Source organism: Sorangium sp. So ce327 (genome assembly GCF_051530205.1).
Lineage (GTDB): Bacteria > Myxococcota_A > Polyangia > Polyangiales > Polyangiaceae > Sorangium > Sorangium cellulosum_B.
This window is the reverse complement of record NZ_CP150330.1, coordinates 3,930,344-3,988,014: the sequence shown is the minus strand read 5'-3', so window position 1 is coordinate 3,988,014 and position 57,671 is coordinate 3,930,344. Positions and strand designations below refer to the sequence as shown.

The window sequence follows — 57,671 nt, the reverse complement described above, 5'->3', positions numbered from 1 at the left end:
CAGGTAATCCGCAGCGCCGCGCTTCACGGCGTCCACGGCCGCCTTCACCGTGGCGTAGCTCGTCATGAGCACGACCGGCGCGCCGCCGCACTGCCCGACGAGCGCGGTGCCCGGCGCGCCCGGCAGACGCACGTCGGCCAGCACCAGATCGAACGCGCGCAGATCGTGATCCGCCGAGGCATCCTCGACCGACCCCGCCTCGATGACGTCGTGCCCGTGACGGACGAGCAGCCGCCGGAGCTCCGTCCGGATGACGACCTCGTCCTCGACCAGCAGGATCCGGCTCACGGCGCCACCTCGAGCCCGCGCATGAGACAAGGCTACTCAGGACCGGTGCGGCTGAATACGTGAGGACGCATAGCGCAACGCGTTAACACTGGCGGCTCAGTTGTCCAGGTTACTGATCGCAGCGCCATGCGAGGGCCGAGGCGCGTTCTCCGCCGGAGGAGCGGGTGGTCTTCGCCGGGCGCGCGGCAGCTCGGAGCTCCGCGCGCCCGATCGGGCCCCCCACGAGCGGCCTCCGCTCTACTTGGGCTGGGGGACGAACAGCAAGAGGTCGATGGCGTTCGCCAATGCTTCCAGGCCGGTCGGGTTGAAGTGCAGCCCGTCATCCTGGTAGTCAAGGTCAGCCTTCAGCTTGGTAGGATCGCTGGGGTCGACGACCGCCGGCTCGAAATCGATGACCTCGTCGAACTTGCCGCTCATGCGGATCCAGGTGTTGACCGTCTGGCGGGTCGTCTCGCGGGCTGCGGAGAAGTACCCGGTGCCGAGCGGCGTGATGGGCGCTCCATAAACGAGCATCCCTTTCTCCTTCGCCTTGGTGATGAACTCGCCATAGGCCGCGATCAGGTTCTCGGCGACGGGCGGCTGGCTGTCGGTGCCGATGTCGTTCACGCCGATGAACGTGATCAGCCATTTCGCGCCGCGCTGGTCCAGGACGTCACGCTGGAAGCGGGCCTTGGCGGTCGGCCCGAGCCCGCCGGTGAGCACGTTGCCCCCGCCGATGCCGAGGTTCAGCACGGCGACCTGCTGGGTCCCCTGATTGGACCGCAGCCGGCGAGACAGGAAGTCCGGCCAGCGGGTGTTCCCGTCCGTGTCCGAGCCGCGGCCATCGGTGATCGAGTCCCCCAGGATGACGACCGCCGCCGCCTCGGGAGCCGCATCGACGTCGAGGCCCGTGATGTAGTACCAGTGAGGGGTGGACACAGGGGAGGTCAGGTTCGCCGCCGAGACCCCGTTGCCGGTCTGGATATACGAGTTGGTCCGCGAGCCGGGGTGCCCGGTGATCCCGGCCGGCACGGCGCCGAACTTGATGGTCACCGCCATCTTGGTGTTGGGCTTGATGGTGTACTCGATCGGATCGGAGAAGACCGTCTTGCCCACCGCGATGGTCACCGCATCGGCCCCGGCAAACTTCAGGGCATGGTCGGTGGCCACGTTGATGCCGTCAGCGGTCGTCGACTCCGCGATGTGGACCGACTCCATGGTCACCGGCCCGTCGCCATACTCGTTCGAGAGCAGCAGCCGCACGCCCTTGCCGCCGATCGACGTATAGATCACCTGGCGCAGCGTGTTGTTGGCCAGGCCCGGCGCGGGCGGGTTGTTGTTGGGCTCGGTCAGCTGCGGGCCGGTCGTCCACGTCCCGACCCAGTGCGCCTCCGCCGCGCCGCCGGCGCCACCACCGCCGCCGTCGCCGCCACCGCCCGTGGCCCCGCCGCCGCCGGTGGCGCCAGCGCCGCCCCCGCCGGTGTCGCCCCCGCCGGTGTCGCCGCCGCCAGCGCCGCCGCCGCCGGAGGCATCACCCCCGCCGGAGCTCGCCGCGCTGCTCGAGCTGGACGACGAGCTCGACGTGCTGCTGGATGTCGTGGTGTCCGTGTCATCGCCGCAGCCGGCGACAGCCAAAAACAGAAGAGCACAAAGTATTCTTCGCATGGTCCTCGACGCTCGAAAGATTGCTGTGTTCGCGATCGTTCGAATAGCCCCTCGGCGCACCGCCCCCGCCGACCAGCAGCTCCTTCAGCGCATTCGAACTTTCGATTTTTTTGATTTCAGCGGATAGCGCGCCGGTTCGCTCGTGCGCGCAACGTCGCCCGGATCGAGCCCCGATCGATCGAAGAGCTCATCAGGATGGCTGCGCTGCCCACCGTCGATGTCCGGAGGCGCGCGGGAGAACGCGGACTGATGCCATGTCCCTCACACGCGCCATCGAGTGTGTCACACGAGGGGTCGAACTACTACTCGGTTCATCGCCGGGAGGACGCCCGGGGCGCGCCGTCCGGCCACGTGGCGTTACGTTCGGTAACGCTTCGATGCGCTCGCGTTACGTTCGGTAACACCCGGCGCAACGCGTCGTAGGGGCGCTTCGACCCGTGACCCGAGGCCGCCGTGGGTCGCGCGGGCGGCGCTCCGGCCAGGCCGGCGCCCACCGCCGAGCAGGTCGCAAGAGCACCGCGTCACGGGACCGGCTGCGATGGCATTCGCGCCGGCTGGGCGCCGGCTGGGTCGACGGGTCAGCGGCGCTCCATGCACTCGCTCACCCGGGCAAGCACCGCTCCGTGATTGAACTCGTCGAACCTTCGGCGCTCGCAGATGCCCTGGTCGCTGCTGCACCGCGTGGCTACCCGAACGCCGCTACTGAGGTCGCTCACGTCGTAGCACACCGCGACGTCCTGCGATGCGCACGAGTCGTGGCAGTCGAGTGGTAGGGATTCGCACCGCTCGCGGAGTCTCAGCTGGCACCCGTCGCTCGAAGAGAAGCACTCCTGAGACTGTCGGCCGCAGAACCAGGGAGGGTCAACGGATCGCGCGACCGGTTCCCGACCGCACCGGAAGCGGAGCCGGAATACGATGCCGCGCTCCGTCCTCATGCCCGTTCCCTCGTTGGAGGACAGCACGGTATAGCCCTCCGGACATGCCTCGCGGGCTCTCTCGTGCGCCTTGGCGATCGTGTCCTTCTCCGTGGCGAAGAAGATCCCTTTGGCCTCCACGACGAGGCCGGCGTCGGTCGACTCGATGACGTACGCGTATGTCTACCCGCTCGACGCACAGCCGGCCATCGACATCGCCGCCATCACACGCAACCACATGCGTGCCAGGCTATCGACGCGCGTTCTTCGCTGCAAGGCGGCCGTACGCCACCCAACCAGGCAGCTCGTCGGCGTCTTGATGGCGACCGGCGTGCCGGTGCCGGCGGTGTCCGATGGTAGGATGCGGCGCATGTCCCTGCCCCACCTCGATCCCGGAGCGCTCAAGGCCATCGTCGAGTCCCCCGATGAGCCACACCCGACCGAAGCGGTCCGCGCGCAGCGGCGCTCGTTGCGCCTCGACGCGTGATGCGCGCTCCCATGGACCGAGAGTGGCCGCTCGACGCGGACGACTTCTCTGCCTACTACGCCTTCGCGCCCGCGGCGCTCGCCATCCGCGAGTGCGTGCGGCTGCGCGCCGTGCGCGAGCTCGATCTGCCGGAGCCGCTGCTCGACGTCGGCTGCGGCGATGGCCTGTTCGCGCGCCTCGCCTACCCGGACAAGCAGGCGTGGGGCATCGACATCAACCCGACCGAGGTGCAGCGCGCGCAGCGGACCGCGTCGTACCGCACGCTCATCTGCGGCAACATCGTCAATGTCCACCTGCCCGAGGGGTTCTTCGGCAGCGCCATCGCCAACTGCAGCCTCGAGCACGTGCCCGATCTCCACGGCGCCCTCGTGAACATCCGGCGCGCGCTCAGGCCCGGGGCGCGGTTCGTGCTCATCGTGCCCACGCCCGACTGGACGTACCAGCTCGCCCTGCCCGAGGCGCTCCGCTCCGTGGGCCTGGTCGGCCTCTCGCGGGCGTACGGCGACGCGCTCGACCGGGTGTTCTCGCACGTCCACCTCTACGACGAGGCGGGCTGGCGCGATCACCTCGCGCGCGCGGGCTTCGACCTCGTGGAGACGCGCCCCATCGCGGGCCGGCCGACCTCGTGGGCGTTCGATTTCATGCTGTACCCGAGCTTGCTCGGCTACGTGATGCGCAAGCTCACCGGCCGCTGGATCGCCATGCCAGCGCTCCGCCCGCTCACCGTCGACGTGGCGCGCGCCCTGGTCAACGCGCTCGGGCGCCTCGCGCCGGGCGGCGACGCGGCCGCCGAGTACCTGCTCGTGGCGCAGGCGGGGCCCGATGGCTGAAACGGCGGCGCCGCCCGGGGACTACTTCTCGAACCACCGCCGCCGCGAGCGGTTCCCGTGGTCGCTCTACCACGGCGCGCTCACCCGCCCCCTCGCCCGCGCCATCGCCGCGCGCGGCCCGCGACCGCGCGTGCTCCTCGTCGGCTGCGGCCTCGAAGGGGAGATCCCCGGGGCGCCGCCCGCGACAGAGCTCTACGGCTGCGATCTCGACGCGCGCGCCATCGAGGCGTGCCGGCGCCTCTACCCGGCGCGCGCGGAGCGCTTCGCCGTCTGTCCGGGGCCGTACGAGCTCCCGACGGGCGGAGGGTTCGACGGGCCGTTCGACGTCGTGCTCGCGAAGGAGGTCGTCGAGCACACCCTCGATCCGTCGCGCTGGGCGCGCGGGCTCTCGGCGCGCCTCGCGCCGGGCGGCGCGCTGCTGCTCACGACCCCGAACTACGGCCGCCTGTCGACGCTGCCGCTCCTCGAGGCCACGGTGCTCGAGTGGATCGCGCGCCGCGACGGCTTCTCGCGCAAGCACATCCACCCGAGCAAGTTCGACGAGCGCAGCCTGGCGGCGCTCGACGTCGGGGAGCGGATGCGGCTCGTGTCGGTGCGGCGCACGCTCACCGGCTGGTCGCTCCTCGGCACCTGGCAACGCGCCCCGGGCTGACCCGGGCGACGGCGAGCTCTGTCGATGCTCTACCTCCTGCTCGCGCTCGGCGTCCTCGTCCTCCGGCTGGCCGAGCTCCGCGCCGGCGCGGCCGCCGGGCCCGCCGCGCCCTCGCAGGCCGTAGCCGCCGCGCCCGGGCCCGCGCCGCGCCTCGCCTGGCTCGCCGCCGCCGCGGCGGTGGCGGTGGCGCTCCTGCCCGCGCTGCGCGACGCGCCCGCGCTCGCCGGGCCCGGCGCCGCGCTGTCGAAGGACACGATCTCGCACCTCGCCATCGCGTACGACATCGCGACGAGCGGCCTGCCGCACGGGTGGATCGCCACGAACAACGGCGGCTTCCCGGTCGCGCTGCACTACCCGCCGGTCGGCTGGCTGCTCGTGGCGGCGCTGATCCGCCTCGGCGTCGCGCCGGTGGTCGCGGTGAAGGGGCTCGGCTTCGCCGCCTTCGTCGGGGCCCCGCTGGTCGTCCTCGCCGCGGCCCGCGCGGTCGGCGCGCGGCCCGCGTCGGCCGCCGCCGGCGCGGTGGCGCTCGCGTGGATCGCTCCGTACGTGCAGTTCGCCGGCGGTTGGCCGTCGTTCTTCCTCCTCGGGCTGCTCTCGCAGATCCTGGTCATCCCCCTCGTCATCGCGTGGGCGGCCGCGGTGATCCGCCCCGCCCGCTTCGAGCTCGGGCCGGCGCTCGCCGCCGCCTGCGCGGCGACGCACCCGCAGATCTTCACGGTGAGCGCCGCCGTCCTCGGCGCGGCCGCGATCGCCGCGTGGGACCGGCGGCTGTGCGCGCGCGTGCTCCGCTCGCTCGCCGGCGGCGGCCTTGTCGCGGCGGCGCTCTACGGCCCCGGCATCGCGTCGATGGCCGCGCCCTTCGGGTGGCCTGCAGGCCTCGGCTGGCGGCACATCGGCTTCGGGCCGGAGCGCGTGCTGCCGTGGATGCTCGATGGCGACCTGCTCGACTTCGCGCACGCCCCGGTGATCGGCTCCGCGTGGATCGCCGCCTGCTTCCTGCACGCGACGCGCCTCCGGGCCCCCGCGTCGCGGGCCGTCCTCGCGGCGTCGGCGGTCGCGCTGCTCCTGTCGATGAGCGGCGGCTGGATCGCCGGCGCAGGCCCGCTCGGCCGCGCGCTGCTCTCGCTGTTCCAGCCGATGCGCGCCCTCGCCCTCCTGCCGCTCGTCGCGGCCGCTGCCATCGTCAGCGCGCTCGACCTCGCGGCCACGGCGCTCGCGCGCATCGGCGCCGCGCTGGCAGCGCGGGGCGCGCGCCGCTCGCGCCCCGCGCTCGCCGTCCTGCCGGCCGCGCTCGCCGCGGTCCTGCCGGCCGCGCTCGCGCTCGTCGCGGCCGTCGAGATCCCCGCCCGCGCGGCCGAGCTCCACGTCCTTGCAGAGAAGCAGGCCGCGCTCGTCGCGTCGCGCCGCTGCCCGCCGCCCGCCGAGGGCTTCAATCCCGATCTCATCGCCCGCTGGCTCGCCGAGGCGCCGCACGGCCGCGCGAGCTACGCCGTCGAAGACGAGTTCGCGACCTGCTCGATGATGCACGCCGCCGATCTCCGCCGCGCGGTCCCGATGGCCTTCTCGACCGGCGCGGGCGCGCATGTGGGCGTTCACGCCGCGGCCTTCCTCGAGGTGGCGCCCGAGCGCCCCGGGAGCGCCGCGCGCGCGGAGGCGCTCGGCATCCGCACGCTCATCCACCTGACAACGCAGCGGCCGGGGCCGCCCGAGGCGTGGGCGCTCGTGGACAGGCGCGGCGAGGTCGAGCTGTCCCGGCGGGTGGGCGGCACGGATTACGTGGGGCTCGGGTGCGTGCGCGAGGTGTGGCGCGGGCGGGAGGCGGATCTGCTCGCGGCGCTCTTCGAGCACCTGGAGCAGCCGCGCACCGTGCTCGACACACCTGGCGAGCTCGTGGCGCTGGAGGCGGCCCGCGGCCCGATCGAGCGCGTGGCCGTGGCCGACGACGGCTGCGACGCGGCCCGCGCCAGCGTGCGCGAGGCGCCGCGCGAGCCGGGCGCGTACGAGGCGATCGTCGACGCCGAGGCGCCGGTCGACGTGGTCTTCCGCGCCACGGCGTACAGCGGCTGGCGCGTGCGGGACGGCGGGGTCGAGCTGGCCACGAGGCGCGTCGCCCCGGGCTTCTTCGCGGTGCGCGTCGGGCCCGGCCGGCATCACCTGGAGGCGGTGGTGGCGCTGCCGCGGTTTTACCTGCCGGCGCTCGCGCTCGCGTGCGGGGCCGCGCTCGCGCTGGGGGCGCCGCGGCTCCGGCGGCCGATCTTTCGCCGTGGCCGGATGCCTGCCAGCACGCGCCGGTGACTGGCGCGTACCCGAGACCACCGTACGGAGCTACCCACCGCCGTTCCAGCGCCCGGTGACCGGGATGTCTCCGGGCGCACGCCACCCGATCTGCCGGTCGGAGGTGTCGTATCCCTCGCCGTCCACGTATTTCACGTAGAGTACCGCGGTGAGCAGCGGGTGAGGAGCGCACACGCGCGTCGAGCTTCGGCGGAGAGCGAGCAAACGAATGCGGATGGCTGCGGGGGGAGCGATGTATACGCGGGTTGCTGTCGCGCAGCTCGCCTATTACCCGGCGATCATCGTCGATCGGCGGTCTCCGATCGAGGATCCGCTCTTCGATCCGAGGACAGCAGCGGACTCGCTGCTCCCGACGCGCGCCGACGTGCCCGACGCGATCAAGCCGAAGCTCGAGGCCCTCCGGCGGCGCATCCGCGAGACCTACGACGCGCAGCTCTTCGCGCGGATCCGCGCGGTGCTGTCGGCGTGCCTGGAGTACGGGGCGAGGATCGTCGTGTTTCCCGAGTACAGCATCCCCTGGGAGATCCTCGGCGGCGTCGCCGACGCGGCGGGCGACATGGTGGTCGTGGCGGGGACGCACTCGGTGGATCGGGCGGCGCGCCGCTCCGGCATCTACGAGCGACTCGGCGCGGGGCTCCCCGCGCTCGGACAGTCGGTGTGCCCGGTGCTGCACCGGGGTCGGCTCCTCGGCCTGCACGCAAAGCGAGCCACGGCGGCGGTGGAGCGGAGCGCGATGCGCCCGGGCGAGACCTGGGCGCCCGTCGAGATGCCGGACGGGATCCCAGGCCCCATGGGCGTGCTGGCCTGTCTCGATTTCCTCCTCCGGGACGGCGCGCACGAGGTGGCGCCCATCGCCGAGCGCGTCGCCGAGTGCCTCTTCCTCGCCGTGCCCAGCGCGACGCCGCACACCACGCTGCCGGAGCTCGCCGGAGCGGTGTGGGAAGAGGCGCGCCGATACGGGCGGCCCACGCTGTATTGCGATGGCGCCGAAGGCGGCGGCACATCGATTTATGTCGACGAGGCCCAGGCCCACGAGCTGCGGCGGTTCCCGGACCGGGCGGGGTACCTCGAGCCGGGCGACGAAGGTGTGATCGTCGCCGACGTCGACCTCCGGTACGAGCGGGCCAGCGCGCACCTCGCTCGCTCCACCCGCCCCGCCGCGCCGCCGCCGGTCGTGCCGGTCGCCGAGGCGACGCTCGTGTACCGAGGGCACCCCGCGGGAGAGGCCTATGCGCGGTGGCTCGACGGCGCGAGGGAGCTCCTCCGACGCGACGACGACGAGGCGCTCGAGACGCTCGTCGCGCGGCTCGAGGAGGCGCGCGACGTGCTGCTGAACGCGGGCGCCCTGTCCGGGGCGGCGGCGCGCGGGAGGCGTCTGCGTCGACTCTATGGCGAGCTCGACAAGCTGACCCGCGTCGAGGAGATAAGGCAGTTCACTCGGGAGATCCTCGTCCCCGCCGAGGTGCTGCCGCTCGAGGCGCTGCGCGCGGCGACCGCGGGAGCGGCCGCCGACGTCGTGTTCGCCTGGATGGCCGAGCGGGAGGCGCGCGAGGCCGGGTTCGTGGAGGTCGAGGCGCGGCTCCGCAAGGCGGTGGACGCGAAGCGGGGCAACGGCGAATGGACGCCCGACGGGATGGCGGCGCTCGGCGCGGTGGCGCAGGCGGTGCGCGGCGCGCCGGAGGCGAGCGACGAGGAGCGGGAGAGCACGCTGCCGCCGGACGTGCGGGCCGAGCTGCCGCGAAGGCTCGCCCCGGCGGCGCTCGGAACACAGCAGCACCTGGGATGGGTGCTCTCCTTCAAGCGACAGCCATCCGACTTCCGCGCCCCCATGGACGACGCCGCGCCGCGCGCCTCCGGCGGCGCCCGCGCGGCGCTGGGCCCCATCGACGAGCCGAGCAAGGAGGAGCTCGCCCCGCGGTTCTCCGAGCACCAGATCCTCTCGGCGGAGACCGTCTTTCTGCTCGCGCTCGCAGAGGGGTGGGAGCACGTGGCGGCGGTCGGCGTCTGGCCTGAAGAGCGGCCGGCCTGGTGCACGCTCATGGTCGCGGCCCTCCGGGACGAGGGGTGGACCTTGCTGTGGATCGAGGGCCTCGAGCGCTGGACAGACCCCCGGCGAGCGCGGGAGAAGCTCCGCGCGGCCGCCGTCCGGTCGGGGCTGCTCAACGCTGCGCTCGAGGCGATCCCGGAGGACGCCCTGGCTCCGCGGATGGCGCTCCTGTCACCGCGCTTCGACGGCGCGCGCGACGTCGTCGCGGCGCTCCGCGAGCAGCGGCTGCGCGAGGTCGCGGGGCGGTTCGTGGAGCCCGAAGCCTGCATCGACGGGCGCGACGAGCCCACACCCCTGCTCGGCGCCCTCGACGCGTGGCTCTCGTCCGGCGAGAAGATCGCGCTCGTGCTCGGCGAGTTCGGCCTGGGGAAGTCCACCGCGCTCGCCGCGTGGGCCGAGCGGCGGTGGGCGTCCGCCGAGGGGCCGAGGCCCCTGCTCGTCAACCTCGCCAGCGCCTCGCCCCACGTGAGCCCGGAGCAGCTCCTGCTGCAGGCGGCCGGGGCCGAGGACCTCCCCGCGAACCGCGCCGCCCTGCGCTTGCTCATCCGCCACCGTCTCGTCGTCCCCTGCTTCGACGGCTTCGACGAGATGGCGACTCGCCTGGAGGCCTCCGAGCTCGCAGGGCGGCGCGCCAGCCTGCTGGAGGTCGCGGCCGGCGGCGGCAAGGTGCTCGTCTCCTCGCGAGATGACCACTTCCCCGCCGAGGCGCACCTCCAGACCAGCGCCGAGAGCGTGTCTTCCCAGGCGCCCGGCACGTCCGCGGGGATACGGCGGTTCGCCATCCAGCCGTTCACCGAGGCGCAGGTGCGCGAGCTCGTGCGACAGATCCGCGGAGAGGAAGGCGCCGCGGCCGCGCTCTCGCGCATCGCTGCGATCTACGACCTCAAGGACCTGGTGCACCGGCCGCTGCTGCTCGGGATGGTGCTGGCCACGCTGGACGAGTTCGCCTCCGGCGCGAAGGTCGGGCGCGCCGATCTGTACGAGGCGTACCTGAAGCGGTGGCTCGACAATACCCGAAAGGGCGACCCCGACAGCTTCACCGACGAGCAGAAGAAAGAGTTCGCCGAGGCGCTCGCCGAGCAGCTCTGGCGGTCCGGCCGGCCGGCGTGCACCTGGCAGGAGCTCCAGCAGTCGGTCCGCGCTCGGCTCTTTCGCTTCCTGCCCGAGGGCATGCCGGCAGGCGCCGCGTTCCTGGAGATCCAGGGCGGGACGTTCCTCGTGCAGGAGGGCAGCGACGGATACCGCTTCGCGCACAAGGCGTTCCTCGAATACTTCCTGGCGCGCGCGCTGGTGGCGACGCTGGCCGAGCGGCCGCTCGAGGCGCTCCGGACCAAGCCGATCACGCGGGAGGTCGCGGCGTTCGTGGGCGAGATCCTGAGGACGTTCGGCGAGCCGAGGCGCGCGGCGGCGGTGCGCGCGGTCCAGTCGTTCCTGAGGATGGACCGGCAGCTGGCCCCTTCGACGAGGGAGTCGGCCGAGAACGCCCTCCGGTTGCTGCTCGGTCTCGCGCGATGGGCCGAGGAGACGGCCGGATGGATCCCGGAAGGGGCAGATCTCCAAGGCGTGCAGCTCGCCGGCGAGGACCTGCGCGGCGCGCCCCTCGCGGGCGCAAACTTGCGGGACGCCAACCTGTCCGGCGCCGACCTGTCCGGCGCCGACCTGACGGAAGCCGCGCTGAGCGGGGCGATGCTCTCCGGCGCGAAGCTCGACGGGACGATCCTGCGGCGCGCGATCGCGCACCGGGCGGACTTCACCCAGGCCGAGGCGAAGGGGGCCATCCTCGAGCTGGCGACGCTGAGCGGCGCCATCCTGCGGCAATCGGCGTGGACCGGGTGCCGCTGGAACGGCGTGCTGGCCGAAGGGACCGACCTGAGCGCCTGCGTCATCGCGGGCAGGGGGGCGCTCCTGGATCACGCGCGCAGGCTCGCCGCGACCCCGCCCTCGGCGCACGCAGACCTGGTGTCCGGACACACCGGCACGATCAACACACTCGCATGGTCGCCGGACGGCCAGCGCCTCGCGACCGCCGGGTACGACCAGACGGTGCGCCTCTGGCACGCGGACACCGGCATGGAGCTCGCCCGGTTCGAAGGACACTCCGACTGGGTCCTGGCCGTGGCGTGGCGCCCGGACGGCCAGCGCCTGGCCAGCGCGGGATACGACCTGACGGTGCGGATCTGGCACTCCCTCACGGGCAAGGAGATCGCCCGACTCGAGGGGCACACCGACTGGGTGAGGGCCGTGGCCTGGCACCCGGACGGCGAGCGCCTGGCCAGCGGGAGCGACGACCGGACCGTGCGCATCTGGGACACGAGCACAAGCGAGGAGGTCGCCCGGCTCGAGGGACACGCCGACTGGGTGAGGGCCGTGGCGTGGCACCCGGACGGCAGGCGCCTGGCCACCGCGGGCGTCGAGAGCACGGTGCGCATCTGGAACGCGAGCACAGGCAAGGAGATCGCCCGGCTCGAGGGCCAGGCGCGCGGGGTCACGGCCGTGGCGTGGCACCCGGACGGCAGGCGCCTGGCCATCGCGGGCGACGGGAACACGGTGCGCATCTGGGACGTCAGCACGCGCGGCGAGATCGCCCGCCTCGAGCGCCGCTCGAGCGGGGTCCGGGTCGTGGCGTGGCGCCCGGACGGCAGGCGCCTGGCCACCGCGGGCGACGAGAGCACGGTGCGCATCTGGGACGCGAGCACCGGCAGCGAGCTCGCGCGGCTCGAGGGCCATACCAACTCGGTCAGGGCCATGGCGTGGCACCCGGACAACCGGCGTCTGGCGAGCGCGGGTGACGGAAACACGGTGCGGATCTGGGACACCGGCACGGGCAAGGAGCTGACCCGGCTCGAGGGCCACTCCAACTGGGTGCTGGCCCTCGCCTGGCACCCGGACGGCGACCGCCTGGCCAGCGCGGGAAACGACTCGATGCTGCGGATCTGGGACACCGGCACGGGCAAGGAGCTGACGCAGCTCGAGGGCCACTCCAACTGGGTGCTGGCCCTCGCGTGGCACCCGGACGGCAACCGCCTGGCCAGCGCGGGAGACGACCAGACGGTCCGCCTCTGGGACACGAGCACGGGTGAGGAGCTCGCGCGGCTCGTGGGCCATTCGAACGGTGTCCTGGCCGTGGCCTGGCACCCGGACGGCGGCCGCCTGGCGAGCGCCGGGCACGATGGCAGCGTGCGCATCTGGGAGGCGAGCACGGGCCAGAACCTCGCTCGGTTCGAGGGTCAGTCCGACTGGGTCCTCGCGCTGGCCTGGCACCCCGACGGCGGCCAGCTGGCGAGCGCGGGACACGACACGATGGTGCGGATCTGGGACCCGGACACCGGCAGACAGCTCGCGTTGCTGGAGGGTCATACGCGCGACGTCAAGGCCCTGGCCTGGTGTCCGGGCGGCAAACGCCTGGCCAGCGCGGGCGACGACACGACGGTGCGGATCTGGGATGCGGGCACAGGGGACGAGATCGCCCGGCTCGAGGGCCATACACACGGGATCACGGCGGTGGCCTGGGCGCCGCGCGGCGATCGCCTGGCGAGCGCGGGGCACGACGGCACCGTGCGCATCTGGGACGCGGGCACAGGGGACGAGATCGCCCGGCTCGAGGGCCACACGCGGAGGGTCATGGCCATGGCCTGGCAGCCGCGCGGCGATCGCCTGGCGAGCGCGGGGCACGACGGCACCGTGCGGATCTGGAGCGCGGATCAGCGAAGGCTCCTCGCCTGCTTCGTCTCCGCCGGCCTGACCGCGCTCGCCCGCACGCCCGGGGGCTTCTGCGTGCTCGACGGCGCGGAGCCCGAGCGCGCGCGCCTCGCGCTCCGCCGCCCCGAATCGAGGACGACGCTCTACCTGCCCCTCGCCGGCTTCCGCGACGTCCTGGGGCGTCCGGACAAGGTGGCCGCGGCGCTCGCCGGCGACCTCAGCGGCGATAACGTCGCAGAGGAGCTCGCACGGCACGGCTATTCGGGCGGGGTCCCCTGGGATGGCGACGAGCGCTTCATCTCCGATGCTCCAGGGGCGCTGGCGCCGCGAGCCACCAGCATCGTGCCCCCGCGCGCCGCCGCGGACAGCATCCCTGCGCCCGACCCTTCGCAGTCGTACGCCCTCACGAACCCCTTCCGCCCCGGCCCCGCCCTCACCGACGCTTCCGCCCTCCCCGGCCGCGCGCCCATCCTCGCGGAGCTCCTCGCCCTCATCGAGAGCCGCAGCCCCGCGGTGCTCCGCGGCCCGCGCCGCTCGGGCAAGACCTCCATCCTCCACCACCTCGCCGCGCGCCTCTCCCCTGCCCGCGCCGTCCACCACCGCTCTCTCGAGGGCCGCGCCTCTCCCCTTCGCACCGCCGACGATCTCGCCGTCTTCCTCGACCCCTCTCTCCAGTCCGACGTCACCCCTGCGCTCACCCTCCGCGATCGCCTCTCCAACGCCGGGAACGCCGTCCTGCTCCTCGACGAGGTCGCCAATCTCCACCAGGCCGACGCCACGGTCTTCGCCTGGCTCCGCGCCGTGGGCCAGGAGAGGACCAGCGTTGTGCTCGTCGGCTCGCACTGGGACTGGGTCACCATCGTCGAGCACGCCTTCGCCGCCGCCCCGGGCTCCTCGTTCGGCAACGACGTCACCCCCATCAACCTCGGTCCGCTCCCCGAGGCGGACGCGATCCGCTTCCTCGTCGAAACCGCTCCTCCCGACGTCGCCGTCGAGGCCGAGCGCACCGCCCGCTGGATCGTCGAGCTCTGCGGCCCGTGGCCGTTCTATCTCCAGGTGATGGGTTATGCCCTCGTCCAGGCCGTCCGCGCAGGCCAGCGCCGCGCCCTGGTCGAGCGCGCCGGCGTCCGCGAGCTCTACGAGCAGCGCCTCCTCCTCGACCGCGACGCGGCCTTCTTCCGCCCCCGCTGGGCCGAGCTGCCCCAGCGCGCGCGCGCCGTCCTCGGCGCCCTCCGCGGCGCCCCCGACGCGGCGCTCCCCGAGGTGCGCAGGCTGCCTTCGGAGGACGTCGCCGTCCTCTGCGACGCGGGCCTCTGCGATGCGCTCGGCGCATGGCTTTCGGATCCGCCGTTCTTCGACTGGATTCGCCGGGTAGCCAGGGAGCCAAGGAGAGAGCCGTGATGCGCGCGTTCGACGTGAGGAGAGCCTACGCGCCGGAACGCGATGTCCGCGATCACGCGCAGCTCCTGGATCTCTTGCAGTCCTTGCCGGTGAACGGCGTGATATGGCCGCTCGTCGGCGCGCGCAGGGCCGGGAAGACGTGGACGCTCAAGGCGCTCGAGCACCACCTCGGCCTCGCCGACAAGACGAGCGTGCGTTACCTCGACCTCCGCAAGTTCGGCCGGACGCTCCCCAGCGTGCCGCCGGGGACAACGCTCCTCCTGGATGAGCCGCAGCTCGCCGGCCAGGGCGGCAGCCCGCGCGACGCGAGCGCCTTCCTGCGCTGGTGCGTCGACCTCTACACGGCCAACACAAGGATCTTCCTGGCGATGAGCCCGGCCGAGTGGATCGCGCTCGAACGTGCGGCCTCCGGCGACGCCGGGCTCGTCTGCTCGCGGGACATGCGCTTCCTCGATCCCCTCACGCACAGCGAGGCGCTCAAGCTCGCCCGCACCGCGGTGTCGAGGGCGCTCCTCCCCGACCTGCCCGCCACCTGGCGCCGGAATCCCTTCCTGCTCGAGCTCGTCTTCGAGCTCGCCGAGCAATCTCCCGCTCTGGCGAACACCCCATGGACGCTCCTGCGAACGGCGCGCGTGAGCAGCGAGCGCATGGAGTTCGCCTATCACCGCGCCGTGTTCGAGGACGGGCTGACCGACGCGCAGCGGAGCGCGCTCCGCGAGATCGCGCGCGGCGCAGCGCCCCGCGACGAGAATGTCCATCTGCTCGAGCGCTGCGGCCTCGTCCAGCAGCGGGACGGGCGCCCCGTGCTCGCCGATCCGATCCTCGAAGCGAACCTGTGCCCGCTGCGGATCCACCATGTCTCCGACATCCATTTCGGCCCGAAATCCGCCGAGCGCGTCGATGTGAAGGAGAGGAACCCGCACGGCGACACCATGAAGGGCGGGCTGGGCCCCCCGCGCGTCTGCGATCACTACGTCGAGCACGTCGCCGAGCTCGCCGCGGCCGGCCGCGCGCCGCACCTGCTCGTCGTGTCCGGCGACGTCGCCGAGTGGGCCGACGACGCCCAGTACGCCCAGGCGCGCCTCTGGCTCGATCAGGTCTCCAGGCACCTCGCCAATCACCCTCGCCTCCCGCCCGACGAGCCCAACGTGCTGCTCGTGGGCGGCAATCACGACGTCGACTGGCGGCAGGCGACGGGGCCCGCGCAGGCCGGGACGCAGGCGCGCCACGTGCCTTTCGCGCGGGCGTTCGGCGATCACCCGCGCTGCGCGAAGCCGCCGCTCGAGGAGCCGCCCGCGACGCGGGCGCTCGCGGTGGCGCGGTATGCGGATCTCGGGGTGGAGTTCGCGCTGCTCGGATCGGCGGAGTTCGGCGGCCAGGAGGAGGAGGATCCGGTCCGGGACGAGCTCCTCTCGCTCATCGGCCGCCTGCGCCAAGGCGCCATGGAGGAGCCGGACGCCGAGCGCGCCGCGGCGCTGCGCGACCACGTGGCGCGCATCGATCCCGGCCTGGTCCACAACGCGGATCTCCAGCGCCTGCGCAGGGCGCAGTGGCACGCGCCGATCCGGATCGCGGTCCTGCATCACCCGGTGTCCCCGCTGCCGTCCACCGAGCTCGCCCGCTTCGGCGGCCTGATCAACGCAGGTGAGGTGAAGGACGCGCTGGCGCACAAGGAGTTTTGCCTGGTGCTCCACGGCCACAGCCACACAGGCTGGTTCGGCAAGGAGCAGTGGCCGGAGTGGCACGAGGACTGGACGATCCGAATCGCCGCGGCGCCGTCGCTCTCGAGCCGGGAGGTGCAGGAGCACAACGGCTACAACGAGATCGAGGTAGCGCGCGACGGCGCGGGCGGCGAGGTCGGCTATCAGATCCACGTGAGGCGCATGGTGAGAGAGGGCGCGACCTGGACGCGGCGAGCGTCGATGGGGCCGTTCGCGCCGGGCAGGTAGCGCCGGATCGGCAGAAAAACCGCCAAGGTCGCCAAGGGGAGCGAGGAGGTGCGGTTCCGGCATTTCCCCTCCCATTTCCCTGGTTTCCTGGCGCCCTTGGCGTCATGGCGGTTCGCTTCCCCGTCCGACTTCCCGCCGTAGTGCTACATCTTCTCCACGGCGCAGAAGATGCTCGACGTCCCTCTACTCGGCACCGCGGACATGGAACGGACGCTCAGGAATGCGCGCTCGATCGCGGTGCTGGGGATCAAGCCGGAGAGCCGCCGGGACCTCGATGCGCACCAGATCCCGCTTTACCTCCAGAAGGTCGGCTACCACATCCTCCCGGTTCCGACCCGCTATCCCGAGGCGACCCGGATCCTCGGCGTGCCCGTCCACCGCTGCCTGATCGAGCTTGCCGCGCCCATCGACGTGCTGAACGTCTTCTGCAAACCCGAGGAATTCCTGCTCCACGTCGAGGATGCGCTCGTGCTGCGTCCGCCTCTGGTGTGGTTCCAATCCGGGCTGCTCGAGCTCTCGGCGGCGCGCAGGCTGCTCGACGCCGGGATTCCGGTCGCGGAGGATTGTATCGGCTGCCGGCGCGCGTCGATGTGGCCTTCCATCGAGCCATTCGAGGCACAACGCTCGGCGGCGAGCTCCCGGACGCCATGAAAACAGCCCCACGCTCGACGCCCTCCGGCCTCGTGTGGATCCCTGGCGGCACCTTCACGATGGGCCAAGCGCCGATCTTCGAATCCGAGGCGCCGAACCCGCCGCATCCCGTCGAGCTGTCGCCGTTCTGGATCGGCGCTCACCCGGTCACCCGCGCCGAATACAACGCCTTCGCGGAGGCGACGGGCGCCGCGGCGCCGCCCTCCGCGGGCCGGCCAGAGCTCGACGCGCCCGACCGGCCCGTGGTGAACGTGAGTTACGCGGAAGCCCTGCGGTATTGCGCCTGGGCCGGGGGGACCTTGCCCACGGAGGCGCAATGGGAGCTCGCCGCGCGCGGGTTCGATGGGCGGCGCTATCCCTGGGGAGACGACCCCCCGGACGAACGACGCGCCTGCTTCGCCGAGGACTGGAATCGCGGCGGGCCGAGCCCGACAGGCGCGCACCCGGCCGGCGCGAGCCCTTTTGGTTGTCACGACATGGCCGGCAATGTCTGGAGCTGGTGCCTGGACGCGTTTCGCGCGGACGCGCACCTCGAACGAACGCGCCTCGGCCGCGATCCGTGCGTGGGCGGCGCGACGCGGGTGCGCCCGCTGCGAGGCGGGTGCTGGCGCAGCATCGAGAGCAGGCTCCAGTCCGCGTACCGCAACTGGAGCCACGAGGTCGCGCGACATACCACGATCGGCTTTCGCCTCTGTGTCTCGACTGTCTGACGCGAAGGCCGTCAAGACGAGGGCAGATCGCGTGAAGCCGGCGGGCGCGATCCTCCGCGGGTCCACGGTACGCTCGTGCCGTCCGCGTGGCAACGCCCTCATCCTGCCGTGGGCCCCGGCTGGCGCCTGGCATGCGCTGGGTCAGGTCGTATCCTTCATCCCCGCCTCTCCCGGCCGCGGCCGTACGACGCATGGCGGGAAGGGGGAACGTTGATGACGATCCTGAGGACTGCATTGCTTCTCGGCGGGGCGCTCGGCCTCTCGTCCTGCGATCACGCGGTGCCAGGACGCATGGACGGCGAAGCGCCCGCCGCTCCGGACGACAGCGCGGCCGGGTCGCAGGCGACGCTGGTCGAGCCTGCGCTTCATTTCATCGAGAGCCGAGGCGCGGCGGAGTCCGCCTCGGGCTATCACGTCCAGGGGCGAGACAAGGCCGTTCACCTCGGGCCCGACGGCATCACCTTCGTCCTGGCCGGCGCCCCGGAGGCCTCGCTCCCCCGCTGGGCGGTGAGGCTCGAGTTCGAGGGCCATCGAGCCGGCGTCGTGCCCGAGGGGAAGGATCCCACCGGCGCGGTCGTCAGCTATTTCACGGGCCCTCGCGAGCAGTGGAGGACCGGCCTCCCGACCTATGCCGCGGTGGTTTACGAGGACCTCTGGCCCGGCGTCGATCTCGAGATCTCCGGCACGGCCCACGCGCTGAAATACCAGCTCGTGGTCGCGCCGGGGGCCGATCCGGCGCAGATCCGGCTCACCTACCGGGGCGCGAGCGCGGTGCGCCTGACCGAGGGCGGGCAGATCGAGATCTCCACGCCGGCGGGCAGCTTCACCGACGACGCGCCGCTGTCCTTCCAGGACACCCCGGAAGGCCGCGCGGCGGTGCCGAGCGCGTACGCCCTCGAGGCACCCGCGCCGGACGGGGCGCAGACCTATGGGCTCCGCCTGGGCGCCTACGACCCGACCCTGCCGCTGGTGATCGATCCGGCCGTGCTGATCACCTGCGGCTTCATCGGTGGATCCGGCTCGGACGACGGCGAGGACATCGCGGTGGACCTGGCCGGCAAGGCGTATGTCACGGGCTCGACCACCTCGACCCGGACGACCTTTCCGGACACCGTCGGTCCCGATCTCAAATACAACGGCGGCCAGGACGCCTTCGTCGCCAAGGTGGACCCCCAGGGCGCCCTCGTCTACGCGGGCTATATCGGCGGATCCGGGTTCGAGCTCGGCAGGGGCATCGCGGTGGATTGGGCGGGCCATGCCCACGTGACAGGCATCACGCTGTCCAACGATTTCCCCGTCGAGATCGGCCCGGACCTGACCTACAACGGCCAGGGCGACGCGTTCATCGTGAAGATCGACGCCTCCGGCAAGGATCTCGCCTACGCCGGCTACATCGGCGGCGCCGGGACCGATCTCGGGTTCGACGTCGCCGTGGACAGCTGCGGCGACGCCTACGTGACCGGGAGGGCTGACTCCAACGCATCGACGTTCCCCGCTCAGGTGGGCCCCGATCTCACGCAAAACGGCGGCGCCGACGCCTTCGTCGCCAAGGTCGACGCCTCGGGCGCAGGCTTCGTCTATGTCGGTTATATCGGCGGCAGCGCGCAGGACGAGGCCTTCTCCATCGCCGTGGACTGGGCCGGCGCCGCCTATGTCACCGGCTGGACCTTCTCGGGCGCGGACAGCTTCCCGGTCCAGGTCGGCCCGGATCTCTCCCAGAACGACGGAGGCATCGCCGGCGACGCCTTCGTCGCCAAGGTGAGCCCCGCGGGCACCGGCCTCGAGTACGCCGGCTACATCGGCGGCGCCGGCTCCGACGTCGGCCAGGGCATCGACGTGGACCTCGCTGGCAACGCCTATATCTCCGGGAACACTGCCTCCGACGAGCTGACCTTCCCGGTCAAGATCGGCCCTGACCTGACCTACAACGGCGCCGAGGACGCGTTCGTGGCGAAGGTCAGCCCGTCGGGCGCCGAGCTCGTCTACGCCGGCTATGTCGGGGGCACGAGCCTGGACGGCAGCACGGGGCTCGCGGTCGACCTCGCCGGCCGTGCCTACCTGACGGGCGCGACATCGTCCGCTGATTTTCCCGCCGTCGGGGGGCCCGATCTCACCCACAACGGGGACTTCGACGCCTTCGTGACCAAGATCGACGCCTCCGGCGCGAGCCTCGTCTATTCGGGGTTCATCGGCGGCTCGAGCACGGACGCCGGCAGAGACATCGCGGTGCACTGGCGCGGCGACGCGTTCGTCGCCGGGTTCTCCTATTCGACGGAGGCGACCTTCCCGACCGTGAGCGGCCCCGATCTCACCCACAACGGAGACGCCGACGCCTTCGTCGCGAGGATCAGGCAGACGCGCTTCCTCGCCTCGCCCTGAAGCGCGAACCCCGACGCGCCTCGCGCACGCCTGTCCGCCGATCGCGATGGCTGACCAGCAGGCGCCCTGAGCGCGCCTCGCGCGCCGTGATGGGCACGGCGCGGACATCGACCGGAAACATACGGTCGACAACCCACCTGGGGCATGACATCAACCGGAAACATACGAACGACAACCCACCTGGGGTCCGACATCGACCGGAAACATATGATCTACAACCTATTTTTGGCTCGACATCGACCGGAAACATACGATTTACGATTCATTTACGGTCCTTGTTTTATGAATCCGTCCTGAGGCCTCGATCGCCGCACCGCGAGGTCCTTCAGAACTTGCAACTTACGAGGACCCATGACCCAGGCTACCAAGGCGACCAAGATCGAGCTATTTTCGCTGTCGACTCCAGCGATGCGCGCATTCCACCTGACCTGGCTGGCGTTCTTCGCCTGCTTCTTCGCGTGGTTCGCGGTGGCACCGCTGATGCCGGTCATCAAGGGCGAATTCGGGCTGACCAAGGAGCAGATCGCCAACATCAACATCGCCGCGGTGGGCATCACGGTGGCGGGTCGTCTGGTGATCGGGCCGCTCTGCGACAAGTACGGCCCGCGGGCGACCTACACGTGCTTGCTGGCGCTCGGCGCCATCCCCGTGCTCGGGATCGCGCTCGCGCAGAGCTATGAGGTCTTCCTGTTCTTCAGGCTGCTGATCGGCATGATCGGCGCGAGCTTCGTCATCACGCAGTACCACACGTCCGTCATGTTCGCCCCCAACGTGGTCGGCACCGCGAACGCCACCAGCGCGGGCTGGGGCAACGCCGGAGGGGGGGTCACGCAGTCGACCATGCCCTGGGTGCTCGCGGCGGTGCTGAGCCTGGGCGTCAGCTCATCGCTCGGCTGGCGCCTCGCGATGGTGGTGCCGGGCGCGCTCATGCTCGTCGTCGCGGTCCTCTACTGGAAATACACCCAGGACTGCCCGCAAGGGAACTACAAGGACCTTCGCGCGGCGGGCGTCGAGATCGAGGGCGGGAAAAAGGGTGGATGGGCGATCTTCAAGGCGGCGATGGGCAACTACCGGTCCTGGATGTTGTTCGTCACGTACGGGGCCTGCTTCGGGATCGAGCTCTTCGTGCACAACGTGGCCGCCAGCTACTTCGTGGACCGCTTCAAGCTGGATCTCCAGACCGCAGGCATGGCCGCGGGCAGCTTCGGGCTCCTGGCGCTGTTCGCCCGCGCCGTGGGCGGCATGCTCTCCGATCGGCTGGCGCACCGGAAGGGCCTGGACGCCCGCACGACCCTCCTGTTCGCGCTGATGGTCGGCGAGGGGCTCGGCCTGCTCTGGTTCTCCCGGATGCAGACCGCGGGGATGGCGGTGCTCGCGATGATCGTCTTCGGGCTCTTCACGCACATGGCTTGCGGCGCCACCTACGCGCTCGTGCCCTTCATCGATCGCAAGGCGCTCGGCGGCGTCGCGGGTATCGTGGGCGCGGGCGGCAACGTCGGCGCGGTCGCGGCGGGTTTCCTGCTCAAGGCGGTCGGCGACACCCAGGATTGCTTTGCGGTGCTGGGCTTCGCCGCGCTCGTCTCGTCGGTGTGCGCGATCCTCGTGCGCTTCACGGCCGCCCACAAGGCCAGCGAACAGGCCCTCTACGACAAGGCGCTCGCCGAGCGGCTCGCCCAGAGCGGCGCCCCGGCCCCGGTCGGCCTCGCGCGCGCGAGCTGAGCACTCTCGAGGTGACCGCCGCGAACCATCGAGGGTCTCGCGGCGTCGCCCGCCGGCGGGAGCGCAGGGCGCCTCGTCATCGGCCTCCACGACCCGCAGTCGAGCGCGGAGCCCGCCCGTGAAGGCGCAGGACCTCACCGCACTCGCGGCTGCTGCCCCGGAGGACCTACCACCGCTCCATCTCAAAGTGATCGCGCACGATCCACTGAGGCGTTCCGCAGTCGTGGACGCTGCCCAGCGTGAACCGCTGACCAAAGCCGCGCAGCGCCGCCATCTGCTCGGGTGTCGCGGAGGTGATGTTCGCGAGCAGCCGCAAGCTCGGCAGCCCCTCGCCGCGCAGAAGCGACAGCGCCGCGTCCGCGCCGAGCGGCGTGAAGAATGACATGAGCAGCTCGAGCGACCGATCTCGAGCGTGACTCAACGCGTACGCGGCCGCGTCATCGAAGTCCCCCTCCTCCACGTTCAGCCGCTGCAGCGAGGCCCAGCTCGCGCTCTCCGCCAGGTCACGCCAGAACGCCGGGCCCGCCGGAGTTCCCCACAAGCTCAGCGAGCGCAGCCGTGCCGCCAGCGGCAGACCCGACAGACGCGGCATCATGCTGGCGTCCACCTCACCGCAGCCGAGCGCCAACCGCTCCAGCCGGGGCCAGCATGCGCCCTCGAACAGCGTGCGCAGCGATCCACTCAACACCCGCTCGTTGAAGCCGAGCGACAGGTGGCGCAATCGCGGCCAGGCGCCCGCGCCGTGCAAAGCCTCCAGCCCGGCGTCCCCGATCCGTAGATTCCACAGCCCCAGTTGCTCGAGCTCCTCCTTCGGCAGCACGCGAGCAAACTCCGCCATCACGGCGTCCCCCTCGAAGCTCGCGCCGCTCGCTTCCAGCACCAGCTGCCGCAGCATCGTCGCCGCGGGGGCTCGCGCCAGCGTCAACGCATCCGCTGCGTCGAGCAAGGCATCGGACAACAGCAGCCGTCGCGGCTTCAACGACTCGAGCGCAGCCAGGCACTCCTCCAGCTCGGCGCGCGGCAATTGCTCGAGCTCCAGCGAGCTCGCGTCCAGCAGCCGTACTCGAGTCAGACGCCACAGGCACGCCGCATGATGCTTCGTCACCCGACGCACCTTGAACAACCCCCACTCGAACTCGCCGTCGACCCCATCCTTGTCGCCCAGCCCCCACGCCCCGCGCAGCTCCTCCCGCGCCCTCCGCCGCGCTTGCCACGCTCCCGCCTCGTCGGCTCTCACGCGCCGCTCCCATTCGATCAGCTCAGCCAGCGGATCACCCGCCGCCGTCAACGTCCCGGCGTACGCGAGCCAGGCCTGCGCATCGGACGGATCACGCCGCAGCGCGGCCTCGAGCTCTCTATCGTTCATCGTTTGCCTCGGCGTCGCCGTGCCTACAATGCCACCTTCACGCGGTCGACGCCAAACCCAGGCGCCCTCGCCACCGGGAGCGCGAGCGCGCAGGGCCGCAGATCAGCGCGAGAGCGGGCTCGCCGAGCTGCGCAGCTCGCGGCGCCCCGCCGACAGGGCCTCCATCAGCGCGGTGTCCTCGGCTGGCTTGACGAGGTGCCTGTCGAAGCCCGCCTCTCGCGATCTCCTCCGGTCCTCGTCCTGACCGTAGCCGCTCAGGGCGACGAGGCGCGTCGACGCGAGCGACGGCTCGGCGCGGATGGCGCGGGCCACGTCGTACCCATCCATCCCGCCCGGCAACCCGAGGTCGCACAGGACCACATCCGGAGGGCGCGTCCGGGCCGCCGTCAGGCCGGTCGGGCCGTCGAACGCCGTCTCCACGTCGTAGCCGCTCAGGGTCAAGAGCATCTCGAGGCTCTCGGCCGCGTCGTGGTTGTCCTCGATCACGAGGACGCGGACCCCCTGGCGACTGGCCTCCTCCCCGTCGGAGGCGGCCGACAGGTCCCGGGCGACCGGCGCCGCGAGCGGCAGCCGCAGCGTGAACACCGAGCCTCGGCCGATCCCCTCGCTGTGAGCCGCCACCGTCCCGCCGTGGAGCTCGACGAGCCCCTTCACCAGCGCAAGGCCGAGCCCGAGCCCCCCCTTGCTCCGGGCCAGCCCCTGATCCGCCTGGCTGAACGGATCGAAGATGCGCGCTAGCAGCCCCGGATCCATCCCGACGCCGTTGTCCTCGACCGTGATGACGGCCTGTCCAGACACGCCCCCTTCGCGCCCGGGCGCCCGAGGGCCCGCCTCGACGCGCACCGACACGCGCCCGCCCCCGCTCGCGCCCGCGTCGGTGAACTTGCCGGCGTTCTGCAGCAGATTGCCCAGCATCTGCGCCAGCCGGGTGTCGTCGCCCTCGACCCAGAGCGGCTCGTCCGGCGCGCTCACGCGGAGCGCCACGCCCTCGGCCTCGAGGTTCGCCCGGTAATCCTCGGCGGTCTGGCGGACGATGCCGACGAGATCGCAGCGCGCCTTGCGGAGCTGGATCCGGCCGCGGGCGATGCGAGAGATGTCGAGCAGGTCGTCGATCAGCCGGACCATGTGGGTGACCTGGCGATCGATCACGTCCCGGGCTCGCCGCTGCACGGGATCCGCCGCTCCGACCCTCCGGAGCATCGCGACGGCCGTGCGGACGGGCGCGAGGGGGTTGCGCAGCTCGTGGGCCAGCATGGCCAGGAACTCGTCCTTCCGCCGGTCCGCGTCCCGCAGCGCCTGCTCTGCCAGCTTGAGATCGTGGATGTTGATCGCGATCCCGAACCAGCGGACGATCCGGCCCGAGGCGTCGCGGATGGGCCGCCCGCGCACCTTGAACCACTGGTATCCGCCGTCGCGCCACCGGATACGGTACTCCAGGTCATACGGGGCGAGCCCGCCGACCGCGGCGCGCCAGGCGGCGAAGACCCGCTCCCGATCGTCCGGGTGCAGGACCTCGAGCCACCGGTCGCCGAACTGCCGCTCTGCGGGCACGCCGGTGAACTCGACCCATTGCTCGCTGAGGAACTCGCAGTAGCCGTCGGGCCGGGTCGCCCACACCATGCCCGGGATCGATTCGAGGGTCTGACGGTGAAAGAGCTCGCTCTCGCGCAGGGCGGCCTCGGCCCGGTGGCGCTCGGTCAGGTCCAGCATCGAGCCGATCATGCGGGTGGGCTCGCCGCTCGCGCTCCGGCCGATGTAGCCGCGGTCGAGGAAGGGCGCGTACGAGCCGTCGCCCCTGCGAAAGCGGTACTCGTCGGTCCAGCTCTCCCCGTTGCCCTCGATCGCCGCGCGGATCCCCTCGGACACCCGCGCCTTGTCCTCGGGGTGGATGCGGTCGTACCAGCCCTCGGGGCCGTCACCGAGCTCCTCCGGCGTGCAGCCGAAGTGCTGGACGACCGCTCCGTTCCAGTAGACCCGGTTCGTCTCCAGATCCCAGTCCCAGATCACGTCGTTCGTGGCGCGGTTGACGAGGCGATACTGCTCCTCGCTCCGCCGGACGGCCGCCTCGGCCTCCAGCCGGGCGGCTTCTGCGCTGGCAGCGCGGTCGCGGGCCTCGCTCTCCCGCAGCGCCACCTCGGCCTGCCCGGCCGCGGTGGCCTCCTCGGCGCGCTGGCGGCCAGCCCCGTCCACCCGTGTGCTCCGCATCGTCCTCGCCCGGAGGTTTGCGTAGTGGCGCGCTCGGCGTTTCGCCACCCGCCGGCGCGCTCGTCGCGCCGAGAAACGATGCCGGAGACCTCGGCGACACGGGCCCCGCGCGGGCCCCGCCAGCCGACGCGAGCTCGTCTGCGCGGTTGCGGCCGCGGCCTCTGGTAACAATGCATAGAGCGTGGCCGCGCTGGGGAAATCCGCGGAAGAAGGCGCCGCCGACGCGCTCAAGCGACAGCTGGCCGAGCTCGGCGGCGCCGAGGCGTTGCTGCAGGCCATCCTGGGCAGCGCATCCGATTGCATCCTGGTGATCTCCCCGGACGGCACGATCCTGCTCTCCGGGCGCGCGCTGCCCAGGGCGAGCTCGACGAGCCTGCTGCGGACGAGCATCTACGAGCACATCGCGCCGGAGACGCGCGAGGCGGCCCGCTCCTGCGTCGAGCGCGTCGTGCGGTCGGGGGCGTCCGACAGCTGCGAGTGCACGATCCCCGGCGAACACGGCCACGCGGCGCGCTACGAGGTGAGGGTCAGCCCCATCCGGTGCGGCGGCCACATCGCCACCCTGCTCATGATCTGCGCCGACGTCACGGAGCGGAGGGCGACGGAAGCGGCGCTCCGGAGGAGCGAGGAGCGCTATCGTTCGGTGATCGCCGCCCTCGACGAGGGGATCGTCCTCCAGGACGCCAGCGGCTCGATCGAGGCGTGCAACGCGAGCGCCGAGCGCATCCTCGGGCTCACGTCCGCGGAGATGGCGGGCCGGGAGAGCCGCGATCCCCGCTGGAGGGCCGTCCACGAGGACGGCGCTCCGTTCAACGGCGACCTGCACCCGGCCATCGTGACGCTCCGCACGGGGGCGCCGCAGAAGAACGTGATCATGGGGGTGCACCGGCCGGAGGGCGAGATGGCGTGGATCTCCATCAACTCGCAGCCGTTGCTGCGCCCGAGCGAGTCCATCCCGTACGCGGTGGTCACGTCGTTCCACGACATCACGGAGCGCAAGCGGTCCGAGGAGGAGCTGAGGAGGAGCGAGGAGCGCTTTCGCGCCACCTTCAACCAGGCCGCGGTCGGCATCGGCCAGGTGTCGGTCGAGGGCCAGTGGCTCCGGATGAACGAGAAATTCTGCGATCTCGTGGGCTACTCCCATGCAGAGCTGACCGATCTCACGTTCCAGCAGATCACCTATCCGCCGGATCTGCCCACCGATGTCGAGAACGTGCGCCGCATCCTGTCGGGGGAGGTCCAGACGGCCTCGCGGGAGAAGCGTTATGTCCGGAAGGGCGGCGAGCTGGTCTGGGTGAAGGTCACGGTCTCGCTGGTCCGTCACGCCTCCGGGGCGCCTGCCTACTTCGTCGTCATCGCGGAGGACATCACGGACCGGAAGCACGTCGAGGAAACGCGCCAGGAGTTCTTGACCATCGCGTCGCACGAGCTCAAGACGCCCCTTACCCCGGTGATGCTCCGGGTGCAGGCGCTCCTTCGCATGTACCGGAGGGCCGGCGGGCCGCCGCCGGCCGCCGAGGAGGTGATCCCGAAGCTCGAGGCCGTGGAGGCGCTGCTCGACAGGCTGAACCGGCTCGTCGAGGAGCTCCTCGACATCTCGCAGATCACGGCGGCGCCGATGACGGTGGCGCCGGAGGAGGTCGACCTCAGCGCGCTCCTCCGGGACCTCCTGAACGGACACGCGGCGCTGCTCCGGCGCGCGGCGTGCCCGGTCACCGTCGACGCGCCGAGCGCCCTCCGCGGCCACTGGGACCCGGTGCGGCTCGAGCAGATCATCACCAACCTGCTCTCCAACGCGTCCAAGTACGGCGTCGGCAAGCCCGTCGACGTGGCGCTCGAGGCGTCCGGCGACATGGCGCGCCTCACCGTCCGCGACCGCGGGATCGGCATCGCGGCGGCCGATCACGAGCGGATCTTCCGCTGCTTCCAGCGGGCGACGACGTCCCGCCAATACAGCGGGTTCGGGCTCGGCCTCTGGATCGTGCGCGAGGCGGCGGAGGCGATGGGCGGGGCGGTCCGCGTGGAGAGCCGCCTGGGCGAGGGCGCGAGGTTCACTGTCGAGCTGCCGCGCGCGCGGCGGCACGCCGGCGGCTGATCAGCTCGCGTCGGGGGGCATGATCCCGCGCACGAGCTTCTGCGCGCTCGCCATGCTGGAGACCAGGCTGTAATGCTGGACGGCCTTCTCGACGGCCGCGATGAGCCCCGACACGTCGCCATTCTTGTCGAAATAGCCGAACGCCTTGTGGGTCGAGAGCAGGTCTTGCTTCTCCAGGATGTCCTGGAACGCTGTGTAGAAGATGATCGGCACCTTCGGGAACAGCGCCTTGATCTTCAGGTAGGCAGTGAGCCCGTCGATGCCCGGCATGCGGATATCCAGGATGACCAGGCTGACCATCTCCGTCATGGCGGCGATGCCCTCCTGCGCGCTCGCGTACAGGCGCACGTCGTAATCACGCCGCAGCGTGAACTCGAGCGCGGACCGCATCCGCGGGTCGTCGTCGATCACGACCACGATCGCCCGCTCCTTGTCGGGCCCCTCCGGCGCCACGTCCGAAGCTTCGCGGAAGCGCCTGGTGAATTTCGCCGATGTCATCTTGGCGCCTCCTTTCAATTCCCGGAGAGGTTGAGATCGATCCGGCCGACGGGCGCGCCGGCCGGCTGGGGCTGTTGCGGCTGCTGCGGCTGGTGGTGGAGCGCCGCGCGCGGAAGCCGGACGACGAACGTCGTTCCGCGCTCCGCCGCGCTCTCGACGTCGATCGTCCCGCGGTACATCGCGACGAGGCGGGAGACGAAGCTGAGCCCCAGGCCCACGCCGGTCGTCGGCTTCGTCGAGAAGAACGGCTGGAAGATCCTCGAGAGGTCGTCGGACGAGATCCCGTCGGCGTTATCGCTGATGGTGAGGACCTGGAGCTCCCCCTCGTCGACCGTCTCGACCCGCATCCGCCGCCCGCGGCCGTCGCCGACCAGGAGCAGCGCGTCGCGCGCGTTCAGGACGATGTTGCTCACGATGGAGTCGAAGTGCGACTCGTACCCGACGACCGCCGAGCCGCCCCGGAGATCGAGCTCGACCGACACGCCCTGGCGCGCGAACTCGTCGCGGTGCCGCGCCGCGACGGACTCGATGACGCGGCGGAGGCTCACGACCTCGTTGCCGGCGAGCGCGACGCCGAGCTTCGAGTACTCCAGGATCCTGTTCGTGACGCTCAGCGCGCGCTCCGTGCAGTCGCCCACCATCCGGAGCACGCTGTCGAGCGTCTCCTCCGCCTCCTCGATGTCGCCCAGGTGGGCGACGACCGCCTTGATCTTGCCCTCCGGGATATCGCCCTTGAGCAAGTCGAACAGCTCGCCGAGCCGGGCCGCGTTCTTCGCGCACAGCGTCTCGCCGCCCTGGGTCACGGACTCGAGCACCATGGCGGCCCCCGAGAGCGCGTTGCGCATCTCGTGCGCGAAGCCGCCCGCCATCTGGTTCTCGACCGCCTCCCGCTCCAGGCGCACGATCGTCGCGTGGGCCTGCTCGAGCTCCGCCGTGCGCTCGCGGACCTTCTGCTCCACGCCCGTGTAGAGCCTCGCGTTCTCGATGGAGATCGCCATCTGCGAGGACAGCATCGAGAGCAGCTCCAGCCGATCCTCGGTGAACGTCCCGGTCGCCGTGTTGTTCTCGAGGTAGATGGCCCCGTAAAGGCCGTTATGGTGGGTGATGGGCGTGCACAGGACGGACCTCGGGCAGCGCTGCGCGACGTAGTCGTCGCGCTGGAACTGCCGGTCTGTCGAGGCGTCGGAGAGGACGACGCACTGGCCCGTCCGCGCGACGTACTGCACGATCGCGGCCCAGAGGAGCGGGCGTTCGTGCGCCGCGGCCTTGTCGAGGGGCAGCCCCGGGAAGCGCGGCTCGTCGCGGCCGTCGGTCCAGTCGACCTCGGCCTCGATCCGCAGGCCGTCGCCGTCCCGGAGGACGAGGCAGCCGCGCTGGGCGCCGGCGTTCTCCATGGCGACCGACAGGAGCTTGGCGAGGAGCCTGTCGAGCACGATCTCCCCGGAGATCGCCTGCGCCGCCTTCAGCACCGTCCTGAGATCGAGGCGAGATGCGCCGAGCGAGGTCGTCGTGACGAACGTCCGTGAGGGCGCGATCTCCGAGGATCGCGGAGCATGCGCCTCGCGCGCGACGAGCTGCGGATACCGCTCCTCCAGGTCCTGCGCCTTGCGGGCGGCGCCCCAGAGGTCGTAGTGGTAGCTCGCGTCCGCGAGGTACACGCGCGCGAGCTTCTCTCTCCCCTGCGCGAGCCAGAACCGCCCCGCCAGCTCGCAGGCCACCGCGGCCTCGTTCACGTAGTCGTGCTCCGAGGCGGACGCGATGGCGCGGTCGTACAGGTCCAGCGCCTCGGCCGCGCGGCCGTCGATCCGCGCGAGCTCGGCCTCCACGAGCAGGTACCGGTGCAGGAAGTTGCTGGTGCACGTCGCGGACAGCGCCTTGAGCTTCGCCTGGTTCTCCGACAGCTTCGCGCGGTAGCGCGCCTTGTCCTCCGGCGAGGCCGCCGGGGTGAGCGCTGTCATGGCGAGGGAGTAATAGAAGGTGTGCAGCGGCGTGAACACCTTGCCCGTGCTCGCGCCGAGGGTCGGCTCCGTCTCGGCGGCGTGCCTGTAGGCGAGCTCGTATTCGCCGAAGACGAAATAGAGCATCGCCTGCGCCGTATGGATATAATTGACGGTGTTGAAGTTCTTCGTCGCGTAGAGGCCCGGGAGCGCCTGCTCGGCGTCGAAGAACTCTCCCTTGATCTTCGCCGCGTGCTCGGACCTGCCGGTGAGGTTCCGGATGACCTGCCGCCACACGCTGAGCTGGTTGATGACCTGCTCCTGCTTGAACCTGAACACCTCCTCGATGTGCCTGTCGAACATCGCCTCGAGGTCGAGGAGGTTCTGTCCGGAGACGGCGCCGCAGACGAAGGCGTTGATCAGGCAGTACGCGGCGCTCTCGGCGTCGCCGTTCTCGGCGTAGCTCAGGTACCCTTCGATGAGCGGCGCCTGGCTCTCGCGGGCCGGACGGTAGAAGTGCCGGGAGAGCCCGTAATAGAAGTTGTAGACGCTCGCCTTGTAGAACGGCTCGTCCCGGCGCCTGTGCACCGCGATCGAAAGCTCGCCGAACCGGGATCCCGTGGCGATGTCGCCCACGCCGGCGTTGACGAGCACGCTGAACGCCGCGAACGCATAGGACGAGAGCGGCGACTCGCCGTGATCCATCGTCAGGTCGAGCGCGCGGCAGATGAAGAGCCCGAGCATCTCCGGCGCGGCGAAATAGGACGCATGGATGGCGCGCCGGAGGATCACGAGCGCGGCTTCTTTCGGGGCCTCCGTCATCGGGGCGAGCCGGCCGAGGCGCTCGAGGCCGATCTCGGCGACCTGCTTCGTCGTCTTGGCATAGGCGTCGAGGAAATCCTGCATACCGGGGCTCGCCGGGAACGTCTCTCCGAGCTGCGCGAGCGCCTCCACGGCGATGTCCACGGCCTTCCGGAACTCCGCCTGGGTGTGGTGATAGAGGATCAGGAGCTCGTAGAGCTTGCTCCTGTTCATGACGTCGTGGATCTCGCCCAGGGCGGCGTCGACGAGCTCCTTCATCGCGCCCCAGTCGGCGTTCATGCACGCCGCCTCGGCCGCGCCGACGTGGAGCGCGCTCATCAGCGCGGGATCGCCCTGCCAGGCGCTCGCGGGCAGCAGCGAGAGGCCTCGGGCGAAGTAGCCGCGCGCCGCGTCGAAGGCGGCGGAGAGCAGCGCGCGCCGGCCCGCGAGCAGGTTCAGCTCCGCGAGGCGCCGCTGCTCCGCGGCGTCGCTCAGCAGGTCGGCGCCGCGGTTCAGGTGGTAAACGACGTCGAAGACCTTCTCCTCGGGGGCGCGCCCGCCCAGGCTCCGCAGGAGCAGCCGGCCGATGTCGGCGTGGAGGCCGCTGCGCTCGCCGTCCTCGATCATGGCGTACGCGGCCTGCTGGACGCGATCGTGGAGGAACCTGTAGTCCGGGAAGACGAGCGGCGCGGCGAGATCGTCGGGCGCCGCGGGCTCCATCGGGGAGAGCGGGACGAGGAGGCCCTCCTGCAGCGCGGGCACGAGGTGCCGGTAGGCATCGGCGCGGGTCTCCTCGCGGATGACCGCGAGCCTGCCCAGATCGAAGCGGTTGCCGAGGCAGGACGCCGACATCAGCGCTCGCTGCGTGTCCTCGGGGAGCTCCCGGAGCTTGCCGATCATCAGATCGACGACGTTGTCCGTGATGTTCCTGGACTCGATGTGCTCGACGTCCCACGTCCACGCCGCGAGCCCGGCGTCGTACCGCAAACACCCGGTGTGGTGCAGCGTGCGGAGGAACTCGTTGACGAAGAAGGGGTTGCCGCCCGTCTTCCGCGTGACCAGCGCGGCGAGCGGCATCACCGCCGCGGCGTCCGCGCGCAGCGCGTCGGCGAGCATCCGGCAGACCATCTCGGCGCCGAGCGGCCCCGGGGAGATCTCGCGCACGCGGCCGACCGCCCCTTCCCGTCGCAGCGCGGCGATCGCGGCCAAGAGCGGGTGCGCGGCCCCCACCTCGCTGTCGCGGTAGGCGCCGATCACGAGCAGGCCGCGCAGCTTCGCGTCGGTCATCAAGAGCTCGATGACCCGGAGGGACGCCGCGTCGGCCCACTGCAGGTCGTCGAGGAAGATGGCCAGCGGACGCTCGGCGTCGCAGAACACGCGGACGAAGTTCTGGAGGACGCGCACGAAGCGGTTCTGGGACTCGGCGGGCCCCAGCGCCTGGACGGCCGGCTGGTCGCCCACGATGCGCTCGATCTCCGGGATCACGTCGACGAGGACCTGCCCGTTCGCCCCGAGCGCGGCCTTGATCTTCGAGCGCCAGAGCGCGAACTGCGCCTCGGGCTCGGCGACGATCTGCCGCACCAGGTCGCGGAACGCGCTGGTGATCGCGGTGTACGGGGTGCTTCGCTGGAGCTGGTCGTACTTGCCCGCGACGAAATACCCGCGCGCCTCGGTGATGGGCTTGTACAGCTCGTGCGCCAGCGCGGACTTGCCGATCCCCGAGTACCCGGCGATGAGCATCAGCTCGGCGCCGCCCCGCGCCGCGCGCTCGAACGCCTCGAGCAGCGCCTGCACCTCGCGCTCGCGCCCGTAGAGCTGCTGCGGGATGCGGAGCGCGCCGGAGGCGTCGGCGCGGCCCAGCGGGAACGGGGCGATCTCGCCCGTGGCCGCGAGGCGCCGCTCGCACGCCTCCAGGTCGTGAAGGAGGCCCGCCGCGCTCTGGTAACGGCCCTCGGCCGCCTTCGCCATGAGCTTCATCACGAGGTCCGACAGGGCCTCCGGGACGCCCGGACATCGCGCGCGCGGCGGGGCGGGATCGCGCGCGACGTGGCAGTGGACGAGCTCCATGGCGTCCGTCGCGCTGAAGGGCGGCGCGCCCGTGAGGAGCTCGTAGAAGGTGGCGCCGAGCGAGTAGAAATCGGTGCGATGGTCGAGGGACCGGTTCATGCGGCCGGTCTGCTCGGGAGAGATGTAGGCGAGGGTCCCCTCGAGCACCGCGGGGCTCTTGATCGAGAGCTCTTCCCGTGAAAGCCGCGTCGAGATGCCAAAGTCGATGATCTTGGCGACGCCCGTCTCGCGGTTGACTACGATATTGGACGGATTGATATCCTTGTGTATAATTCCGCTTCTGTGGACTTCGTGAAGAGCGCTCGTGATCTGGATCGCAAGCCGGATGAAGTCCGCGGCGTCGAACGGGCGGCGCTGGAGGTGGTGGAGGTGGTGCGCGAGCGAGCGGCCGCCGAAATCCTCGAGGACGAGGAGGAGCCCGTTCTCGTGCCTGCACAGGTCGAGCGCCCGGACGACGCCCGGCGCCTCCAGGTTGCGGAGCACCGCGTATTCATGCCGGTAGCGCGTGAGCTCGGTCTGGCTGGGATAGTCCGAGCGCAGCAGCTTGAGGATCACGGCGCGCCCGTCTCGGATGCGCTGGCCCCTGTAGACGCGCGAGCTGCCGCTCTCGTAGATCGTGTCGGTCGCTTGATACCCCGAGATCGTCAGCATCACTCCCCTTGACGTCAGACGTGCTCTGGCGCTGTCAGGCGCGGTCAACAGCCCACCTCGTGGCATGCCCCCGCCACGAATGTGTCCTGGATGGTATCACGAAGACGCTTCGCGGCTGGACGAATCTCGCGGGACGGCGTGGGTGGATATCCGCCGTTGATACCTGTTCTGGTTCAAGGTGCCACCTTGGGAGCCGGGCCTGCGAGGTCTACGGACAGGCAGCAGGGAACAGAGGGCGATGGCATGCATGGATCCGAGATGCTGCCGATACGCTAGCTCCGTCGCCCTACGGCGCTGCGCGCTCGATGCGGGCTCGCACCGTGACCACGCCGCTCTCGCCGACATCATGGCCGGCGGTCGCGCCGCCCTCGGCGCAGGCTCGCGCATCCTCGGCCGGTGGGCCGAGAAGTCGCCTCGCGGCGCCGTCGTCGCCCGCGCGCTTCACGAAGGCGCCCGGCGTGAGCCCGACGAGCTCCCGGAAGTCGGCGATGAGGTGCGCCTGGTCGTAATAGCCCGCGTCTCTCGCGATGCGCGCCCAGTCCTTCGAGGTCGCTGCCAGCCGCACCGCACGCTGCAGGCGAACGGTGCGCGCGAAATCCTTCGGCGAGACGCCGACGCTCTCGGTGAACGCACGGCGGAGATGCCGCGCCGTGACGCCCAGCCGCTCCGCCACCCTCTCCACCCGGACCTCGTCTCCTCCGAGCAAGCGAACCGCGCGGCGCGCGAGCCGCGCCGATGCCGATTCGAACGTCTGGCGGGTACGAAGGGCGATGGCGCGGGACACTCGGTCGAGGAGCTCCGGCAGGCTGCGCGCCGCGAGCAGCTCGTCGCATAGATCGCCGCCCGGGCGGCCCCAGATGTCTTCCAGCGGGATGATCCGATCCGTCAGCGCGTTCGCGGCCACGCCGAGGAGCGGCGCCGACCAGCCTGGCTTGAACTGGATGCTGATCGCCCGCGCCACGCCGCCGGCGTTCTTGAACAGCGCCTGCGTGCGCGGCCCCGCGACGCACACGTCGCCTCTCCGGCCCTCCTCGAGCACGCGGAAGACGAGCATCGTTCGTCCGTCGGGCAGCCGTTCATGACGAGTGTGCCCATCCACCGGCAAGAACGAGTGAACCCCCTCGACGAAGCGCGAGAGCGAGAACGTCGCCGCGGTGTCCGTCGTGTGCAGCACCGTCGCAGTGTCGCGCGCCGGCTGCGATCGTTCAAGCCGACGCGGAGCGAGCGCTCCGAAAATGTCCGGTCCTTCCAATGAGAGAGCGGTGGCGGGAGCTACCAAGGCGATGAGCGGGGCCGAGCCCCCGAAAGGAACTCCACATCATGAGCCAACCGACTCCCGCAGCGAACGCCTCCAGCGCACCCGCGCAGGTCTCCTCGATCCACCCCATCGTGCTGCCCGCTCCCGGCCGCCCCGTCGATCTCCAGGTGCGCGTCTCCGCGCCCGTGACCGGAAGCGAGCTGCCCATCCTGCTGCTCTCGCACGGCCATGGCCCCTCCAACTTCGTCTCGTCGCTCCACGGCTACGCCCCGCTCGCCAACTACTTCGCGGCGCACGGCTTCGTCGTGATCCAGCCCACGCATCTCGACTCGAAGACGCTGCCCTTCAGAGGCTCGGACCATCCCGATGCGCCTCTCTTCTGGCGCGCGCGCGCCGAGGACATGAGCCGCATCCTCGACCAGCTCGACGCGATCGAGCGCGCCGTCCCTGCGATCGCCGGGCGTATGGATCGAAGCAAGGTGGCCGTCCTCGGCCACTCGATGGGCGGGCACACCGCGAGCGTGCTGCTCGGCGCGCGGAACGTGGATCCCCACGACGGAAGCGAGGTGAGCGTCGCCGAGCCGCGGATCAAGGCGGGCGTGCTGCTCGCCGCGCCCGGCCGAGGCGACGCCCTCAGCAAGTACGCAGCAGAGAACTACCCATTCTTCGCGAACATCGATTTTTCCACCATGACGACGCCCGCGCTCGTGGTCGCCGGCGACAAGGACGGCTCTCCCCACCTGACGACCGCAGGCGCCGCCTGGCACGCGGATCCCTACTTCCTCTCCCCAGGCCCCAAGTCGCTGCTCATGCTGGTCGACGCAGAGCACGGGCTGGGGGGCGTCGCGGGCTACGACCTCGCCGAGACCACCGACGAGAACCCCGAGCGCGTGGCTGCCGTCCAGCTCCTCACGCGGGCCTACCTCCACACCGCGCTCTACCCCGGAGACCCCGCCTGGCAGGACGCACAAAGCGCGCTGGCGGGCGCTGCCAAGCCGCTCGGACGAGTCGAGTCCAAGTCGTGATGCCAAGTCGTGATGCCAAGTCGTGATGCCAAGTCGTGATGATCGAGCGCTCGCGGACGAGGCCTGCCGAGCACCAGGCAGGCGAGTGAGGCGTACGAAAGTACCACGCAGCGAGCCGAACGACGCGGCACGAAGATGCGCCCGCGTTCACCCCGTGAGCGCGTCGAGGGCCGCGAGCAGCGGCGCGGCCCTCTCGCGGTCGATCATCTGCACATAGGCGATCCTGCCGCGCAGGTGCGCCTCGAAGTCCGGCACGCCCCGGCGGTTCTGGGCGGCGAGGCCTGTCTTCTTCGCCGCGTGGAGGATCGCGCGCAGGCGGCGCACCTCCTCGCGCGGCGCCGAGGGCTTGTCGTTGACCACGACGCCCGTCACCACCTGCCGACCGCCGGCGCGCTGGATACGGCCCTTCGCCGGATTGATGGCGAAGCCCTCCTCCTCGACGATGTGGCGGACTCGGGCGAGCAGCATTGCAATGTCGCCGCGCTTGCCCGGTGGCGCCGAGAAGGTGAGGTCGTCCGCGTACCGCGTGTACGTGAAGCCCGCGCGGGCGCACATGCCGGCGAGGCGGCGATCGAGCTTCCGCGCGACCTGGTTCGAGATCGCCGGGCTCGTGCAAGCGCCCTGCGGCAGCGCGCGGTCGCCGACCGCGACCCAGTAACGCTGCCCGTCGTACTCGACCGGCCGCCGCGGCGGCTCGGTGCAGAGCAGGGCGAGGAGCGTGGCCACCGCCGGCGAGTAGCCGAGCCGATGGAAGACGCCGCGCACCCGCGGGAAGGTGATGGTCGGGAAGAAATCGGACAGATCGAGGTTCACGACCACGTCGCGGCCCGTGTGCGGGCGCGCGTTGGTGACCGTGGAGCGGCCCTTCACGAAGCCGTGCGCGGGCTCCTCGACGGGCAGCTTCTCCAGGACCTCGCGCAGGACCCAGGCCTGCGCCGCGCCCAGCGAGGCGTGGGGCGCCGCGAGCTGCCTCGTCCCGCCCGAGCGCTTCGGGACGTCGAAGTACACGTAGTGAGGGCGCTCGACGGCCTCGCCATGAAAGCAGAGCCAGCGCAGGCGCGGGACGGCGACGCCGAGGGCCGCGGCCAGGTCGGCCGGGGTGGACAGCACGGGCAGCCCGCGCTGGGCGAGCGACTCGACGTGCGAGCGCCGGTCCGCGAGGCCCGCCGAGACGTCGGTGCCCAGGAAGATGATGTCCTCGGCCCGGCGGCGCGCGACCGCCTCGGCGCGCTGCCGCTTGCGCTCGGCGCTCTGGCGCCGCTTCTCCTCCTTGCGGGCGAGCTTCTCGCGCTTGAGCCGCTCGATCGCCTCGTCGGCCGAGCGCGCCGCGACGGTGCCGGCGAGCGCCGCGGCGTCCTTGTGCCTGAGCCAGAGATCGCCGACGCGGTGGATCTCGGCGAGCTGCGCCTCGGTGAGCAGGCCGCGCAGGACGAGGCCCCGATCGATGAGGGCGGTGCGCTCGTCGCTCTGCGGCGGGATCGTGTCCACGCGGCCGATCCAGGCCGTCAGGCGCGGGTTGATCTTGAGCGCGCGCCTGCGCAGCTCGTCCGCGGAGAGGCCGAGGATCCCGCCGGCGTCGTAGGGGTCCGCGGGGCGCGGCTTCGCGCCCGCCGCCCCGGCGCGGGGCTGCCCCGCGCGGGCGGCCTGCTGCGCCGCGGCCGCGGGCCCGGCCTGCGCCGCCTTGGCCTGCGCCGCCTCGGCCCCGCCCGGCGCTCGCTCGCCCTGCTCGGCCCCGCCCAGGCCGAGCATCGACTTCAGCTTATCCCAGAAGCCCATTCGACCGTTCCTCTGGACAGCACCCGGTCCAGGGTGGTGGGGCACTTACACCCTGCCCGAATGATGGAATCGTCAGGACGCCAAAAGACGCCAAAAAGGCGCCAAAAGACGCCAAGATTTTTGTGTTTTTCTTGGCGTCTTCTGGCGTGTCTTGGCGTCTTTTGGCGTCCTGGCAGTTCAAAAGACCCCACCTTCGGCCAAAGTACCCCATCACCCGGTCCAGCCCTCCAAGGAGGCCCGCCCGCCCGACTACTTGCTCGTGACCACGCCCGATCACCCAGGCGCCGGGCAGCTGTGCGGGTCCAGGACCGTCAGGTCCCTCTGAGTGGACCCGCACAGCTGCTAAAGGCGCCCAAAGAACATCGGGGGTGGGGATGCATGGAAGAACAACCTCCACCACGGCGGAGCGCCGCAGCATGTTGGGCTCGAGCGGACGGATCTCCTTGCAGGGCTGGACACTCGGATGCTGGGTGAACCTCACTTCGTCGATCGCCTGGCGACGAGCCAAGCGAGGCCCACCACCGCGGCGGGGCTCGCCTTGAACTGGTCAGCAACGCGCCGGATCTCGGCCAGCACGTCCGCGTGGACCGGGAGCGTCCTCACGACCGGCGCGCGGAGCTCGCGCGCGCGGAGCGCCCGCTCCGCCTCCGGACCGCCGAGCGCGAGGGCCTCGACCCAGGAGCGGCAGCCCTGGATGCGCTCGAACGCGAGATCCCACGACGCCTCGACGACCTCCGCGAGCCCCGCCCGCCGGGCCGCCGCGGCGCGCTCGATCTCGACGAGGAGCTCCGCGGGGAACGGCACGGCCTCGCCTCGCGGGGCGGCCGTCGGCGCCCGCGGGCCGCGCGAGCCGGCCTCCGCCTGCCCCGGCGGCTCCGGAGGCTGCAGCGACGGCGCCGCGTCGCCGCGGCCGGACAGGTGGAGCTTGACCGCGAGCAGGTGCCGGCACGGGCCCGCGCGCAGCCGGTTCTTGTAGAAGTACGAGCAGCTGCACTTCGCCTTCTTGATCGCGCCGTCGGTGTCGAGGAGCAGCTCGCAGCGCGTCGCCTTGGCCCTGGCCATGACGACGCGGCGGCCGCCGGAGAGGGTCTCTTCCCGCGCGATCTCCACCCCGCCCTGGGCGATGCGCCGGCCCTCGGCGAGCTCCGGGGGCTCGGGGCCGAGCAGCGCGTCGGAGAGGGCGACCGGCATCACCGGGCGGCAGCGATAACACTCCGCGGCGTGGTCGTAAACCACCTGCCCCTGCTTCGCGGCAAGGTGCAGCGCGCCGCGGAGCGCGCCGTCCGGCGCGCCCATCGACACGGCGAGCTCGCCGTAGGATGCGCGCCTCACCATCTCGAGGTGGCGCGCGACGCGGTCCGCCAGCTGCGCGTCCGGGGTGAAGGTGTCCGCCATGACGTCGAGGTGAGAGCCCGCGGTCCAGTCGTTCGCCGTCCAGCCCGAGAGCGCGAGCGTGAAGCGCATCTCGCCCATGAAGACGATCCACAGGCTCGGCAGCCCGGAGCCGAGCAGCCGCACCTCGATGCGATCGGCGAGCGGCAAGAGCCGCGCGAGCACCGAGAGGCGGCGCCTCCCCCACACCTTGATCTCCTCGGTCGCCTCCGCCGTCGGCGCACCCCTCGGCGCCCCGGAGCGGTACGGGCCGAGCCCTCCCCCGCCCGCCGCGGGCCCCACGGCCACGTGGACGTCGTCGCAGGTGACGCCGCGGCACGGGATGGAGACGCCCCAGGGGTCGAGCACCAGGATCGGCGCCTTGCCCGGCGTGAGCTGGAAGCGCAGGCTGCGCGGGCCCGTGCGCTCGCGGTGCCGATCGAGGTGCGCGAGCAGCGAGTAGACCGCCTCCACGGGGACGTCGACCCTCCGGCACGGCAGGCACATCGCCGCCTGGAGCTGGCCGAAGCCGCGCAGCCACGAGGGAGGGAGATCGATCTTCTCCTCGCGGTAGTCGCCGCGGCCCTCCACCGCGACCTCGAAGCCGGTCGGATCGACGAGGAGCCGCGTCGGCCGGTAGCTGCGGAGCGTCTGGAAGTGCTCGTAGAGCGCGAGCGAGTAGTCGACGTTCGTCGTGCCGAGGCCGGCGTCCTGCGCGCCCCGGAAGGCGTCGCGATCGACCGAGAGGCAGCCGTAGCTCGACTCGTCCTTGGAGAAGCACTCGAAGAAGACGACATCGGGCGCGACGGTCACGACCGGATCGCAGGGGACGAGGTGGCGGAAGAGCTGCGGGTCGCTCCGCGCGAGCTCGTTCGCCCAGCGGACGCGCGCGCCCCAGTAGAGCTTGTGCATCTTCCGGAAGTCGGCCTCGAGGTTCGGCGGCCGCGGCGCGCTCCCGAGGCGCGCGAGCTCGGCCTTCATGGCCTCGCCGTGGAGCTCCCGGCGGAGCCGGGCCTCGCGCTCGGCCTCCTGCTGCTTCCACGCCTCGTGGGCGGAGCGATCCTTCGGCAGGCGCCGCAGGTCGCCCACGACGACGTCGTGGAGCGCGCTGATCGCCTCGCGGAAGCGCACCGGCCGCGCGAGCTCGCCGTCGAAGAAGACCCTGGGGCGCGCGAGGTTGGGCGCGAAGCTCAGCGCGGCGCCGCCGCCGAGCTCCTTCATGCCGCTCGTGCCGAGGTAGCGGAGATCGAAGCTCACGCCGCGTCCTCCCCCTCGAACAGCCGGAGCTCGGGGAGCCTGCGCGCGATGGCGTCGCGCAGCGCGGGGGCGCGGAACGCGGCGCGGGCGAGCGCCCCGAGGGCGGCGCGCCGCTCGGGCGCGCGCACGCTGCGGAGCGCGACGCCGAGCAGCGGCAGGAGCGCGTCGGCCTCGCCGGGCCGGGCGACCACGCGATCCGCGATCTGCCGGACGACCGCGCGCTTGTCGCGCGCGCCCCCGTGGACGGCGAGCAGCGCCGCCGCCCAGACGTGCCGCAGCGCCTCGGGCGAGAAGGCCGCCTTGCGCGCGGCGAGGTGCCGGATCAGGAACGCGCGGGCATCGGCGTGGGGCGTCTCGGCCAGCGCGGCCCACAGGCCTGTGTCGTCGCGGAAGCGGGCGTCGGCCTCGAAGAGCTCGAGCGCGCGGGCGCGGACGTCCTCGTGACGGGAGTCCAGGAGATCGCGCACGTGCTCGGCACGGCCGTGGGGCGAGCGCCCGAGCACCTCGACGAGCCACGCGACCGCCTCCTCCCGCACCCGGGGGGCAACCGCGGTCGCGAGGCGCGCGAGGGTGTCGAGATCGGCGGCGGTCTCGACGGGCTTCGTCCTCGCCCAGCGGAGGCCGAGCTCCGCGACCGGCGCGGCGCGCGCGCAGGCGAGCGCCACGCACTCGGCGAGCGAGAGCCGCGCCGGCGAGACATGCTCGACAACGGCCTCGCAGAGAAAGGCGAGCGCCGCGGCGTTCTCGGTCTGGAGCAGCGAGAGCCAGTCCGCGATCGGCAGGCTCCCGAGGCCCGGGATCTGCCGGAGCAGGCCGGCGGCGAGGGTCTGCACCTCGTCGTGCGGGCTCTCGAGGAGCGCGCGCACGCGGGCGAGCGGCAGGCCGCGGAGCTCGGCGGCGTAGCCGCGCTCGAGCAGCCCGACGGCGAACGCCCGGACGGTGCGGCTCCTCGCGGCCGTGACCAGGCCGAGCACCTCGTCGAAGGCGCCCTGCCACGCCTCGGGGTAGATCGGCGCGGGCTCGAGCTCGGCGAGGGCGGCGCCCTCTGCGAGGCGGACGCCGCGCGGGAGGCGCTCGAGGGCGGGCGAGCCCCAGTAGAGCGCGTGGAGCAGCCCCCAGGCGTCGAGCAGGCGCTCGGGCCTGTCGAGGTGCTCGTCGCGGTAGAGCGCGAGCGCGGCGCGGATCGCGCGGCCGTAGCGGGCGGCGTCGCGCCGGCCGAGCCGCCGGAAGTAGCGGAACGCGCGGCGCCGCAGGTAATGGCGCGTCCGCATCGAGAAGCGCGGCGACGCGACGTCGCCCTGCGGGAGGCTGGCCGGCACCCCGGTGTCGCTGACGAGGCAGGGCTCGTCGCTGGAGGTCCTTGTCACCCAGTCGTAGCGGGTCACCTTGACGAGCTTGCGGCGGACGAGGCGATCGAAGGCGACCATGAAGCGGCCGACGATCTCGTCGTCTCCCGCCTGCTCGGCGAGCTTGTAAAGGACCTTGACGAGGCCGCGGTGGTGCGGCCGGTCGCAGCCGTCGTCGATGTAGCGGAGCAGCGCGCGGCGCGCGAACGGGCGCCGGTCCTCGTACCAGCGCGGGGCGAGCGCCTTCAGCTTCCGGCCCGCCTCCGAGGCGAGCACCTCGTCCACGAACCGGTCGTCGCCGGCCTCGAAGTGCTCGTCGAGGAGGAGCGTCGACGCTGTCTGGGATGGAGCGGCGCTCATGCGCGGCAGGATGCTAGGGAACCGGCCCGGAGCCGGTCAAGGGCGGCGCCGCCGCGCCGCGCGTCGCGCGAGGGGGGTGTCACGCGACGCGCGGCGCGGACGGCGCCCTCGGTGTCCCCTTACAACCGGCGCTCAGCGCACTCGCCGCGCGACACGACCGACACGCCCGCCGCGTGCGCGAAGCACTCGTTGCCGTACGTGGTGTCGTCGCAGCCGCAGACCGGGTCGTACTGCTCCGTGCACGCTTCCGGGATGGTCTCGCAGGTGCCCGTCTGATCGGCCGCGCCGCACATGGCCTCGATGCTGTAGTTGCAGAACTCGCCCTTGCCACAGGCGAAGCCCGCGATGCCGCCGCAGAACGTCCCGGGAGCAGGCGCGCACTCGCCCTTCGACGCGACCGACACGCCCGCCGAGGCGGCGGCGCAGGCGTTGCCGTACGTCTGGCCGTCGCAGCCGCAGACCGGGTTGTACTCGAACGTGCACGCCTCCGGGATGGGCGTGCAGACCCCCGGCCCGTCCCACGCGCCGCACTCGACCTCGGGCGGGAAGTTGCAGAACTCGCCCTTCTCGCACGTCCAGCCGCCGCGGGTGCCGCACGCCTTGCCTTCCGAAGGCGGCGGCGCGCACTCGCCCTTCGACGCGACCGACACGCCCGCCGCGTTCGCCATGCAGGCGTTGCCGTACGTGTTCCCGTCACAGCCGCAGACGGGGGCGTACTCCTTGGTGCACCCGCCCGGCGTGGGCAGGCAGGTGCCCGTCATGTCGCCCGCGCCGCACTGGGCGTCCGGCGCGAAGTCGCAGAACTCACCGTCCTTGCAGGAGAGGCCGAGGAGGCCGCCGCAGACGTCCCCCGGAGGAGGCGCGCACTCGCCGACCGACGACACCGACGTGCCCGCCGCGTTCGCCATGCACTCGTTGCCGTACGTGTTGCCGTCACAGCCGCAGACCGGCCTGTACTCCTTCGTGCACGCCTTGGGGATGGGCTGACAGGTGCCCGTCTGATCGGCCGCGCCACACATGGCGTCGAGCTCGTAGTCGCAGAAGAGGCCCTTCTTGCAGGAGAGGCCGAGGAGGCCGCCGCAGGCCTTGCCCTGCCCGCCGCCGCCCCTCACCTCCGCCGAGTCGGTGGCGGTGCTGTCGTCGGCGATCTCCACCTGACAGCCCACGGCGAGCGGGAGCATCGACAGCGCGAGCCAGAGGAAGGATCCGATACGGCTGCTCTTGATACGATTCTGGACGTTCATGGGTTCCTCCAAAAGAGCCCCGCCGTCACCGGCGAGGCAATAGACATCCACGAGCCCCTCCCCTCCAGAGGAAGGGCGCCTCGCGCCGCCCGCAGTACGTCGAGCGCGGCGCGTGAGTTCGATGTTCGTCTCCCCGACCGCTCAGTCGGGCAGCGTCAGTGTCAGGACGCGGCGCCCGGGCTCGGGCGCCGTGACCTCGAGGAAGAGCACGTCCTCGCGCTCGACCCCTTCGCCGTCCGCGCGCACCGTGACGGCGGCGGACTCACCCGCCGGCACCACGAACGCCTCCGCCGGGCTGACCCCGAACGGCCCCGCGCCGCGGCGCAGGCGCGGCGCGCCGATGGACACCTCCTCGGCGCACGTGTTGCGGACGACGACGTCGCGCTCGCCGGCCTGGAGCACGACCCACGCGGCAGGCTCGATCGTGAGGCAAGGCAGGTGCGCCAGCATCGTCTGCGTCGCGTTGATGGGCTCCCCCGCGAGCAGCAGGTCCACCGGCTCCGACCGGCGCTCGCCCTGCTTCACCTGGATCCGCAGGACCTGATCCGTCGACGCGTCCACCGCGGCCAGGAAGCTGCCGTCGCGGTTGATCTCCGCGATGACGGGCGCGTCCGCGCTGTCGAGGTTCGTCACCACGACCACGCCCTCCGCCGGCTCGACCGCCCCAGGCTCTCCCTTGAGGAAGACCTGTTGCCGCAAGACCTGAGGGTCGCCCGAGACGCCGACGAGCCCTGTGTCCAGGATCGGCTCGTGGACCGGCGGGCTCGGCTGCGGGCTCACGACACAGCCGCCAACGAGCGCTCCGAGGAGCGTCGCGACGCGCGCGCCCCGCCGTCCTCGGTGTCCGTATGTCGTCCGCATCGCCATGCCAGCCATTAGAGCAAACCTGGTGCCGAATGAAAAAGGACGGAAATCATCGTGAAATGCGAGGCACAAGTGTCTCATCGAGTGTCTCACTGTCTCAGATGGCACATCCGTGAGACACTGCGCGGGTGAGCCAAGCCGAAGGGACCCTGCTCGCCCGCCGCTACCGCCTGATCCGCCCCCTGGGGCGGGGGGGCCTGGCCACGGCGTGGCTCGCGCGGGACGAGGCGCTCGGGCGGGACCTGTGCCTCAAGCTGCTCGGCCACGCGCGCACGGCGGAGCGGGCGGCGTTCCGCGGCGAGTTCAGGATGCTGGCGGGGCTCTTCCATCCGCACCTGGTCCGGGTCCTCGACTTCGGCATGCTCCGGGAGACCGGCGAGCCGCGCTTCTACTTCACGTCGGAGGCGGTGCTGGGCGCGCCGCTCGACGAGTACGTGACAGGCCGGCGCTTCGAGGAGGCGCGGGCCGCGATCGTGGACGTGCTCGACGCGCTGCGGTTCCTCCACCGCGCGCGCATCCGCCACGGCGACGTGAAGCCGGCCAACATCCTCGTCGGGGCCTCGGGGCGCGCGGTCCTGATCGACCTGTCCTGCGCGGCGCGGCTCGGGGGGAGGCCCGACGAGGGCGTGTCCGGCACCCGGGGCTACCTCGCGCCCGAGGTGATCCGCGGCGAGCCGGCCGACGGGCGCGCGGACCTGTTCTCGCTCGGCCGCACGCTCGAGGCGATCGCGCCGCTGCTCGCGGAGCCGCTGCCGGAGGCGATCGGCGCGCTCGTCGAGCGCCTCGTGCGGTCCGAGCCGCGCGACCGCCCGGCCGACGCAGGCGAGGTGCTCGACTGGGTGGGCGCCGCGCCGCGCGCCGTGGCCCCGCCGCCGCCGGAGCCGCCCCACCTCGTCGGGCGCGACGCGGAGATGCGCGCGGTCGACGAGGCGCTCGCCGCGCTCGAGCGAGGCGAGCGCGGCCCGCGCGTCTGCGTGATCGCCGGGGAGCCGGGCTGCGGGAAGAGCCGCCTCCTGCGCGAGGCGACGTGGAGCGCCGAGCTCCGGATGGAGGCCGTGGAGGGCTTCGCCAGGGCCAGCGCGCCGGTGGCCTCGATGCTGCGCCGCGCGACCGGCGAGGAGGCGCTCCCCGCCGGCGCGCTGGGCGCCCTGCGCGCGCACGAGCGCCTGACGCGGGCGCGGGGAGGCCACGCCGGGGCGGGGGCCGGGCCGCTGGTGCTCGTGCTCGACGACGCCGACGAGGTGAGCGGGGCGGACCGGGAGATGCTCGAGGCGCTCGCCCGCCTGCTCGGCCCCGAGGATCCGGTCCTGCTCCTCGCCGCCGAGCGCGTCCCGCACGGCGGCGGCCGGGCGCCGCTCGCCGCGGTGGCCGCCGAGGCGGGGCGGAGCGCGCGCGAGGTCGCGCTGCCGCCGCTCGGGCGCGAGGCGGTGCAGCGCTGGATGGACGACATCGGCCTGGGCGACGCGACGGAGGTCGTGCTGCGCGCGAGCGCGGGGTGGCCCGCCGATCTCGTGGTGATCGCGGGGCGGCTCGCCGAGAGCGGGGACGTGGCCGGGCTCGACGCGACGACGCCCGGGGCGAGCGCGCGCTACGCGCTGCGGCTGCGAGGCCTCGGGCGGCCGCTGCGGGACGCGGTGGCGACGCTGGCCGTGCAGGGGGGCGCGGTCGCCGACGAGGAGCTGCCGCCGCTCGGGCTGCCGGTCGCGCACCTGGCCGAGCTCGCCGCCCGCGGCGTCGCCGCGCGCACCGCAGGGGGGTGGACGCTGACGCGCGCCGGGCCGCTCGCCGCCCTCCTCTGCGCCCTCGGCGGCGAGGTGGTCCGCGCGGCGCACGCGCGGGCGGCAGCCGCCCTGCCGGCGCACGCCGAGCAGCGGGTGCTGCACCTCGCGCTGTCGGGCGACGCGGCGGCCGCCGAGCGCCTGTTCCTCGAGCGCAGCGCGGAGCGCGAGGCGGATCCGAGGCCGTGGGGCGCGACCGCGGAGGCGCTGCTCGAGGTGGCGACGTCGGCGGAGGCGCGGCTCGAGATCGCGTCCACCCTCCAGCGCGTCGGCCGCGCGGCGCGGGCGCGCGAGGTGCTGGAGCACCTGCTCGCGAGCGACGAGGCCGGAGGGCTCGGCGCGCGGCGCGGGCAGGCGCTCGTCCGGCTCGGCGCGTGCCTGCTGGAGCTGGGCGACCCCACGGCGGCGCTCGCGCGGCTCGACGAGGCCGAGCGGAGCGAGCAGGCCGGCGGGGAGGGCTCGGCGTCGTCATCATCATCCACGCCGCGCGAGCGCGCGGGGCTCGCCGATCTGGCGAGCCGGGCGCTCTTGCGGCTCGGATCCCACGCGGAGGCGCGGGCCCGCGCCGAGCCGGCGCTCGCGTGGTGCGACGAGCCGGAGGTGCTGGCGAGCCTCCACGAGGACGTCGGCGTCGCGGCGAGCTACCTCGGGGAGCGCCGGCTCGCGGGGCTGCACCTCGGGCTCGCCGCCGGGCTGCACCGCGATCGGCGGGCGCCGAGGGCGCTGGTGCGGGCGCTGTCGTACCAGGCGATCGACGCCTTCCGGGCCGGGGAGGTCGAGGCGGCGCTCGTCGGGTACCGGCAGGCGCTGGCGACGGCGGAGGAGCACGGGCTCGGCGACCTGGTGGCGCGCTGCAGCCTCAACGTGGGTACGGCGTGCCACCAGTCGGGCGAGCTCGGGGAAGCGCTCGCCGCCTACGAGCGCGGGGCGCGGCTCGCCTCCGCCCTGGGCCAGGCGGACCTGGTCCTCGTCCTCGATTTCGATCTGGCGAAGCTCTGGGCGGACGTGGGGGCGTTCGAGCGGGCCGCCCGCGTGGCCTCGCGGGTGGAGGCGGAGGCCGCGCGGCGGGGCGCGCCGTTCTTCGCGGCGGCGGCGGCCTCGGTCCTCGGGGACTGCGCGCTCGCGGCCGGCGACGCCGAGGAGGCGGCGCGCTGCTTCGAGCGGTCGCGGCGCGGCTTCGAGGCGCAAGGGGCGCAGCGGGAGGTGGTGGAGGAGGAGCTGGAGCTGTGCCGGGCGCACCTCGCGCGGGGCGCGGTGGGGGACGCGCGGGCGGCGCTGGGCCGGGCGCGGGAGCACGACGCCGCCCGGGAGGCGCCCGACCTCGGGGCGCGCGCGGCGCTGCTGGAGGGGCGGCTCGCGCTGCTCGACGGCGAGGGCGACGGCAACCTGCGCCAGGGTGGTTCCGACCAGGGCGGTTTCAACCTCGGTCAACCCAACCTCGGTCAGGGTGGCCTCAACCTCGGTCAGCCCAACCTCGGTCGGAACGACCCCAACCTCGGTCAGCCCAACCTCGGTCAGGGCACCCCCAACCTCGGTCAGGACCTCACCGCCGCCCGGGAGCGCCTCGAGCGCGCCCTGGGCCTCGCCGAGCGCGCGGCGCAGCCCGACCTCGCCGCGGACGTCCGCCTGGCGCTGGCCGAAGCGCACGAGCTCGCAGGCGAGCCGGAGGCCGCCGCGGCGCACCGGGAGCGCGCGGCCGCCGCCTGGACCGCCATGGCACGCTCGCTGCCGGAGACGCTGCAGCACGCCTTCTGGACCCACCCCCGGCGCCGCGCGGCGCAGCCGGCGCGCGCGCCCGCGGCGGCCGAGGCCGCGGCGCCGCCGACGGCCGAGCGCACGGCCAAGCTCGAGCGGCTCCTCGCGGTGTTCCGCAGGCTCAACTCCTCCGTCGAGATCGCCGACATCCTCGCGATGGCCATGGACGCCGCGATCGACCTCACGGCCGCGGAGCGCGGGTTCCTGCTGATCGAGCAGCCGGGCGGCGAGCTGCGCGTCGCGGTCGCGCGCAACGTCGACCGGGAGAAGGTCGGCAGGAGCCACCTCAAGTTCAGCTACGGCATCGCCGAGCGCGCGATCGCGACGCAGGAGCCCGTGGTCACCGTGGACGCCCAGGAGGACCCGCGCTTCCACGAGCACGCGTCGGTGCACGCGATGCGGCTCAGGTCCGTGATCGCCGTGCCGATCCGCTCGCCGGACGGCGTGCTCGGCGCGCTCTACCTCGACAACCGCTTCCGGCGCGCGCGGTTCGCGCCGGAGGACGTCGACCTGCTCCTCGCCTTCGCCGACCAGGTCGCGCTGGCGCTGCGCAACGCGCGGCTCGTCGACGACCTGCGCCGCCGCACCGTGGAGCTCGAGGCCGAGCGCCGCCGCGTCGAGGAGCTCCTGCGCGGCCAGGCGGCGGAGATCGACCGGCTGCAGGAGCAGGTGCTCGTCCGCCAGCAGGCCCTGGAGCACCGCTACGATTACGGCGCCATCGTGGGGCGCGGCCCCGCGCTCCGCGCGGTGTTCGCGACGCTCGACCGCGTGGTCGAGGCGCCGGTCAGCGTGCTCGTGACGGGCGAGAGCGGCACCGGCAAGGAGCTCGTCGCGCGCGCCATCCACTTCGCCGGCCCGCGGAAGAGCGGCCCGTTCATGGGGATCAACTGCGCCGCGCTCCCCGCCGCGCTGCTCGAGTCGGAGCTCTTCGGCCACGTCCGCGGCGCGTTCACGGGGGCCGACCGGGACCGGACCGGCCTCGTTGTCGCGGCGCGCGGCGGCACGCTCTTCCTCGACGAGCTGGGCGAGATGCCGCTCGAGGTGCAGGCGAAGCTGCTGCGGGTGCTCCAGGAGCGGGAGGTGCGCCCGGTGGGCAGCGCCGAGGCCGTGCGCGTGGACTTCCGCCTCGTCTGCGCGACGAACCGCGATCTCCTGGCCGAGGCCGCGCGCGGGCGCTTCCGGGAGGACCTCTACTACCGCGTCGCGGTGGTGCAGATCCGGCTGCCGGCGCTGCGCGATCGCCTGGAGGACCTGCCGGAGCTCGCGCTCCACTTCGTGCGCCGCGCCGCCGAGCAGCTGGGCCGCCCGGCGCCGCAGCTGTCCCACGAGGCGCTGCGGCGGCTCGGCCAGCACGGCTGGCCCGGCAACGTGCGCGAGCTGGAGAACGTGATCACCAAGGCGGTCGTGCTGTGCGACGGCCGCAGGATCGGCCCCGACGACGTGGACCTGCCCCGCGCGCAGGAAGGCGGCGGCCGCGGCGCGCCGCGACCGCCGCGCGACGAGCGCGCCGCGCTGCTCGCCGCGCTCGAGCGGACCGGCTGGAACGCGCTCCAGGCCGCGCGCGAGGCGGGCATGTCGAGGGCGACGTTCTACCGGAAGCTGCGGCGGCTCGGAATCGAACGGCCGATCGAACCGCCCGTCGCGCGCACGACCGAACGGCCGACAGGCGCCAGCGACGACTGAGCCCTTCCTCCAGCGCCCCGAGCGCGAGCGCGGGCCCGATCGGACGCTGGTGACTGGCGCTCTGGACGGCGTCCGTCACAGGCGTACACACGCACCGTCCTCCGCCCGATAGCGTTAGTTCTGCCCTTCTGACATCGCCGGCACGGGGCAGTTCGCCCCACTTGGGGCAGTCCGGCCTCTCTTCAGCCATGAGCTTGCCAGCCGCGCGGCGCCGCGCACCGACGCGATTGAAAAGTCACCCACGACACGGCGTGGAGAGAGCCATCTCATCCATCGGCGTCACGTGGCTCATGCTCCACCCTGGCCACGAACACGCACCGACAGGCGCTCTCCGCCGGGGATGGCCCGGGCCTTGCGAGGGGTGCCGGGCATGAACACAGCAAAATTCGTCCTGCTGCTGCCTCTCTCGATCGCCGCTGCGGCCGGCTGCGATCGAGCGGAAGGCACGACTCGCTCGGACGGCAATCCCGCAGTTCCAGGCGAGATCGCCCAGCGGGCGAACAACCCCACGCCGACGGCCGCCGACAACACAGGCAAGAACGATCGCGATCGCGATCCCGCCGCGCTGACCCCCGGGGACCAGGGCGAGAACGAGGCCGATCGCACGATCACCCAGAAGATCCGGCAGGCGGTGATCGCGAACGACGCGCTCTCGATGAGCGCGAAGAACGTCAAGATCATCACGACGGGGCAGGTGGTGACGCTGCGCGGCCCGGTGAAGAGCGACAAGGAGAAGGCCGACATCGCCGCCATCGCCCTCGGGATCCCGGGTGTGCAGAGGGTCGATAACCAGCTCGAAGTCGACGTTGACTGAACCGGTACGAACGGTCCGAAAGGAAGACGACACCATGGCAACGAAGAAAGCGGTCCTTGGCCTCGTGAGCACGCTCGCTCAGGCAGACATCATCGTCGGCGATCTCCAGCGCGCCGGCTTCATGACCGGCGACATCTCGGCGCTCTTCCCCGACAAGCACGGAACGCGGGACTTCGCGCACGAGAAGCACACGAAGGCGCCCGAGGGCGCGACGGCGGGCGCCAGCGCGGGCGGCGCGGTCGGCGGGACCCTGGGGCTGCTCGCCGGCATCGGCGCCCTCGCCATCCCGGGGCTCGGGCCGTTCATCGCGGCCGGCCCCATCATGGCCGCGCTGAGCGGCGCCGCGGCAGGCGCGGCGCTCGGCGGCGTGACCGGCGCCCTGATCGGGCTCGGCATCCCCGAGGTCGAGGCCAAGCAGTACGAGGGCAAGATCAAGGGCGGCAACATCCTCATCTCCGTCCACGTCGAGGACAGCAACGAGCGCGCGCTCGCCAAGCAGATCCTCGAGCGCGGCGGCGCGACCGACGTCGCGGTCCTCACCGAAGAGGGGATCTCGTCGAAGCAGAGAGCCGTCGCCTGAGCGTGACGCTCTGTCATCCAACCTGATCTCGGGCAGCTGCCCGCCTGACGCCGCGCATCGGCCGGTGTCAGGCGGGCAGCCGCTCGAGGTCGAGCTCGTCCGACGGCGTGATGTCGGCCTTGAGGAAGCGCTGCATCTGCCGGAGCGCGTGGCCGTTGTCCTCTTCCGTCTCGGAGGCCACGCAGTCCGACGGGACGAGCAGCCGGTAATCGCGCATGTAGGCGTCGTTCGCCGTGAACAGGACGCAGATGTTCCCCGCCATGCCGGTGAGGAGGAGCGTCTGCGCGCCGAGCGACTCGAGCAGGATCTCCAGCGTGGTGCCGTAGAAGCCGGAGTGCTTGGGCTTGAGCACGAAATAATCGTCCTCTCCGGGCCGCAGCAGCGCCGCGATCTCGCGGCCGCGCACGCCCTCTTCCAGGCAGTGCTCGATCTGACGGTGGAAGTTGGATTGCCAGCGGCCGAAGTTGTCGTTCACGTAGACCGCCGGGATGCCGGCGTCGCGACACCGCTGCTTCAGCGCCCGGATGCGGTGCGCCATCGGGAGCGCGTGGGCGAGCAGCCGATCACCTCCCTGGAAGTCCAGATCGTTGATCACGTCGATGAGGAGCAGCGCTGTCCGGCTCTCGTCCGGCGCGGCGCCGTGAAGATCGTGGGAACGCCGAGGCATGTCGTGCGCCGGTTATAACCTGCCGGCGAGGGCGCGTGGGGCAGCGATCACCGCCGATCACCGCCGCGCCCGGTCCGCCGTGGCGAAACGCGACCTCGGCCGTGGCAGCGCGCGGCAGGAGGCGCGGGTTCCGCGATGCCCCCAGGCGGCCAGGACGGGCGCGCGGCGCAGGATCAGCGAGGACGCGTCGTCGGCCGCCGGCTTGCATTGCTCGCCATGACGGACCTGGCGCGGGCCCTCGGGTCGCCTTCCGGGTCGAAGGAGCGCACATGCCTCGCAGCATCTGGAAAGGGAGTATCAGCTTCGGGCTCGTGCAGATCCCGGTGGCCCTCTACCCCGCCGAGGAGCCCGACGAGCTCCACTTCACGCAGCTCGACAGGCGCACCATGGGGCCGATCCGCTACGAGCGCGTGAACCGGGAGACGGGCGAGCCGGTGAGCTGGGACGATATCGTCCGCGGCTATCCCTACGAGAAGGGCGAGTATGTCGTCCTGTCCGACGAGGACCTGCGCCGCGCGAACGTGGAGGCGACGCAGACCGTGGACATCCTCGACTTCGTCGACGCCTCGGAGATCGACCCGATCTACTACGACAAACCGTATTTCCTCGCACCCGCGTCCCAGAACGGCAAGAAGCGATCGCCGGTGACGGCGTATGTCTTGCTGCGCGAGGCGCTGCGGAAGACGGGCAAGGTCGGTATCGCGAAGGTCGTGATCCGGACGCGCGAGCACATCGCCGCGGTGAGGCCGCACGGCAGAGGGCTCGTGCTGAACCTGCTCCGGTTCGCGCACGAGCTCCGCTCCGACGAGGAGCTCGACCTGCCCGAGATGGACGCCCAGGGAAAGGGGCTCGGCAAGCGGGAGCTGGAGATGGCGGAGCGGCTGGTGGCCGAGATGGCCACCGCGTGGGAGCCGGAGAAATACAAGGACGAGTACCGCGACGACCTGATGAAGCTCATCGAGAAGAAGGTGAAATCCGGCCGCACGACGGCGCCCGCGGAGCCTGTCGAGGAAGAGCACCACCGCCGCTCCACCGGCACGGTGGACCTCATCGCGCTGCTCAAGAAGAGCCTCGGACAGAAGGGTGAGAAGGCCGCGAACGACGAAGCGAGAGACGGCGCGAAAAACGGCGCGAAGAGCGGTGCGAAGAACGGCAGAAGAGCGCCGGAAGAAGGCGGCAAATCCAGGGTGCGAAAGGCGGAGGCCCCGAAGCGGAAGGGCGGCAGCTCGCGTCGGGCCGCGTAAAGCGCACGGAGAAGCGGCCTGCACGCCGCCCGCCGGTCTGACCGGGGGCGCAGAGGAGGGTAGAGTGAGCTCATGCGCCCCAAGTATCCGGCGGACGTCACGGCGGCTTTTCTCGAGCTGCAGGGGCAGCCCCCGCTCGCGGCGCAGAAGCTGGCTCCCGGCGCCCGCGTCGCCGCCGACGAGGCGCCGCCCTCCTTCGCCGCGATCCTGACGCAGCTGATCGAGACGCTGTTCTTCGCCTCCATGGCGACGGAGGAGGGGCGGCTCAACCCGATCGGCGTCGTGTTCGCCGAGCGCCTCGCCGAGTTCGAGTCCGGAGAGCCCGCGTGGGATCTCGTGCGGTTCGCGTCCCCGGTGGCGTTCGACGCGGAGCACCTGGCCAACCTCGGTCCGGCGAGCGCGTGGCCGCGCGCCTTCCTGGCCGTGGTGCCGCTCGATGGATCGCTCGCCGTCGCCGGCATCGCGGTGCCGCACGGCCGGCCGTCGTTCGCGCTCGATCAGCTCGTGCGCGTCGTCGCCCCGAAGCCCGGCGTCGTGGCCGTGTACCGCGGCGAATGGGAGGTCGTCCGTTACGAGCGCGGCGCCGTGCGGACGTGGATGCCCAAGAACCGGCCGCTGCTCGACTCCATCGAGCGGACCGTCGCGCGGGACCAGGCGAGCGCGCTCACCCGCAACGTGCGCGGCTACCTGCTGCGCATCGTCGAGGGGATGGTCGAGCTCGGTCGCGGCGGGCTCCTCGTCGTCCTGGGGCCGGGCGAGGGCCTGCCGCAGCTCTTCGGGGAAGAGGGCAATCAGCTCGACACCGAGGTGAAGCGGCTGGCCCCTGCCCTGTGCCTCGGCTCGGCCATCCTCGACCTCGCCGGCGCGCACGAGGCCTACCTGCCGGACGGGCCATGCCCGCCGTCCGTGGGGAGGCCAGCGCCGCGCGACTCGGAGCACGCGCTGCAGAGATCCGAGCGCGTCAGCCGGCTGCTCGAGATCATCGTGCGGCTGACGACCGTCGACGGCGCGGTCGTGATGAGCCACGCCCTCGACGTGCTCGCGTTCGGCGCGAAGCTGCCGCCTCCGCGGGCGATCATCTCCGAGGTCTTCGCCGCCACCCCCGACCAGCGGATGGACGCGAGCCTGAGCCTCGACGCGCGCGGCACCCGCCACCGCGCGGCCGCGGCGTTCGTCGCGGGGTACCCGGAGCGGATCGCCTTCATCGTCTCCCAGGACGGCAACGCGGCGACGTTCCAGGAGATCGACGGGAAGGTCGTCTACTGGCCGCTTTGACGAGGCGCGACCTGCGAGTTCAAAGATGCCGCAGGATGGCCGCAGGCATCTGATCGAGCGGCGCCGCGGCCGCGGCCAGCCCGGCCTCCAGCACGCGGCGGGGCATGCCATAAACGACGCAGGACGACTCGGCCTCCGCGAGGATCCTCCCGCCCGCCGCGCGGATCGCGCGGGAGCCCTCCAGGCCGTCGTCCCCCATGCCCGTCAGCACGACCCCGAGCACGCCCGGCCCGAACTCGGCCGCGGCGCTCGCGAAGAGCAGATCCACCGACGGGCAATAGAGGGACGCGCCGGCCGTCGCCGGGAAGCAGACGCTGGCGCGCGTCAGGTTGCGCCGGACCTCGATGTGCGTCCCCCCGCGCGCGAGGACCACGAGCCCGGGCCGGAGCGGGAGGCCGTCCGACGCCTCGACGATGGAGAGCGCGCTCCCGTCGTCGAGGCGGCGCGCCAGCGATTCCGTGTAACCAGGAGGGATGTGCAGCGCGACGACGATGGGGACCGGGAACCCGGCGGGCATCGCCGCGAGGAGACGCGTCAGCGCCAGCGGGCCGCCGGTCGAGGCGCCGATCACGACGAGCCGCGTGCGCGAGGGCGCCGGGATCGCGCCGGGCGCAGGCGGCGGGGCGAGCGGCGGCTCCACGCGTTGGACCTTCGCCTCGGCGGCGGCGAGCACCTTGCGGACCAGCTCGTCCGCGACGCCGAAGAGGCGATCGGTCGCGAGCGCCGTCGGCTTCTCGATGAGATCGGTCGCGCCCTCCTGGAGCGCCCTGACCCCGACATCGCTGTCCGCGTCGGCGCTGCTGACGACGATCACCCGCGGCGCGCCCTGGCGCGGCAACGATGCGAGCACGCCGAGGCCGTCGAGGTTCGGCATCACGAGATCCAGCGTGACGACATCCGGCTTGTAGCGCGCGATCTTCTCCAGCGCGTCGAGGCCGTCCATGGCCGTGTCGACGACCTCGATCGAGGAGCTCGCGCCGAGGACCTGTCGCAGCACCTTGCGCACGAAGGCCGAGTCGTCGACCACGAGCACGCGGACCGGGGGGCGCCTCATGGCTGCGCGTTCCGGTACAGGAACACGCCGCCCCGCTCCTCGCAGGCGAGCGCGGTGCCGAGCCTGAAGAGCGACTCGGAGACCCCGACCAGGAGGATCCCGCCCGCGGAGAGCGTCCCCGAGAGGTTCTTGACCACCCACCGCGCCGTGTTGTCGTGGAAGTAGATGAGCACGTTGCGGCAGATCACGACGTCGAGCTGCCCGAGCGACGCGACCTGGGGCGCGTCGAGCAGGTTGATCCGCCGCCAGTCGATCGCCCGCCTCAGCTCGGCGCTCACGACGACGCGATCGGGCGTCACCTGCAGCCACCGCTCGGCGAACGGAGGCGGCGGGGCGTTGCTCCGGAGCGAGCGCGGCCCGAGAACGCCGGCCTGGGCCCGCGAGAGCGCCCGCGCGCTGATGTCGCTCGCGATGAGCTCGACCTTGTCGAGCAGGCCCCGCTCGGCCAGGAGCATCGCGAGCGTGAGCGGCTCCTCGCCGCTCGAGCAGGCCGCCGACCAGATCCGCGGCCGGCCGCCCGCCGCCACGCGCGGCGCGACGAACTCCGAGACCGCGACCTCGAGCTGCGCGAGCTCGCGGAAGAAGTACGTCTCGCCCACGACCAGCCCGTCGATCAGCGCGTCCATCTCGGCCGCGCCCCCCGGGTCGTAGCGGAGGAAGTAGTAGTAATCGAGCAGCGAGTCGAAGCCGGCGTCGAGGGCGCGCGCCGACAGCTTGTCGCCGAACAGCTCGCGATCGGCCGCGTCGTAGTGGAAGCCGATCTTCTCGGCGACGAGCGCGCTGAAGATCGCGAAGACCTGCGGAGAGATGGGGAGGCGGCTCGTCATGCCCACGGGATCAGGCCCACTGCGCGAGGACGGACGCGGAAACGCGCCGCACCTCGGGATCTGGATCGGTCCGCGCGGCGCGCTCGACCGCCGCGAAGCCCTCGCGGGTGGCCACCGCGGCGAGCGTCGTGGCGGCCGCCTTCCGCGCCGGCGCGCGCGGCAGCCGGAGCGCCTCGAGGAGCGCGGCGTGCGCCCCGGGGAGCCGCATCCGCGCGAGCGCCGCGGTCAGGAGCGGCGAGAGCTCGTCGTCCGCCGTCCCCAGCGCGTCGAGGATGCCCTCGATCCGGCCCGGCACGGGCGTCGAGAGCGCGGCGAGGAGCGGCCCCTGCGCCCGCGACGTGACGAGCAGCGCGACCAGGGTCCTCGTCGCCTCGACGCCGGGCCGCCCGGCGATGAAGCTGGTCGCGGCCGCCCGCACGCTCTCGTCGGAGTCGCTCGCCGCCCGCACGAGCGCGGGCAGGACCTCGGGCGACGAGAAGCCGGAGATGGCCGAGACCGCGACCAGCCGGGTCGCCACGTCCGCGGACGAGAGCGCGTCGAGCAACGTCGGCAGCGACGCCTCCCGCCCCGCGATGCCGAGCCCGATCAGCGCCGACCGCCGCATGTCCGTGTCGCCGTCCCGGGCCGCCTGCTCCAGCGCCGCGAGCGCGAGATCGCCCTTGATCCCCGACAGCGCCTCGATCGCCGCCACGCGCACCTGGCCGCTCTCGTCCCGGAGCCGCTCGGCGATCACCCCTGCCGCCGCCTCCCACCCGAGCTTCCCCAGCGACTGGCAGGCGTAGTACCGGACCCACGCGTCGCCGTCGCCGAGCCCCGCGAGGAGCGCGTCGATCACGCGGGGATCCCGGCGTGACTGCCCGAGCGCCCGCATCGCCACGGCCCGGATCCGCGCCGCGGGATCGGCCGCGACCGCGACGAGCGCGTCGAGCGCCGCCGGCGCCGCGAGGGACGCGAGGCCATGGATCGCCTGCTCGCGCGCCCGCACGTCGGGGTCGCCGAGGCTGTCGAGGAAGACCGGCAGCGCCGACGGAGGCGCGAGGTGCCCGAGGATCCGGAGGGCCGTCCGCCGCGCGGCCGGGGCCCCGTCGCGGGCCGCGGCGAGCGCGAGCGCCTCGACGTCCGGGCCGCCGATGCCCTGGATCGCGGCCGTCGCGGCGTGGACCACGCGGGGGCTCGGGTCGTCGAGGACCTGGAACAGCGCGCGCGCCGAGCCGGGCTCCGCGATGCGCGCGAGCGCGTCGCACGCCGCCGCGCGGACCTCCGCGTCCGGATCGGCGAGGCAGCGCTCCACGTCGCCCGCGGCCGCGACGCCCCGGACGAGCGGCAGGAGCAGGAGCCTGCGCGCGCTGTCGCCGTCGCGCAGCGCCGCGAGCACCCGGGGGTCCGCGCTCCGCGAGAGCTGGCCGAGCGCCTCCGCGGCGGCGCTCGCGACGGGAGGGTCGGCGTCGAGCAGGCGCGTCAGCTCGAGCAGGGCTTCCTCGCCCCCGATCGCGCCGAGCACGCTGCAGAGGGCGGCCTGCTCGGCCGGATCCGCGCCCGCGAGGCTCTGGGAGAGCCGCCGCGCCACGCCGGGCGCCGGCGCCTCGCTCCGGAGCGCCTCGTCGATCGGCGCGACCGTCGCGTAGCGCTCGCGGTACCGCTCGCGCAGCTCGGCGAGCGCCGCCGCGGCGACACGCACGACGCCATCGCTCGGCCGCCCGAGGAGGCGCACCAGCGGCGCCACGGCGCCGCGGCTGCCGGTGCGGCCGAGCGCCCGCGCCGCCTCGAGCACGTAGCGCGGATCCTCGAGGAGGACCGCCAGCGGGTCGGTCGCGCGCGGGTCGCCGCTCCGGCCCAGCACGTCGATCGCCGGGAAGACACGGAAGAAATTTCCACTCGAGACGGCATCCACGAGCGAATCGACAGCGGACCTGCCGCCGACCCGGCCGAGCGCCTCGATCGCGGCGACCGCGACGTTGTCGTCGGGGTGCGACGTGAGCTCCGCGAGCCGGGAGACCGCCTTCGCGCTGCCGCGGCGGCCGAGGATCTGCGCCGCGTCGGCGACGAGCGCGGGGCGAGGATCCAGGGTCAGCGCGAGCACGGCGGCGTCGACGTCGCCCAGCGACGCGACGAGCGCGTCGACCGTGGCGGCGATGCGCGCCTCGCTGTCGCGCCGGGCGGAGAGGCACGCGCAGAGGGGGTGGACGGCCGCGTCGCCGAGCGCCGCGA

Annotated in this window: 34 protein-coding genes (2 of these 34 running past the window's edge); 17 read left to right on the top strand and 17 right to left on the bottom strand. The window is 72.5% G+C overall.

Annotated features, from left to right (window positions below):
• Together WME95_RS15050 and WME95_RS15045 are read right to left on the bottom strand one after the other, a co-directional pair.
• On the bottom strand, positions 1 to 288 hold the 5' portion of the coding sequence (locus WME95_RS15050; RefSeq protein WP_437909064.1) for a sigma-54-dependent transcriptional regulator. The gene continues 1,110 nt to the left of window position 1, outside the view; 288 of the gene's 1,398 nt are visible here — the first part of the coding sequence; the start codon lies at positions 286 to 288; the stop codon falls past the left edge of the window.
• Between the two features lie 237 nt (positions 289 to 525).
• The gene (locus WME95_RS15045; RefSeq protein WP_437909063.1) at positions 526 to 1,932 is read right to left on the bottom strand and encodes an SGNH/GDSL hydrolase family protein; all 1,407 of its coding nucleotides are present in this window, start codon (positions 1,930 to 1,932) and stop codon (positions 526 to 528) included.
• 1,014 nt (positions 1,933 to 2,946) lie between these two features.
• Here WME95_RS15045 and WME95_RS15040 point away from each other — a divergent pair.
• From WME95_RS15040 to WME95_RS15025, 4 genes are read left to right on the top strand one after another with little or no spacing between them, the layout of a single operon-like run.
• On the top strand, positions 2,947 to 3,333 hold the full coding sequence (locus tag WME95_RS15040) for a hypothetical protein (protein WP_437909062.1): 387 nt from the start codon (positions 2,947 to 2,949) through the stop codon (positions 3,331 to 3,333).
• An 11-nt stretch (positions 3,334 to 3,344) separates the two neighbouring features.
• The gene (locus tag WME95_RS15035; RefSeq protein ID WP_437871888.1) at positions 3,345 to 4,163 is read left to right on the top strand and encodes a class I SAM-dependent methyltransferase; all 819 of its coding nucleotides are present in this window, start codon (positions 3,345 to 3,347) and stop codon (positions 4,161 to 4,163) included.
• Complete coding sequence (locus WME95_RS15030; protein WP_012235320.1) at positions 4,156 to 4,815, top strand: class I SAM-dependent methyltransferase; 660 nt, start codon at positions 4,156 to 4,158, stop codon at positions 4,813 to 4,815. Before WME95_RS15035 ends, WME95_RS15030 begins: the two co-directional genes overlap by 8 nt.
• A gap of 24 nt (positions 4,816 to 4,839) precedes the next feature.
• Entirely contained in the window at positions 4,840 to 7,110 is a 2,271-nt protein-coding gene (locus tag WME95_RS15025; protein WP_437909061.1) for a hypothetical protein, read from the top strand.
• A gap of 30 nt (positions 7,111 to 7,140) precedes the next feature.
• Here the strand turns inward: WME95_RS15025 and WME95_RS15020 are convergent, their stop codons facing one another.
• The gene (locus WME95_RS15020) at positions 7,141 to 7,284 is read right to left on the bottom strand and encodes a hypothetical protein (protein ID WP_437909060.1); all 144 of its coding nucleotides are present in this window, start codon (positions 7,282 to 7,284) and stop codon (positions 7,141 to 7,143) included.
• Between the two features lie 40 nt (positions 7,285 to 7,324).
• Between WME95_RS15020 and WME95_RS15015 the strand changes: the two genes are divergently transcribed.
• The 6 genes from WME95_RS15015 (at position 7,325) to WME95_RS14990 (ending at position 21,665) form a co-directional block, all read left to right on the top strand.
• Complete coding sequence (locus WME95_RS15015) at positions 7,325 to 14,257, top strand: eIF2A-related protein (protein WP_437909059.1); 6,933 nt, start codon at positions 7,325 to 7,327, stop codon at positions 14,255 to 14,257.
• Positions 14,257 to 16,206, top strand: coding sequence for a metallophosphoesterase (locus tag WME95_RS15010; RefSeq protein WP_437910988.1), 1,950 nt, complete (start codon positions 14,257 to 14,259; stop codon positions 16,204 to 16,206). The genes WME95_RS15015 and WME95_RS15010 overlap by 1 nt, the downstream gene beginning before the upstream one ends.
• A gap of 168 nt (positions 16,207 to 16,374) precedes the next feature.
• On the top strand, positions 16,375 to 16,857 hold the full coding sequence (locus WME95_RS15005) for a CoA-binding protein (RefSeq protein ID WP_437909058.1): 483 nt from the start codon (positions 16,375 to 16,377) through the stop codon (positions 16,855 to 16,857).
• Positions 16,854 to 17,567, top strand: coding sequence for a formylglycine-generating enzyme family protein (locus WME95_RS15000; RefSeq protein WP_437909057.1), 714 nt, complete (start codon positions 16,854 to 16,856; stop codon positions 17,565 to 17,567). Before WME95_RS15005 ends, WME95_RS15000 begins: the two co-directional genes overlap by 4 nt.
• 213 nt (positions 17,568 to 17,780) lie before the next feature.
• Positions 17,781 to 19,946, top strand: coding sequence for an SBBP repeat-containing protein (locus WME95_RS14995; RefSeq protein ID WP_437909056.1), 2,166 nt, complete (start codon positions 17,781 to 17,783; stop codon positions 19,944 to 19,946).
• 351 nt (positions 19,947 to 20,297) lie between these two features.
• Positions 20,298 to 21,665, top strand: a complete 1,368-nt coding sequence (locus WME95_RS14990) for an MFS transporter (RefSeq protein ID WP_437552513.1) — start codon at positions 20,298 to 20,300, stop codon at positions 21,663 to 21,665.
• 166 nt (positions 21,666 to 21,831) lie between these two features.
• Here WME95_RS14990 and WME95_RS14985 read toward each other — a convergent pair whose 3' ends face one another.
• Both WME95_RS14985 and WME95_RS14980 read right to left on the bottom strand, forming a co-directional pair.
• Complete coding sequence (locus tag WME95_RS14985) at positions 21,832 to 23,031, bottom strand: hypothetical protein (RefSeq protein ID WP_437909055.1); 1,200 nt, start codon at positions 23,029 to 23,031, stop codon at positions 21,832 to 21,834.
• Between the two features lie 102 nt (positions 23,032 to 23,133).
• Positions 23,134 to 25,284: a hybrid sensor histidine kinase/response regulator gene (locus WME95_RS14980; RefSeq protein WP_437909054.1), complete on the bottom strand. Its 2,151-nt coding sequence runs from the start codon at positions 25,282 to 25,284 to the stop codon at positions 23,134 to 23,136.
• 133 nt (positions 25,285 to 25,417) lie between these two features.
• Here WME95_RS14980 and WME95_RS14975 point away from each other — a divergent pair, with 133 nt between their 5' ends.
• Positions 25,418 to 27,331 (top strand): PAS domain S-box protein, encoded by a 1,914-nt coding sequence (locus tag WME95_RS14975; RefSeq protein ID WP_437909053.1) that lies wholly within the window; start codon positions 25,418 to 25,420, stop codon positions 27,329 to 27,331.
• On the opposite strand, the gene WME95_RS14970 is transcribed toward WME95_RS14975, so the two are convergent.
• From WME95_RS14970 to WME95_RS14960, 3 genes are all read right to left on the bottom strand, one after another.
• Positions 27,332 to 27,829: a response regulator gene (locus WME95_RS14970; RefSeq protein WP_437909052.1), complete on the bottom strand. Its 498-nt coding sequence runs from the start codon at positions 27,827 to 27,829 to the stop codon at positions 27,332 to 27,334.
• 14 nt (positions 27,830 to 27,843) lie between these two features.
• Positions 27,844 to 33,285: a trifunctional serine/threonine-protein kinase/ATP-binding protein/sensor histidine kinase gene (locus WME95_RS14965; protein ID WP_437909051.1), complete on the bottom strand. Its 5,442-nt coding sequence runs from the start codon at positions 33,283 to 33,285 to the stop codon at positions 27,844 to 27,846.
• A 286-nt stretch (positions 33,286 to 33,571) separates the two neighbouring features.
• On the bottom strand, positions 33,572 to 34,459 hold the full coding sequence (locus WME95_RS14960) for a helix-turn-helix domain-containing protein (protein ID WP_437909050.1): 888 nt from the start codon (positions 34,457 to 34,459) through the stop codon (positions 33,572 to 33,574).
• Positions 34,460 to 34,605: 146 nt separating this feature from the next.
• On the opposite strand from WME95_RS14960, the gene WME95_RS14955 reads away from it, so the two are divergent.
• Complete coding sequence (locus WME95_RS14955) at positions 34,606 to 35,568, top strand: alpha/beta hydrolase family protein (RefSeq protein ID WP_437909049.1); 963 nt, start codon at positions 34,606 to 34,608, stop codon at positions 35,566 to 35,568.
• A 147-nt stretch (positions 35,569 to 35,715) separates the two neighbouring features.
• Here WME95_RS14955 and WME95_RS14950 read toward each other — a convergent pair whose 3' ends face one another.
• From WME95_RS14950 to WME95_RS14930, 5 genes are all read right to left on the bottom strand, one after another.
• Positions 35,716 to 37,344: a reverse transcriptase family protein gene (locus tag WME95_RS14950; RefSeq protein WP_437909048.1), complete on the bottom strand. Its 1,629-nt coding sequence runs from the start codon at positions 37,342 to 37,344 to the stop codon at positions 35,716 to 35,718.
• A 477-nt stretch (positions 37,345 to 37,821) separates the two neighbouring features.
• Entirely contained in the window at positions 37,822 to 39,972 is a 2,151-nt protein-coding gene (locus WME95_RS14945; protein WP_437909047.1) for an SWIM zinc finger family protein, read from the bottom strand.
• Complete coding sequence (locus tag WME95_RS14940; RefSeq protein WP_437909046.1) at positions 39,969 to 41,678, bottom strand: hypothetical protein; 1,710 nt, start codon at positions 41,676 to 41,678, stop codon at positions 39,969 to 39,971. The genes WME95_RS14945 and WME95_RS14940 overlap by 4 nt, the downstream gene beginning before the upstream one ends.
• Positions 41,679 to 41,797: 119 nt before the next feature.
• Positions 41,798 to 42,922 carry a Kazal-type serine protease inhibitor domain-containing protein gene (locus WME95_RS14935; protein WP_437909045.1) on the bottom strand — a complete coding sequence of 375 codons (1,125 nt, stop codon included), beginning with the start codon at positions 42,920 to 42,922 and terminating at the stop codon, positions 41,798 to 41,800.
• 141 nt (positions 42,923 to 43,063) lie between these two features.
• Positions 43,064 to 43,702, bottom strand: a complete 639-nt coding sequence (locus WME95_RS14930) for a hypothetical protein (RefSeq protein ID WP_437909044.1) — start codon at positions 43,700 to 43,702, stop codon at positions 43,064 to 43,066.
• Between the two features lie 212 nt (positions 43,703 to 43,914).
• Between WME95_RS14930 and WME95_RS14925 the strand changes: the two genes are divergently transcribed.
• The 3 genes from WME95_RS14925 (at position 43,915) to WME95_RS14915 (ending at position 50,396) form a co-directional block, all read left to right on the top strand.
• On the top strand, positions 43,915 to 49,002 hold the full coding sequence (locus tag WME95_RS14925) for a sigma 54-interacting transcriptional regulator (protein ID WP_437909043.1): 5,088 nt from the start codon (positions 43,915 to 43,917) through the stop codon (positions 49,000 to 49,002).
• Positions 49,003 to 49,372: 370 nt separating this feature from the next.
• Positions 49,373 to 49,816 (top strand): BON domain-containing protein, encoded by a 444-nt coding sequence (locus WME95_RS14920; protein ID WP_437909042.1) that lies wholly within the window; start codon positions 49,373 to 49,375, stop codon positions 49,814 to 49,816.
• 34 nt (positions 49,817 to 49,850) lie between these two features.
• Positions 49,851 to 50,396, top strand: coding sequence for a DUF3341 domain-containing protein (locus WME95_RS14915; RefSeq protein WP_437552490.1), 546 nt, complete (start codon positions 49,851 to 49,853; stop codon positions 50,394 to 50,396).
• A 67-nt stretch (positions 50,397 to 50,463) separates the two neighbouring features.
• On the opposite strand, the gene WME95_RS14910 is transcribed toward WME95_RS14915, so the two are convergent.
• Positions 50,464 to 51,063: a cysteine hydrolase family protein gene (locus WME95_RS14910; RefSeq protein WP_437909041.1), complete on the bottom strand. Its 600-nt coding sequence runs from the start codon at positions 51,061 to 51,063 to the stop codon at positions 50,464 to 50,466.
• 269 nt (positions 51,064 to 51,332) lie between these two features.
• Between WME95_RS14910 and WME95_RS14905 the strand changes: the two genes are divergently transcribed.
• Both WME95_RS14905 and WME95_RS14900 read left to right on the top strand, forming a co-directional pair.
• Entirely contained in the window at positions 51,333 to 52,307 is a 975-nt protein-coding gene (locus WME95_RS14905) for a Ku protein (RefSeq protein ID WP_437909040.1), read from the top strand.
• Between the two features lie 72 nt (positions 52,308 to 52,379).
• Positions 52,380 to 53,582: a putative sensor domain DACNV-containing protein gene (locus WME95_RS14900; protein WP_437909039.1), complete on the top strand. Its 1,203-nt coding sequence runs from the start codon at positions 52,380 to 52,382 to the stop codon at positions 53,580 to 53,582.
• Between the two features lie 19 nt (positions 53,583 to 53,601).
• Here WME95_RS14900 and cheB read toward each other — a convergent pair whose 3' ends face one another.
• The 3 genes in view from cheB to WME95_RS14885 are tightly spaced (at most 10 nt apart) and all read right to left on the bottom strand, a layout consistent with a single transcriptional unit that may run on beyond the window.
• Positions 53,602 to 54,636 carry a chemotaxis-specific protein-glutamate methyltransferase CheB gene (gene cheB, locus WME95_RS14895; protein ID WP_437909038.1) on the bottom strand — a complete coding sequence of 345 codons (1,035 nt, stop codon included), beginning with the start codon at positions 54,634 to 54,636 and terminating at the stop codon, positions 53,602 to 53,604.
• Positions 54,633 to 55,463, bottom strand: a complete 831-nt coding sequence (locus tag WME95_RS14890) for a CheR family methyltransferase (RefSeq protein WP_437909037.1) — start codon at positions 55,461 to 55,463, stop codon at positions 54,633 to 54,635. The genes cheB and WME95_RS14890 overlap by 4 nt, the downstream gene beginning before the upstream one ends.
• 10 nt (positions 55,464 to 55,473) lie before the next feature.
• Positions 55,474 to 57,671, bottom strand: partial view of a HEAT repeat domain-containing protein gene (locus WME95_RS14885; protein ID WP_437909036.1) — the 3' portion only. It continues 166 nt past the right edge of the window; 2,198 of the gene's 2,364 nt are visible here — the last part of the coding sequence; its start codon lies beyond the right edge, outside the window; the stop codon is at positions 55,474 to 55,476.

Bases quoted from the DNA above. Each gene is read 5' to 3' on its own strand.
- WME95_RS15045 (WP_437909063.1), bottom strand. From the start codon at position 1,932: ATGCGAAGAATACTTTGTGCTCTTCTGTTTTTGGCTGTCGCCGGCTGC.
- WME95_RS15035 (WP_437871888.1), top strand. From the start codon at position 3,345: ATGGACCGAGAGTGGCCGCTCGACGCGGACGACTTCTCTGCCTACTAC.
- WME95_RS15030 (WP_012235320.1), top strand. From the start codon at position 4,156: ATGGCTGAAACGGCGGCGCCGCCCGGGGACTACTTCTCGAACCACCGC.
- WME95_RS15025 (WP_437909061.1), top strand. From the start codon at position 4,840: ATGCTCTACCTCCTGCTCGCGCTCGGCGTCCTCGTCCTCCGGCTGGCC.
- WME95_RS15015 (WP_437909059.1), top strand. From the start codon at position 7,325: ATGGCTGCGGGGGGAGCGATGTATACGCGGGTTGCTGTCGCGCAGCTC.
- WME95_RS15010 (WP_437910988.1), top strand. From the start codon at position 14,257: ATGCGCGCGTTCGACGTGAGGAGAGCCTACGCGCCGGAACGCGATGTC.
- WME95_RS15005 (WP_437909058.1), top strand. From the start codon at position 16,375: ATGCTCGACGTCCCTCTACTCGGCACCGCGGACATGGAACGGACGCTC.
- WME95_RS15000 (WP_437909057.1), top strand. From the start codon at position 16,854: ATGAAAACAGCCCCACGCTCGACGCCCTCCGGCCTCGTGTGGATCCCT.
- WME95_RS14995 (WP_437909056.1), top strand. From the start codon at position 17,781: ATGACGATCCTGAGGACTGCATTGCTTCTCGGCGGGGCGCTCGGCCTC.
- WME95_RS14990 (WP_437552513.1), top strand. From the start codon at position 20,298: ATGACCCAGGCTACCAAGGCGACCAAGATCGAGCTATTTTCGCTGTCG.
- WME95_RS14985 (WP_437909055.1), bottom strand. From the start codon at position 23,031: ATGAACGATAGAGAGCTCGAGGCCGCGCTGCGGCGTGATCCGTCCGAT.
- WME95_RS14970 (WP_437909052.1), bottom strand. From the start codon at position 27,829: ATGACATCGGCGAAATTCACCAGGCGCTTCCGCGAAGCTTCGGACGTG.
- WME95_RS14965 (WP_437909051.1), bottom strand. From the start codon at position 33,285: ATGCTGACGATCTCGGGGTATCAAGCGACCGACACGATCTACGAGAGC.
- WME95_RS14955 (WP_437909049.1), top strand. From the start codon at position 34,606: ATGAGCCAACCGACTCCCGCAGCGAACGCCTCCAGCGCACCCGCGCAG.
- WME95_RS14950 (WP_437909048.1), bottom strand. From the start codon at position 37,344: ATGGGCTTCTGGGATAAGCTGAAGTCGATGCTCGGCCTGGGCGGGGCC.
- WME95_RS14940 (WP_437909046.1), bottom strand. From the start codon at position 41,678: ATGAGCGCCGCTCCATCCCAGACAGCGTCGACGCTCCTCCTCGACGAG.
- WME95_RS14935 (WP_437909045.1), bottom strand. From the start codon at position 42,922: ATGAACGTCCAGAATCGTATCAAGAGCAGCCGTATCGGATCCTTCCTC.
- WME95_RS14920 (WP_437909042.1), top strand. From the start codon at position 49,373: ATGAACACAGCAAAATTCGTCCTGCTGCTGCCTCTCTCGATCGCCGCT.
- WME95_RS14915 (WP_437552490.1), top strand. From the start codon at position 49,851: ATGGCAACGAAGAAAGCGGTCCTTGGCCTCGTGAGCACGCTCGCTCAG.
- WME95_RS14910 (WP_437909041.1), bottom strand. From the start codon at position 51,063: ATGCCTCGGCGTTCCCACGATCTTCACGGCGCCGCGCCGGACGAGAGC.
- WME95_RS14905 (WP_437909040.1), top strand. From the start codon at position 51,333: ATGCCTCGCAGCATCTGGAAAGGGAGTATCAGCTTCGGGCTCGTGCAG.
- WME95_RS14900 (WP_437909039.1), top strand. From the start codon at position 52,380: ATGCGCCCCAAGTATCCGGCGGACGTCACGGCGGCTTTTCTCGAGCTG.
- cheB (WP_437909038.1), bottom strand. From the start codon at position 54,636: ATGAGGCGCCCCCCGGTCCGCGTGCTCGTGGTCGACGACTCGGCCTTC.
- WME95_RS14890 (WP_437909037.1), bottom strand. From the start codon at position 55,463: ATGACGAGCCGCCTCCCCATCTCTCCGCAGGTCTTCGCGATCTTCAGC.